Below are 40,545 nucleotides of genomic sequence, written 5' to 3' on the forward strand. Positions count from 1 at the left end.
GAAATATTTCTCTTCAACTTTTTTGAATACTGAAAAATCTGAAAATTCTAAACTATGAATGTTTTTTCGGTTTATTCATAAAAATCAGAGATTTTATTGAATTATTACCTATGAATCCGTATACTGTAAATAATTGAATGAATAATTATAATGTTGTTCGTTAATAGGAGGGTTACTCATGAAAGGAAAATTAATTGGTTTTTTCGGTATATTATTGGTTATGATACCGATGTTGTTTAGTCCAACAGTATTTGCTGAAACAGATGATTCATTGCAAAAAGTATTGGATCGCGGGACATTAGTTGTTGGAACATCAGCAGACAATCCACCCAAAGAATATATTCGTATGAATAATGGGAAAGAAGAAATTGTTGGTTTTGATATTGATATTGCACAAAAAATTGCGGACGAACTTGGCGTTGAGCTTGAGATAACCAATATGAAATTTGATGGTTTAGTACCAAGTGTGCAATCAGGTGAATTTGATATGGCACTGGCAGGGTTTAACCCAACACCAGAACGTAAAGAAGTAATCAGCTTTTCTGATAGTTACCATAACTTACCATTCGTTATTTTAACGACCAAAGATAAAGCAGCATCTTTCCAGACACTGGAAGATTTAACGGATAAGGAAGTGGCGGCGCAAAAAGGGTCAACACAAGAAACCATTTTAAATGATTATATTGGTCATGCTCGTGCCGTTGCGTTAGGAAAATTGCCAGAAGTCATTGCAGAAATTAATAGTGGGACAGTTGATGCAGGAGTCGTTGGTTACCTTTCTGCTCGAAATTACCTTGATATTTATCCTAATTTAGAAATTGCAGATATCGATATTGAAGTGCCAGAAGAAAAAACCGCCCAATCGATTGCCTTTCCAAAAGATAGTCAAGCACTGATTACGGAAGTGAATCGTATTATTGCTGAGATGCAAGAAGAAGGGTTAATTGAAGAACTTTTGGAAAAAAATATTGAGGAAGCCAGAGTCGGAGATGTCGATTCTCGAAATACATTACAAATATATGGGCCGCTTTTCATTAAAGGGGCAGTGACAACAATTGGTGTGGCGATTATCTGTGTGATTTTTGGGACGCTCCTAGGAATTCTCATTGCACTGTTGCGTATTTCTTCAAGCAAAATTTTAAGTAGTATTGCCTATTTTTATATTCAAATTTTACGTGGGACACCTGCGTTATTACAAGTCTTTATCTTTTATTTTGGTTTATCGTCCGTCTTAAATATTCCAGCGATTCACATTTGGGACATTAATATTGCGCGTTTGATTCCAGGATGTATTGCCTTAGCGATTAATTCGAGTGCCTATGTTGCAGAGATTATTCGTTCAGGAATTAATGCAGTGGATAGTGGGCAAATGGAAGCTGGGTACTCATTAGGTTTGAATCGTCGTACAACGATGAAAGAAATCATTTTACCTCAAGCGATTCGAAATATTTTGCCTGCATTAGGAAATGAATTTGTCTCAATGATTAAAGAAACATCCTTGTTGTCCGTTATTGCAGTATCAGAATTAATGTTTGTTGCCGATACAGTCAAAGCAGCCACTTACCGTACAATGGAATCCTTATTAATTGCAGCGGTCATTTATTTTATGATTACATGGAGTGTTTCATGGCTTGTCTCTCGTTTTGAAAAGAGATTGGCTCGTTCATCTAAATAGGAGGAAAAGCAATGACAGAACTATTAAATGTTGTAAATTTAGGAAAATCGTTCGGAAAAAATGAAGTGCTAAAAGATATTACAACAACCATTCAACAAGGAGAAGTTGTGGTAGTGATTGGTCCATCCGGTTCAGGAAAAAGTACCTTTTTACGTTGTCTTAATTTGTTGGAAACACCGACTACGGGTGATGTCTTTTTTGAAGGGATTCGTTTAACTGATCCCAAAGTCGATATTTTTAAAATTCGTGAAAAGATGGGAATGGTGTTTCAATCATTTAATCTTTTTCCGCATAAAACAGTCTTAGAAAACATTTGCCTAGCACCAGTCAAAGTAGGACTAAAGAACAGTCAACAAGCCAAAGAAGATGGCTTGCGCTTATTGAAACAAGTAGGACTTTCTGATAAAGTCGATGCTTATCCGAGTTCTTTATCAGGAGGACAAAAACAACGGATTGCAATTGCGCGGGCGCTTGCTATGGATCCAGAAGTGATGCTATTTGATGAACCGACTTCTGCTCTTGATCCAGAAATGGTTGGCGAAGTATTAACCGTCATGAAAAATTTGGCAAAAGAAGGCATGACTATGGTGATCGTCACACATGAAATGGGCTTTGCCAAAGAAGTTGGCGACCGGGTTCTCTTTATGGATGAAGGAAAAATTGTGGAAGAAGGACTTCCAAACGAATTATTCACCAATCCACAACATCCACGAACCATCGATTTCTTAAGTAAAGTATTATAATAAAAAGGACGTGAAACAATGTATATCAAACCCTTTGGTGTTGAACGATGGTTAAATTTATATGAAACAAAAGTGGATTATAACTTAACAAGTACCTCGATTACACCATTTTCTCTACAAGAATTACTCGCTGTCACAGGAGAAGACGAAGAAAAGGTCAAAAACGACATTTTTTCTATGAAACTAAGTTATGGTGTGATTGAAGGCAATCCTAATTATTTAGCAGGAATTGCTAGTTTATATCAAAACTTAACAGCTGAAGATGTGATTTCTACGCATGGTGGAGTAGGGGCATCCCATTTGACGATGTTAACCTTAATTGAGCCTGGTGACCATGTGGTAGCGATCGTACCAGCTTACCAACAAATTTATTCCGTACCAGAATCCATTGGCGCCACCATTGATTATCTCTTTTTGGAAGCAACGCCAAGTGGTTACCAAGTGAATCTAGATAAACTAGCAGCGTTAATGACGGATAAAACCAAAGCGATAGTCTTTAACAACCCAAATAATCCAACTGGTGATGTCGTAAGCGATGCAACCTTAAAAGAAATGGTTGCAATTGCTCGTAAGCATCATGCCTACCTGATTTGCGATGAAGCATATCGGGGTCTGACACATCATGTTGGTTTTTCAGCCTCTGTTGCGGACTTATATGAAAAAGGGATTAGTTTGGGAAGCATGTCAAAAGCATTTGCGATGGCTGGTTTACGCTTAGGATGGATTGCTTCACCCAATCAAAAATTCATGAAAGATTTGCACTTACAACGTGATTATACAATGATAAGTAGTGGTGGAATTGATGAATACATTGCTGCCTTAGCATTGAAAAATAAAGAGGCCGTTCATAAAAGAAATATGACCATTACAGAAGAACGTGCTGTTTTATTCAAAAAATGGCTCGACAACGAACCTAAATTATCTTATACGCCGTTTAAAGGTGGCACGGTTGCTTTACCTTATTATGAAAGTTCTTTGTCTTCAGAAGAGTTTTGTCGAAAATTAATTGAAGAACAGAGCGTTTTATTAATGCCGGGAGCCGTGTTTGACTTAGAAAATTGCTTCCGGATGGGCTATGCGAGAGAACCAAAAGAAAAAATGTTGGCAGGTCTTGAACGAATCTCCACTTTTTTAGCAAAATTAGATAAATAGACGAAAAGGCATGATGATCCGAGCGATTATCATGCCTTTTTTTGACAAAAAAATTTTAATTTGCTACTATATCATTAATAGATATATCATGAAGTGATATAGTGAGGTGAACAGATTGGATGAAACGTTGACAGATTCCACCTATTTAATTTTATTAGCGTTACTCAAACCACAACATGGGTATGCAATTATGAAAGAAATTACGGTATTAACAGATGGAAATTTTGAAATTGGACCAGCAAGTATGTACACCATTTTAAAAAAGTTAGTAAAGAGTGAATGGATTCAGTTAGAAGAAACCCTCGACCGTAAAAAAATTTATCACATTACACCTCAAGGAATTGACGTTCTAAAAAAAGAAGTCCAACGTCGAAAAGTATTTTATCAAGCAGGAGAAAAAATGTTGGCTAAATTTACAGAGGGAAGTGGGGCGGAGAATATATGAAGAAGTATTTGTTTAGTCTAGGAATTCATTTCTATGCGGAAAAAGAATGTGTACGTTTAGAAGAACAAGCGCGTAAAGGCTGGCAATTTATCAAGATGAATAACTTTGGTATCTTGTCCTTTCAAAAATCTTCTCCACAAGAAAAACAATTTGCCATTGATTTTTATACAGGGGACAAATCACAAGCAGAAATTGATGAATATTTAGAGATGTATCGTGTAAGTGGTTGGCAATATGTGACCAATTATAAAAAAAAGTATTTCTATTTTATGGCAAATAAAAGTACACCTAAAATATTTTCAGATAAAGTAAGTTACCATGAACGGTTACAAGCAGAAGAACAGTGGTACTTTAAACGGTCATTTAGTGTGTCAGGAATAGGTGTATTATTATGGATACTAATTATCTGGCTATACCAACAAAATGGGTTACGTCATCTCATATCAATCGTCACGTCATTAGCGGTCGCTACAACCTTGTATCCGTTGCTATATAGAATAACAGCCAAGCTGATGCATTTGCGTTATAAACATCGACCAGACTATTACAATAATCCGGAAGCATTTGCCAAAAAACAACGTATTTGGCGAGATTCACTGCTTCATATTTGTGTGGGTGCATTTATTGGTGGTGTGATTGGATTTATTTTTGGCTATTTTACCTAAATCGCTGTGTTAGAAATTCATATGAAATTCACACAGATTCGATTTACTAAAGATAGATAAGGGAAAAATAAAGGAGGGAAAACAATGTTAGAAGCAAAAAATTTAGTAAAAACATTTGGTGACTATAAAGCCGTCGATAATTTATCATTTACAATCAATGATGGTCAGATTATGGGGCTAATTGGTCAAAATGGTGCGGGAAAAACGACAACCTTTCGTTTAATTTTGGACTTTTTAAAAGCTGATAAAGGCGAAGTATTATGGAATGGAAAACGATTAGGTACCAAAGAATATAATACAATTGGTTACTTACCTGAGGAAAGAGGGTTATATCCAAAAGTATCAATTCAAGATCAGCTGATTTATTTTGCCAGTTTACGTGGTAAATCAAAAAAAGAAATTGAACCGAAAATCGATGAATGGATGGAAAAATTCCAAGTCAAAGGGAAGAAAACCGATAAAATTAAGTCTTTATCAAAAGGGAATCAACAAAAAGTTCAGCTCATTGCGACATTGATTCATGAACCCAAATTAGTCATTTTAGATGAACCATTTAGCGGGTTAGATCCAGTTAATGCCGAATTATTAAAAGATGGTATTATTGAATTAAAATCAAAAGGTTCTTGTGTGATTTTTTCTAGTCATAATATGGATAATGTGGAAAAAATTTGTGACCATCTAATTATGTTACGCAATGGTGAAATGGTCTTGAACGGAAAAGTTCATGAAATTCGTGAATCTTTCGGTCGAACAAAGGTTTTCCTAGAATCACAACTATCGAAAGAAACGGTGGCGCAAATGGATGGTGTACAACAAGTCATTGTTCGTGAGGATTCTTCATTAGAAATTACCTTAAGTCGTCCAGAAGTTGGTCGTGAACTGTTTGAATTAGCAACGAAAGATGGTTATATTCCAATGTTTAATCAACAACCACCAACTTTAGAAGAGATTTTCAAATTGAAAGCAGGTGATATTCATGAGTAAATTTTGGATTATTGCACTGGATGTCTACAAGAAGAATGTCAAATCGGTGTCGTTTTTTATTATGCTATTATTGCCTTTTATTGTAGCAGGTGTTTCTTATGCAGCTGGTCATTTTGCCAATCAATCGAATGAAGTTAACAAGATTGGGATCATCTCCAAACAAAAAGAATTGGCAGAGGCTATTGCCCAAACACCAGGAAGTGACTATCAATTTGAAGTATTAGGATCTGAAGAAGATGCTGAAAAAGCCTTACATGCAGAGGAAATCGATGCTTTCTTCGTTTTATCTGCAGATGAGACAGGAATTAAAGGCGAACTTTTCAGTGAATCTTCTTTGGGAACTGCAACAGAGATGACCTTGCAACAACTATTAACAGGTATTCAAGGGACGACACGTGCCCAAGCATTAGGATTAACGCCCGAGGAAGTAGCGAGTTTAAGTCAACCAGTAACCTTCACTAAACAAAAAGTCAGCTTTGATGATGATGGTAAGATGTCAATTGGTGAGGATAATAGTAGTGTGCAGTATGTGATTGGTTTTGCGGGGACCATCGTTCTCTTCTTCTTCATCATGACGTATGCCGGTATTATCTCGCAAGAAATTGCTTCGGAAAAAGGGACACGTATTATGGAAGTCATTTTATCTAGTACACGTGCCCAAACTCATTTTTATGGAAAATTATTCGGTGTGCTATTAGTAGCAGCGACACAATTAATTGTGTATGTAGTGGCTTTTATCATTAGTTATCAATGGATTAAGGATATGGATATTGTCAAAAACTTTTTAGGTAGTATCTCCTTGCAAAGTATATTAAGTAATTTCTTGATTTTCACCATCATCTTTACTATGCTAGGGATATTCATTTATTCAGTCTTAGCTGCTTTGTGTGGTTCATTGGTGAATAAAGCAGAAGACACAGCAAAAGTGATTCTACCCGTGACGTATTTATCTATGGGCGGTTATTTCTTAGGACTATTTTTAGGTAATATGAGTCCTAATAACTTAGTTGTTCGAGTAACCTCATATATTCCTTTCCTATCGTCTTATATTATGCCGATTCGCTTGGCAAATGAAACAGCTAGCATCGGAAATGCGTTAGTTTCAGTGGCTATCTTAGTTGTGACAAGCATTGTGTTGACATTAGGCTGTGCGAAAATGTATAAATCTAATGTGTTGGTTTATAATGACAACGGCATTATAGCAACCTTGAAACAATCGATGCGTTTAATGAAAAATCAAAAATAATTTTTTTACGAAAACAGATTAGTCGAACTAGTCTGTTTTTTGTTCGTTTGCTCTTTTTTTGGTACAATGAAATAGAGAGACTGAAGGGGGAAACAATTGTGAAAAAATATCTTTTGCTGGGTGGTGCGATTGGTGCAGGTCTTGGTTTGTACAGTTTATTTCGTAATCGTCCAGAAGTAATTGAATTTAAAGAAGCCTTACCATCCACTGAACATCAACCATTAGAGGCAACAATCAACGAAGATGTCTTTTTAGTTGCGTCCGATGGTTTACCACTAGCACTAACCTTTGTTCGTCCGGCCTATCGTCCAGTCAAAGCTGTGGTACAAATTATTCATGGTATATTAGAACATCGCCAACGCTATTTGCATTTTGCTGAATTTTTAGCAAAAAATGGTTTTGCTGTGGTGATTAGTGACAATCGTGGACATGGTGATTCAACCGATAGTGAGTTTCCATTAGGTCATATGGCAGAATTAGCGCGTATGATTCAAGATCAATATGAGATTACTCGTTTTATTAAAACACGTTTTGCTGGGAAGCCTGTTTACTTATATGGACACTCTTTTGGTTCCTTACTTGCTAGAAATTATTTGCAAAAGCATGATAAGGAAATCGAGAAACTCTTGTTAACAGGAACCGTTCAATATGAAAAACAAGCACCTTTAGGTTGTCTCATTGCAAAAGTAGCGAATACTTTTGCTGGTGAACGAAGTTTTTCTTGGATTTTAAAGAAATTATCTAATTTTGGTGAAGAAGACAAGTCTTGGCTAACAAGTGATGCGGACCAATTAGCAAAGGTATATAATGATACACGAATGATTCCAGGATATGATAATCGTGGCGTTGCAACCATTTGGGAAGCAGACCGTGAACTAAAGCAACTCGCACATTTCAATTGTCAGAATCCCGAATTACCCATTTTAAGTATCACAGGTGCAGAAGATTGTGATATTACAGGTGGCGAAAAAGGGTTATTAGATACAGAAAACACATTGCGAGCTATTGGTTACCGCAATGTGGATATGTTAGACTTGCCTCGAATGAAACATGAAGTATTAAATGAAGTAGAAAATGAGTTCGTTTATCAATTGATTGTTGATTTTTTCAATGTGGTTTAACTAGAAAGGCTCTGAGAATTTCTTAGAGTCTTTTTATTCGTTCTTTTTTATTGAAGGAATGAGAGGGAATCTGAACATTTTTTATTTGTTTTTTTATGGTATATTAAATTGGTACAAAATAAAAAGATAATTTTTTTAATAGAGGTAGTAATATGAAGATTACGCATCAGTATTCAGAAGAAATTTTAGAGAAAAAACAGCAAATTGAAGAATATCATGCTTCCAATATAAAAAAAACAAAGGCATTATGTAAGGAATTAGTTCATATAGGAGAACTACTGGAAGACGAAAATTTATTAGGATTTGCGTATCATTACTTAGCTTTAAGTTATCATTTTGAGAATAAATTTCAGAAATTTCAAGAAGCACTTGTCATCGGTTTAAAATACCAACTGCGTGCTTCTGATTCGGAGTTGTTAGCAAGAACCTACAATGTGTTAGGCGCCACAGCTGTATTCAGCACGAATAATTCACAAGCAATGGATTATTTTATAACAGCTCTCCGATATGCCAAGAAAGATAACCACAGAGAAATTATTGGTATTATTAATGGGAACATTGGCAATGTGTATCGTGAATTGGCCGATTATCAAAAAGCACTTGACTATTTACAACTTTCTTTAGCTGATATTGATCTTAATCCCACAACATTTGTCAAACAAATGGATTTAACTATTTTGTATTCAAATATGGCTTTTACTCTCCTTGATTTAGGAGAGATAGAAGAAGCCTATTATTGGTATCGAAAAATAACTTTTGATATTATTCATCGAGATATTCAAATTGCACTGTATATTTTTGAAATACGTTATTTTCATCTAATTGGTGAAACTAAAAAGAGTGGCCAAAAGTTACAACAATTATTAATTTTTCTGGAACCAGGTGACTTTTCGTGGATTTCATATGACGATATTCTATTTTTATGTCGTTTCTTACAAGAAAGTGGCAATGTAGATGCCTTATTGCAAATTTTATCTAGTCTAGACAGAATCTTAAAGCAATCCAATTTAACAAAATTCAAATTACAGTTTTTGGATTATAAAATTTTCTGTTATGAAGAAAAGAATTGGCAGCCAAAATTAGTGGCTGCCTATGCTGCACATTATAAATTAAGTAAACAATTAGAAAAAGAAGTAGAAGAATCTTTACGAAAAGATATTCATTTGCGTGAAGAATTAGAGGCTATTCGAAATGAGCATCAACAAATTCAGAGTGAAAATTTATTATTACTGGAAAAATCGCGTCAAGATTTTTTAACTAGTTTACCAAACAGAGAATGGGCAGAAGAACAAATGGTGTTGCTTTATCTGAATGCTATCAAACACCAAACATCGATGGCTATTGAAGTCTTAGATATTGATAATTTCAAATGTTTTAATGATACGTTAGGGCACCAACATGGTGACCGCTATTTATTAATGCTGGCAGGATTATTGGATGAAATGAATGATGAAGATGTTTTTTGTGCGCGCCAAGGTGGCGATGAATTTGTGATTCTTTATCGCAATAAAACAACGCAAGAAATACTAGCCATTGCTGAAAGGTTACGGCAAAATGTGATTCAGCTTTCAATGATTGAATCCGAAGATCACCAGTTACCAATGACAATTTCTCAAGGAATCTGCCATTTTACTCCTTCTGGTGATAAAACGATTGTCGATTATTATCAATTAGCTGATAAAGCATTATATACAGTGAAGAAAAAGCAAAAGAATGATATTTATCTTACGAAAGGATAATTAAGAAGTAATTTTTAAATATTTCTTAACTTTTTTGCTTTTAAAATTTCACTATGTGATAATTTATAAGAAGTGGAGGGGAAAAAATGAACAAAAAATCAAGATTGACCATCCTTATTGTGACAGTCGTCGTTCTCCTAGTTGCAGGTGGAGGCTTCTGGTGGTATTTTCAAGGAGCGAATCAACGCAAAGCAGAGACAGTTGCCAATGACTATCTTGCACACTTAGAAAAAGGGGAGTACGAGCAGCTAACGTCTTTATTAACGGATAATTCAATTAAGAAAAATGGCTATACAAATCAAGAGATTTTACAAAAATATCAAGCTATTTTTTCAGCAATCGGTGCAACAGATGTAAAAGCTTCAGATGTTGAAGTAACCAAAGCAGATAAAGGGTTCAAGTTGTCCTATCATCTTTCATTAGAGACGACTTTTGGAAGGCTAGAAGATCTAGCTTATGACACAACGATTCAAGTTGATGAAGATTCCAAAATCGATTGGTCACCGTCATTAATTTTCCCAAAGATGACTGGAAAGGACAAAGTTTCGGTTCAAGAAGATCCAGCTACACGCGGTGAGATTGTTGATCGCAATGGTAAACCACTTGCAACACAACGTGAATTTCAACAATTGGGTTTAAACCCAAGTAAATTAGGTAAAGGGGAGCAACGAAGCAAAAATTTAGAAGAAATTAGTGAAGAATTTTCAGTTTCTGTAGAACGTTTGGAAGAAGCTTTGGCACCAGAGTGGGCGACAGGTGATGTTTTTGTCCCTATTAAAACTTTATATGGTGATGCAGAAAAAACGCCTCTTGATACAATTCCAGAAGGAGCGGTATTAGGAAAAGAAAGTAGACGTTACTACCCATTAAAAGAAGCAACAGCTCATTTAATTGGTTATGTCAGCCAAGTGACGCAAGAAGATATTGAGAAAAATCCGACGTTGAGTGAAACAGATATTATTGGTAAATCTGGTTTAGAAGCAGCGCTAGATAAGCAGTTACGTGGGGAATCGGGTGGTTCAATTACCATTACCGATGAAAAAGGCAATGAAAAAGAAGTATTAATTGCTCGAGAGAAAAAGAATCCAGAACCGATAAAATTAGCAATTGATGCGACAGTCCAACAAACAGCTTATGATAATTTAGCTGGAAAACCAGGTTCAACAGTCATTATGCAACCTCAAACAGGTGAATTATTAGCAACGGCAAGCTCACCCTCGTATGATCCAAATCAAATGATGCTAGGCATGAGTCAAAAAGAGTACGACGCATATGCAAACGATGAAAATTTACCGTTTTTAGCTCGTTTTACGAATCGCTATGCGCCAGGTTCAACATTTAAAGTTATCACTGCAGCGATTGGACTAGATGATAAAGTGATTTCTCCTGAAGAAGCGCTCGATATTTCTGGATTGAAATGGCAAAAAGATGAAAGTTGGGGATCTTACGAAGTCACACGTGTCAAAGAAGCCTCACCAATCAATTTGGAAAAAGCCTTGGTGTATTCGGACAATATTTATTTCGCTCAAAAAACATTGGATCTTGGGGAAGATAAATTTAGAGCTGGCTTAGATAAGTTTATTTTTGGTGAAGAATTCGATTTACCACTGCATATGGAGCCGGCTTCTATTTCAAATGAAGATTCATTTGCTTCCGACATTTTGTTAGCAGATACGGGTTATGGTCAAGGGGAATTATTAATCTCTCCAATCCAACAAGCAACTATGTATAGTGTATTTATGAATGACGGACAATTGGTTTATCCACGTTTATTGTCAACGGATGAAAAGAAAGTGAAAGACGATGTCGTCTCAAAAAATGCAGTTGATACGATCTTAGATGATTTAGTTCATAGTGTTTCTGACGAGGATGGTTATGTGCATAGTTTATATAATCCGAACTTTGTGTTAGCTGCGAAAACCGGAACGGCTGAGATTAAAGAAAAACAAGATACAACTGGTCTTGAGAACAGCTTTTTACTCTATTTCGATAAAGAAAATAAAGAATTTATGGGAGTCACTATGGTCGAAAATTCAAGAGAGAATGGTACTGCGATTGAGCGCAGTGGCGACGTTATTCAAGCATTAGAGAATCCCGAATAATAAAAAAAACGCAAATTCCACTAACGGAGTTTGCGTTTTTTTATTAGTAAGAGATAGAAGCATTCAATAAAGTTAACGACAAATCAATTCGATTATTTTGCTTGGCTAATGCTTCTTCAAAGGGGACTGCAACTAATTGGTTTTGTTGGACACACAGACAACAACCAAATTGTTCGTTTAAAAAGAATTGGACAGCTGCTGAACCAAATTTACTTGCCCAGACACGATCGAAAGGTGAGGGAGTACCACCGCGAGGAACATGTCCAAGCGCGATTTGCCGAATGTGTAAGATACCTTCTTCTTTCAAACGAGTGGTTAATTCAGAAGCACTCATTACTTTTTCAGCGAGTACAATTAAGCAATGTTTTTTCTTTCGTTCAATACTATGTTTGATTTTATCGGCAATTTGTGTCATATTCGCTGTTTGTTCAGGAATGACAATAAAATCTGCACCACCAGCGACGCCTGCCCACAGTGCTAAATCACCTGAACGACGCCCTTTAATTTCAATAACGAATGTCCGAACATGTGAGTTAGCCGTGTCTCTGGTTTTATCAAGAGCAGTCACGATTGTATTAACGGCGGTATCGAAGCCAACAGTAGTTTCAGTTGCTGGAATATCGTTATCAATAGTAGCAGGCACACCGATTGTTGGAAAATCTAAACGGGTCAAAGCTGCAGCACCTTCTTGGGAACCTTTGCCGCCAATCACAATTAATCCGTCAATGTTTTCTTCACGTAGAATTTGAATCGCTTCTAACTGGACATTCTCTTCAATAAATTCTGGAAAACGAGAAGAATATAGTATTGTCCCGCCTGCTGCAATAGCATCATTTACTTTTTCTGCCTCCAACGAAACAAAATTTTTACATAGTATTCCTAAAAAACCATACTGAATCCCTACAATTTCCACTGCTTCACGCGATGCTTTATTAAAAATTGCGCGAATAACAGTATTCATTCCTGGTGCATCGCCACCACTTGTTAAAATAGCAAGTCTTTTCATTGTTTCACCTCATTAAAGTAAGCCTTTTCATTAAGAGTACGTGATAATGAGGAACAAAGCAATAAAAAATTTAACGGGAAGCTAAATTTAACGAAGTTGGCTCTTTTTTTACAACGATTGGACAAAATAATCAAAAATTTGTTGCTCGCGAGCAATTACTGCGCGAGTAAGTTCTGGGTGCCACTGAACAGCAAGGATTGTTGAAGCAAGTCCTTGCGATTCGATCGCTTCTATCACACCATCAGTTGCGCGTGCAATGACTTTGAATGGTGTCGCAACGCGGTCAATTGTTTGATGATGAAAAGAGTTGACTTGGTAATGTTCAGGAAGAAAGTTTCCAAGGTGACTATTTTTTTCAATCGTTACTTCATGACTCACTTTTGCCATCGATTCGTGTTGAACATGAGGTAATGTTTCATTAGGATAGGCAGATAAATCTTGATATAAAGTCCCATCAAAAGCCACATTTAGTAGCTGCATACCTCGACAAACACCAAAAATCGGTTTACCTTGAGCAACAGCTTCTTTAATTAATGCTAGCTCAAAACGATCACGAGCTTCATTGGTTGCTTCTAAGTATGAAGAAGGTGCTTGATGATAAAATTGTGGCGATACATCATGCCCACCGCCTAAAAACAATTTATCGACTTGATTGATGTAATCTTTCGCATCCTCAGGATCACCAATCGGCAATAAGAGTGGTAGACCGCCAGCCTGTTGAATCCCTTCCACAAAATTCTTGGCAGTATAAGAAAGCCAAAATGTTTCTCCGTCAACAACGGTACGTTCATTTGCTGCAATACCAATACGTGGTTTCAATAAAAATTCCTCCTATAAAAAGAAAACTCCCTTCCTAAAAATAGGATCAGGAGTTTCGGTGTTTAGCGTTCGCGAATAACTTCGATTTTGTATCCATCTGGATCGATGATGAAGTAATAAGAAGGAGGAACTCCAGGTAGACCTTTTAAGTCCGTTACGTTGAAACCAGCTTCTTTATGTTTGGCATGCAATCCTTCAACATCCGCAGATGCGATTGCGATATGACCGTAACCATCACCTAAATCATAGCCTGGATGATCATAATTGTAAGTTAATTCTAACTCATAGTCATCTCCAGGTAATGTTAAATAAACAAGAGTAAATTTTGCGTCGGGGAAATCACGACGACGGCTTTCTTCAAAGCCAAAAGCTTCTGTATAGAATGCTAATGAAGCATCTAAATCTTTTACACGTACACAAGTGTGTGCCATTTTCATAAGGGTCATCTTCCTTTCTATGTCAGTAGTTTTATCATAACATATCCTATTTTAGTTGATAAGAAAAGTGCATGAGAAATTAGGGAATTATTTATGTAAATAAGTATTTTCTTTATTGTTAGGCTAGTTACTACCCAAAGAACCAAAATTGGGTTATTTTTTTTGTTTTTTAAAACTATATATCTTTTTGCGGAAAAGTGTGACTATGTAATCAGTATTAATTGTAGGTGATATATAAGTAAAAAATTAGCTCCTAATTTCATTAGTTTAAGAACAATTGAGTACAAGTTTTCTTGTATTGATTTAGAAAACTTGTACTTAATTTAGTCGAAGATATAGAATGTATCGATTAGATGAAGGAGGGAATCATTAATTAAACAAAATACATAGAAATAGAGTGTAGTTTTTCTGTAAACAGAAAAACTAGTTGAACCCAAATAGAATTGAAAATGAAAACGATAACAAATATAGTGAATGTGTCAAACAAAGAAATAGAGGTGAGATAATTTGTTAAGTGATTTTTTACAAGAAAAATATGTTCAAATCGGAAAGGAGGTTCATACATTTGAAGAAGCGATCAAAAAATCGATGCAACCTTTGTTAGAGGATAATGCTATTACGGAAAATTATGTAGAAAAGGTAATTAACATTTATAACGAAACTGGTCCGTACATCGTTATTACCAAACACATTGCTTTACCACATGCACCAAGTGAAGATGGAGCAAAGAAATTAGCTTTAGGGTTCATGAAATTAGATGTACCAATTATTTCAGGAAATACAGCAAATGATCCAGTGAAATTCTTTTTTCCTTTAAGTGCGCCAGATAACAAATCGCATCTTGAAATTTTATCAAAATTGGCAGAATTGTTAGGTGATGAAGAATTCATCAAGTTTTTAGAGAGTGTAGATAGTCCAGAAAATTTTATTCAATATATTAAAACAAAGGGGTAGAAAATTATGTATAAAGCATTAGTAGCATGTCGCGCAGGAGTGGGTTCAAGTTTGATGTTAAAGATTAAAGTGAATGAAGTTGTTAAAGAAAATAATTTCCCGATTGAAATTGAACATTCTTCTTTAGATGGAGTCTCAGGATTTTCAGGAGAATTTTTAATTACATTACCAGATGTAGCTGAAGAATTAGAACAAAAAAAGATTCCTCAAAAAGTGATTGGTATTCGAAATATAGTTGATAAAAATGAAATTAAAGAAAAATTAACGCTTGCACTTAGCGAGTTAGCGAAATAAATCAAGGAGGAGAAAGATAATATGGATTTTATTATTAGTTTTTTAAGTACACCAGCAGTTTTGCTAGGACTAGTTGCTATGATTGGTTTACTTGCTCAAAAGAAAAGTGCAACGGAAACAATGACCGGTACTTTTAAAACCATTATTGGATTTTTAGTATTTGGTGTGGGTGGCTCAATCATGACAGGAGCTTTGCAAAATTTCAATAAATTATTTCAAACGGGATTTAATATAGATGGTGTTGTGGCTTCACCTGAGGCAGCTACAGCTCTTGCCCAAACAGAGTTTGCTTTTGTTACCAGCTGTACTTTGATTTTAGGTTTCTTAATGAATTTAGTGATTGCACGAATAACACCTTTCAAAAATATCTTTTTTACTACAGGTCACAGTTTATTTTTTGCTTGTGTACTATCTTTGATTTTAAAAGCGCATCATGTCGCTGATGTTCCTGCTATTTTAATTGGAGGTACCTTGTTGGGATTCTTCTCGGCGGCGTTACCTCAATTATGCCAACCATTTATGCGCCAAATTACTGGGAGTGATGCTACTGCAATCGGTCACTTCAACATGGTTGGTTATGCTTTATCGGGATATATTGGAAAAATATTTTTTAGTAAGCACAAAGAGAAAACAACGGAACATATTAACTTTCCAAAATGGTTATCCTTCTTTAGAGACTTTTTAATGGGTGTTGCGGTAGTTATGTTGGTCCTATTCTATGTCTCTGCTTTAAAAGCTGGACGCGATGTGACTCAAGAATTAGCAGGTACGCAACACTGGTTAGTTTTTCCATTTGTTCAAGCATTTACGTTTGCAGCAGGAATGTCTATTTTAATGACTGGTGTTCGGATGTTCTTAGCTGAAATTACAGCCGCTTTTGTCTCTATCTCTGAACGATTCATTCCTAACTCTCGCCCTGCATTAGATGTGCCTACCGTTTTTCCCTATGCACCAACAGCAGTTATTGTAGGATTCTTATCAGCTTATGCAGCAGGATTGGTTGGAGTATTTATAATGGTCATGTTTAAAGCGCCTGTTGTCATTATTCCAGCAGCACATATTTGTTTCTTTTCAGGAGGGACAGCTGGTGTGTTTGGTAATTCAACAGGTGGTTGGCGTGGCGCAGTTGCTGGCTCGTTTGTAGTGGGATTATTACTGGCTTTTCTACCTATGGTGTTATATCCAGTTTACGGAACATTGGGAATCGAAGGATCTACCTTCCCAAATATTGATTACAATGTTATGGGAATTCTACTTGATAAGATTTTAACTATTTTCCAATTTTAAATGAACAAGAGTAATTATATTGTGGCAAGAACTTTAATTTTGCCACTTTGATATACAAGGAGGAGCGAGAATGACGTTAGAAGGTATTATTACCGCAATGGTGACCCCCTTTGATAAAGAAGGAAGTATTTGTGAAGCAAGTACAAAAAAATTGATTAACCATTTAATCGATAGCGGAGTGAATGGTTTGTTTATTCTAGGTACGAATGGTGAATTTTTTTCTTTGAATGATGAAGAGAAGGTTAAATTTGCTAAGCTTGTTGTTGAAGAAGTAAGGGGCAGAATTCCTGTCTATGCAGGTGCAGGAGGGATTTCCACACAAGGTACAATTGATTTAGTAAATGAATTGGAAAAGGTTAAGGTAGATGCAGTTTCAATTATTACACCGTATCTAATTTCATTAACTGATGAAGAGATTTATCGTCATTATGAACAAATTTTAAAACATACGAATTGTCCAATTATTCTATATAATATTCCGCAAAATACACATATCAATTTATCTGAAAATGTTGTAAATAAACTTGCAAAGTTTATTAAAGTAATTGGAATTAAAGATAGTAGTGGTAATTTAGAAAATCTTTCGACCTATTTAAAAATTGCTGAAAAACATGAATTTTCTGTTCTAATTGGTTCAGACTCACTAATTTTAGAGGCTTTGAAAAGAGGTGCTTCTGGAGCGGTTGCAGCTACTTCTAATTTATTACCACGTACAGATATCGCTATTTATCAATCGTTTAAAGAAAATAAATTCGAGTTAGCTCAACAGTATCAAGACAGCATTAATGATTATCGAGCAATCAATAAAATAGGTTCCGTTCCTGCTATGCTAAAAAAAGCACTAAATTTTACTGGAATTAATGTGGGAAGTCCGAGATTACCAGTTTTACCTATTTCATCAAAATATGATGATGAATTACGAATTATTTTAGAAAAATATAAAAAAATTGAAAAGTTTGGAGAGGAAAAAAATGCAAAAGCTTAATATTTTAAAACGAATTTCAGAGGAACAAATTATGGCTATTGTTAGAGTCGATACAATTGAACGTGCGGAAGAAATCGTTCAAGGGTGTTTAGCTGGTCAAATTTCTTGTGTAGAAATCAGTTACACTAATACGAATGCAGGTGAAATTATACAGGAATTAAAAACACGTTACGCTCAAAAATTACTTGTAGGAGCAGGGACAGTCTTAGATGGTGAAACGGCTCGCCAAGCAATTTTGAAAGGTGCTGAATTTATTATTGCTCCTAACTTTAGTGAGGATGTAGCTAAAATCTGTAATCGATATCAAATCCCATACATGCCAGGCTGTTTCAGTGTTAGCGAAGTAGTTGAGGCATTATCTTCTGGAGCAGATATGATAAAAATTTTTCCAGGTTCATCTTTAATTGGACCTGATATGATTAAAACAATCAAAACACCTTTACCATGGGTACCTATGTTGTCGTCGGGTGGAGCTACACCTGACAATATTTCTGAGTGGTTAAATGCAGGAGTAGATTGTGTTGGCGTGGGCTCATTATTGACTAAAGGAACAGCAGAAGAAATTGCAAAAAATGCCTGCGCTTTTCAACAAAAATTAAAAGAAATAAAGAAAAAAGCGTAAATTCGTAGAAATAAGGATGTGGCAATTTGTTTGATCAAAAATCGAAGCAAATTACAGAAAAGCTAATTGAAACACCGAAAGTGGAGATTAATAGTTTAGCTCATTCTTTGGGAATGTCAAAAACTCAGATTGAGTATAATGTCGAAAAAATAAATCAACAATTAACTTCTTCTAAACAGATCCCCATTTATTTTGATGGTAATATTTTAACACTTGAGAAAGTGACAAAAGAATTTTTTTTAGAAGTACTATTGAGTGATGAAGTTTATAAACATTATGAACTGAATCCAATGGAAAGAAGAAAATATATTTATTTGATGATGATTTATCACAAAGAAGAATATTTATCAGTGAATCATTTTTTAGACGCTTTAAAAATTAGTAAGACCACTTTCATGAATGACTTAAAACAGGTGGAAAATGAAATTAATGGTGGAATCAAAATCCAATATACTCGAAAAAAAGGGTATTATTTGGTGGGAAACGAAGGAGATATTCGCTATCAACTAATCAAAATGATTATTCAAGACTTTACTAACTCGCAAAATATATTTCTTTATGATTATTTTATTCATTATGAAAAGTTGACAGATAAAAATCAAATTGAATCTTTTTTACGTGAATGCATGCAATATTTTGATATTCAGTTAGTAGAGAATCGCTTTCAAGAGCTAGTTTACATGCTAGCGTTTTTAATCCCAAGGTTTTCTCAAAATTGGGATGAATTCTATAATCAATATAATTTTCAAACGTTCTTTTTAATGAAAGAATATAAATTTGCTGAAACGTTATTACAAAAATTTGGCATAGTCAATGAACACTCCTATTTGTATCTTAGTGGTTGGATTTTAGGGATGTCTATAGGAAATTATCATCAAAAAAATGTTGATTTTTCTATTATCAATGAATTGGTACAACGAATTGTACAACGATTTGAAAGTTTATCAGGTATTCGTTTTAAAAATCATGAACAAGTAATTGAGCAACTTTTTTCACATCTTCGACCGACCTATTATCGTTTATTTTTTAAGCTACCGATAGTCAATATGTTAAATAAAAAAATTCAAACAGAGTACTCACACTTATACAGAATTGTTGAAGAGACAATGAAACCTATTAGTGAACTATTTGGTTACATGATTCCAGAAGAAGAGATTTCATTTTTAACAGTTCATTTTGCATCTTTAATTGAAAATTTTGACGAGTACAAAGTTCAACGTAAAGTAGGAGTAATCGTTTGTCCTAATGGAATTGGTAGTTCGGCGATTATTTATAATGAACTAAAGAATATTTTTCCTGAAATGATTCTTATTGGTCCTGTTGAAAATGAACGACTAGAAAATGATAGTCTTAAGTTTGATTTGATTTTTACAACATTTCGAAATATTAAGCTATATAAGTTTAAAAAACCAATTTATGTTGTAACCCCTATTATGAGTATTGAGGAGCGGTACAAACTAAGGAACGAGGTTAATAATAGTTTGGTTCAATCAGTTCTTCCTAATAATCCGGTTGAATTAAAGAAACAACTTCTTTCAGTAATCTACCAATACGGAACGGTGTATGAGCCACAGCTGTTAGAAACAGCGATTGAACAAATATTGTTAAACAATGAGGGAGGGGATTTTTCTTTAGAGCCACCTGTAAAAACAATCTCTATGAATAAGGAGTTACGGTTAACTGATTTTATGAAACCTCAATATATTCAAATGAATGTAACTGTCCGAAGCTGGGAAGAAGCCCTGTATATTGCAGGGACACCTTTATTAGATGCAGGAATAATTACACGAGGATATATCGAAAAAATTATTCAGAATGTTTATGAAGAAGGACCATATATGATTATTATGAAGGATGTTGCCTTACCACATGCACATCCATCCGAAGGCGTGTTAGAAACAGGAATAGGAATGACTGTCCTAAGTTCTCCGATTGAGATTGCGTCAGACAAGACAATTAAGTATATTTTTACATTGGCAGCTAAGGATCAGAAGCAGCATCTAGGAGCTATTTCAGATTTAGTATCACTGTTAGAAAATGATGATTTCTTTCAGTATTTAGATAACGAAATTGATGAAAAGAATGTATTTCAGTGGTTGAGAAAACATAATGTATAGCGAGGAGAAATAAAATGGATAATTTACTCAAAATTGTTAAACAGACGATAGTGAATGAGCAAGAAGCATTAGCTGTTGTACAGGAAAATTTACAGTCAGATATGATTGAAATATTAGAAGTGATTGATCAATGTCGTGGGAAAATTGTTTTTTCAGGTGTTGGAAAATCAGGGCATATTGGTAAAAAGTTAGCTGCTACGTACTCTAGTCTTGGTATCCCTGCTATTTTTGTCCATAGTACAGAAGCAGTGCACGGTGATTTGGGGATGATTGGATCTGATGATGTCGTTATTCTATTATCAAATAGCGGGGAAACTAGTGAGGTATTGGCAACAATTCCATCCATTAAAAAAATTGGGAGTACTTTAATTGCTTTTACAAGTAAAAAAGATAGTTCATTAGCTTTTGGGTGTGATTATCAATTAATTTATACCTATGAGAAAGAGGCAGATTCTTTAAATTTAGCACCAACAACAAGTGCAATCATTATGTTATCGATTGGAGATGCCATTGCAGTAGGTATATCTGAACACCGTCACTTCACAGCTACTGATTTTGCGTTATATCATCCAGGTGGTTCTTTAGGAGCACAATTAAAAGAATCACAGGAAGAATAACGGCTTGTTGTTGGTGAATGTAAAAGAATTATCGTAAAACTCGGTATTAAATTCATATAAACCGGATTTAATACCGAATTTTTTTATCATGAATTGTAGTTATATTAAGAAACATGTGTCAAAAGACTAAAAAATAAGAATTAAATTGGTTCTGAGTACTGTACAAAAAAGAAAGCGTTTGCGATAGTATAGGTTTATCAAAAATAAGAAATGTGAGGGATTAATATGACAATTGGTTTAACAAGGGTAGATTTTAGATTGATACACGGACAAGTAATCACTAGATGGTTAAAGCAATGTAACATTAATGAAATTATTACTATTGATACACAATTAAGTCAGGATACATTTATGCAGGAAGTTTTTAAGATGGCAGCACCTAAAGGCGTCCGCATTCGAATTCTGTCAGTTGAAGAGGCAATCAAAGCTCAAGAAAAGCAAGAATTCGAAAAGAATCGAATTTTACTACTTTTTAAAAATGTTCAACAATTGAGAGAAGCAGTGAAAAATGGATTGAATTTAAAAGAGGTCCAAATTGGTGGTTTAGGAGGAGGTCCAGGACGTAAAGCCGTCAATAATGCGATTACTTTAGATCAAACAGATGCAGATATTCTTTTAGATTTAGAAGCCAATCATGCTATTGAAATTTATTTTCAAACAACACCAGATTATCCAAAAGAAACATTAAAAAATGCAGTCGCAAAACTTTAAAATAACTAGGAGAGTGAAAACATGTTAATACCTTCAATATTAGTAGGAATTACTTATTGGATTTCAATGGGACGAGCACAGTATTATTTTTCATACGCTTTTCGTAAGCCCGTTGTATTAGGCGTAATTATTGGATGGATTTTTGGTGATGTACAAGCTGGTTTATTATACGGAGCAACTATTCAACTCCTTTACATGGGAGGAATTGAAGCTGGAGGAAATATTCCTAGTGATCAAGCTTTGGCAGCATGTATTGCTATCCCAGCAGCACTACAGAGTAATTTAGACCCTCAAACAGCGGTCGCTTTGGCAGTACCTTTTGGTGTTTTGGGTGTTTTGATAAACAATGTTCGTCGAACAATTAATTCATTTTATAATACTCGTGCAGATAAATTAGTAGAAAATGGAAAATATGATCAATTATCATTTTACTCTTTTGTCATTCCTTGGCTAACGAATGGTGTACTTTATTTTACGCCTGTATTTATTGCAACTTTATTTGGTGCGAATGTAGTAAAAGCATTTATTGAAGTAATCCCGGAATGGTTAATGAATGGATTATCAAATGCTGGAGGAATGTTACCTGCGCTAGGTTTTGCTTTAACATTGGTTGTTATGGGGAAAAAGCAATATCTACCATTCTTTGTATTAGGATTCTTTGCCTATTCTGTCCTCGGCTTTTCAATGCTAACAGGAGCAGTTTTTGCAATTTGTATTGCAATGATTACGTCATTATTTAGACAAACAGATGAGGAGGATTTTGCATGAGTGAAGTAGCAGTAGAAAAGAAAATTACAAAATTAGATTTATTAAAAGCTTGGTGGAAATGGTGTCTAGCGGTGGAAGTACCAGTTAGTTTTGATAGAATGCAGGCTCTGGCTTTCAGCTACTCACTAAATAAAATTTTGAGAAAAATTTATAAAGATGATCCAGAAGAATTACAAGCAGCTATGAGAAGACATGTACAGATGTTTAATACAAATTGCGATTGGGGCAGTATTATTCATGGCATTGTCATTTCACTAGAAGAACAGCGATCAAATGGAAATGAGGAGATTACTCCTGAAATTATTGAATCTCTAAAAATTGGTTTAATGGGTCCCCTAGCTGGTATTGGAGACAGTGTAGATCAAGGAATTGTTGCAACAATTCCTTTAGCAATTTTTGTTCCTATGGCATTGAACGGTTCTGTTTTAGCAGCCTTTTTACCCGGTATTATTTACTTGGCTTGGTCATTTGGTTGGTCATGGTTTTTATTTAATAAAGGCTATTCATTTGGTAGAAGTTCTGTATTGAATATTTTGAATTCAGGAGCAATTAAGAAGGTCATTGATATTGCTAGTATTGTAGGACTATTTATGATTGGTTGTTTGTCTGCTGCATATGTCAAATTTTCAACGGTATTAGAGTTTGTTAGTGATACAGAAGTTGTAAAAGTCCAAGATATTTTGAATGACATGTTACCTAATTTATTACCGTTTGCTTTGGTAATGGCTATGTATTTTTATATTATTAAAAAAGGACCGAAATATTTACAAATTATCTTAGTGACGATGGCATTTGCTATTGCTTTGACACTATTTGGAATTCTATAGAAAATAGGAGGAAATGGTTTGAAAATCGTTATTACACCACGTGGTTTTGCTAATTATGGACAACAAGAAATTCAAAAATTAAAGGATAAGGGATTGGATGTAGATTTCAATGATACTGGTGCAGCATATAGTGTAGATGTTTTTTTAGAAAAGTGTAAAGATGCAGATGCAGTTATTGTTGGTGTAGATAAGATGAATCGAGCATTTTTAGAGCAATGCAAAAACTTGAAATTAATCTGTAAATTTGGTGTAGGAGTTGATAATATCGATATCGACTATGCTGAAAAAAATAATATTGCTGTCGAGCGAACATTAGGTACAAATACCAATGCAGTAGCTGAACATGTCATTGCACTGATGTTTGCTCAAGCAAAAAATATTGTTGCAACAGTTGAGATGGTTAAAAATGGAGGTTGGGAAAAACCTACCGGATTTGAACTATTTAACAAAACAATTGGAATTGTAGGATTTGGTGCGATTGGACAGCAAGTAGCATATTATGCGAAAGGGTTAGGAATGAAGGTGATTATTTTCGATGTAGTTCCTATTTCAAAAGAAAAACTACAGGCGTTTGATGCGAAACAAGTTCCTTTTGAAGAGATATTAATCGAGGGGGATTATATTTCTTTACACTTACCTTTAACTGTAAACACTAAAAATATAATTTCTAAGAAAGAGTTTCAGCTAATGAAATCAAGTGCTTGTTTAATAAACACAGCGCGTGGTGGGATTGTTGATGAAGACGCATTACTAGAAGCTTTAAAATCAAAAGAAATTCGTTCCGCTTGTTTTGATGTTTTTAGTACTGAACCACCTGAAAAAAATCATGTTCTTCTACAACAAGATAATTTTATCTTAACTTCTCATATTGCAGCACGCACTGCTGAAGCTGAACGACACACCTGTCAAACTGCAACAAAAATTATTTTGAATACATTAGGGCTAGAAGAAAGGAAGCATTAACATGGAAAAAACTAGTATCATTATTGCAACCCATGGGAGATTTGGAGAAGAATTAGTAAAATCTGCTGAAATGATTATTGGAAGTACAACAGATGTATACAATGTATCATTATTACCAGAAAAATCCTTTGAAGATTTTATGGCAGAAGTAGAGAAAATTTTAAAACGTCTAAACGGAAAAGTAATTGCATTAGTTGACTTATTTGGTGGTACACCTTCTAATGTATTAACAGTTCTAACAAAAAAATACAAATATAAAGTTATAACAGGCGTGAATCTTCCAATGTTTATTGAGTTATACATGCAAAATTCAACTGGCACGGTTGTGTATGATGAGTTAGTTACTAATGCATTAGAAAATGGCGCAACGAATATTATTTGTACAAACGATCAGTTAGAAAGAGAGGATTAGCACATGTTTGAAGGAATTATTACGCCAATTGTTACACCATTTAAAAGAGATGCGGAGCAAAGTATTAATTATGAAGCCACAGAGCTACTCATTGAACATTTAATTAAACATGGTGTAAATGGGATTTTTCCACTAGGGAGTAATGGTGAATTCCATGTAATGAGTTATGAAGAAAAAATTCTCTTTTCGAAATTTGTTATTGAAAAAGTGAATAAACGTGTTCCTGTATACATTGGAACAGGAACATGTTCAACACGTGAGACAATTAATCTTTCAAAAGAAGTAGAGAATATGGGGGCAGATGCATTATCAATTATTACACCATACTTTATTTCACCTTCAGATGATGAATTGGTTGATTATTATAATGAGATAGCTGCAAATGTGAACTTACCAATTATAGCCTATAATATTCCTAAAAATACGGGGATAAATATTTCAAAAGAAGTATTACAAAAATTAATACAAATTGACAAAATTAAAGGCATTAAAGATAGCAGCGGGGATTTGAAAAATCTTGCATCCTATTTGGATGTAGTAGCAGATAGTTCAGTAAATGTCTTAGTAGGATCAGATTCAAAGATATCTGAAGGTTATAAATTAGGAGCAGCAGGAGCTATTGCAGGAACAAGTAATTTAATTACGGATACGCTCGTTAGTCTAGATGATGCTTTGAAATTAGGCAAAGAGGAAGTGGCTCAGACCTATCAAAATGATATAGAAATTCTACGTAAAGTTTTGAAATTAGGAACAGTACCATCTATTTTAAAACGATCTATAGAGCTTGCAAATATCGCGCCAGTAGGACCAGCAAGAAAGCCAATTGGTGAAACGAATGCATTAATAGATAAAGACATCAAGACAATGTTAGAGTATTATTTTTAAAAATTAGCTTGGAGCTATCGAAAAGCCGCAGAATAATTTATGGAAAATTTTCTATGAAAGGTAAAGCCGATTTTATAAGAAGATTAGGTGGCGAATTATGATACTTAGGCAGATATTTAATGAATTTATTGCAGTTGTGAAGAATTATAAAGGATATAAAATTAGTTTAGTTAATAGAGAGGGAAGAGTATTATTTAGTAGTGATACGTCTTTAGAGAACGCAAAAATTGACTGGCAATTGACAAGTCAGTTTTACGAAATAACAGTACGAGAAGAAAAGTTTGGTTATTTATTAGTACATTCAGATGAGAATGAGTCAGAAATTGTCGGAAATTTATTGGCTCAGTCATTGAAAACCAGAATTGCATACGAATTAGCGGAAGAATTTGTTCGTACAAATGTTTCAATAGATGATCAATTAGTTAAGGAATTAATTAAAGAAAGAGATTTTGATTCTAATATGATTATTGAATTAATGAAAGAATTAAAAATGAGATTAGATATACCAAGAATAGCCATTCTTATTAGTAGTCCTGTTGAATTTAAGCAACATGAACTAACTAAATTAAAGTATCGAATTGAGCACAAGGGAACAATCCAATCATTAATTGATAGTAAGCAATTACTAATATTTAAAAACCTAGATTCTGAAATGTCTACAGACCAGTTGAAGCAAATGATGAATAATTTTATTATTGATTTGATTGATTGGGGATTGAATAACTGTTATTACTATGTAGGATCTATTCAAGAAAAAATTCAATTGTATAGAGTCAGTTATAAAAATTGTCAGTGGGTAAAACAAAATATTAAAGCTGAGAAGAACGTTCCAATTTACTTTAATGATTTTTCTTTGAAATACTTGACGATGCAATTGACAACTAATATGGTGTTCGATTCTTTTTATCATTATTATTTGAAGAAAAAAGAAATTGATGTTGATGAAATGATCAATATAGCAGAGTCTTTATATATGAATAATTATAATGTCACACAGACTGCCGAAAATCTATTTTTACACAAAAATACACTTATCTATAAATTAAAAAAATATGAAGATGTATTTGGCATTGAAATCAGAAAAAACTTCCAAGATAAAGTGCTATTTTACTTAATTGCAAATTTTTATAGAGAAGAGAAAAGGCAAAAACAAGTAGGTGTACAATTATGAGTGCCAGAGTGAAATTAATCAGAGTGGACAACAGGCTTTTACATGCAACTATTGTACTAAATTGGGCTAGTTTTATTAATGCAAGATTTATTGCTATTGTTGACCCACAATATGAAAAGGATCCTTTTATTGAGGAAGTTTTACAATTATCTATATCATCTTCTATTAAAATAGTAATTCTTTCTGTTGAAGAATTGTCGAAATTTATAAATGACGACAAGACATGGGATAAACAAAATGTGATTATTTTGTTTAAGAATTTATCGGTGTTGTATGAGGCTTTCAAACAAGGCTTGCCAATGAAAGAAGTACAATTTCCTTATCCAGCTAGTCGATTAATGTTAAAGCAAATTCCAGTGTATTTTTCAGAAGATGACATACAGAAAATTTGTGAAATGTATAAAAATGGGGTGAAGTTTTTCTATCAAACAACCTCTATGGATATGAAAGATTACAATACATTTAATCACTATTTTGATTAATTTTGTCATAATGATGTAGTATAAAAAATATCAAGTAGTAGGATAAACATTGTTTGTTCTACTACTTGATTGTCTTCATTTATAAAAGTTCAATGACTATAAAAATAATCATTGTAATAAGAAAAAATAGGCCATATGAACCTATCGATAAACCAGTCAAATTTATTTTCTTGTATTTATTTGTGTATGTTTATTTCAATGTTAAATAGACTAAATACGATTGAAGCTTGTTTGCAATTAGACTATCAGTTACAATCAAAAGAAAAGAGTACTACAGGAGGAATTTATGGAAAAGCCAATTTTTGGAAAAAAAGAAGACGGTAAAACCTACAAAGCACGGTATGGTGCTTATGTCGTGATTCATCAAGATGAAAAAGTCATTATTGTTCAAGCGCCAAATGGAGCATATTTCCTTCCTGGTGGTGAAATTGAAGCAAATGAAACACATCAGCAAGCAATCGAAAGAGAAATGTTAGAAGAAGTTGGTTTTGAAGTGGAAATAGGGCAATATTTGGGGGAAGGTTTAGAGTATTTCTATTCCAGTCATCGGGATACGTATTTTGAGCATCCAGGGTATTTTTATGTGGTAGATGCTTGGAAGAAGGTGGCTGAACCAACGGAGACGACTAATGAGCTGGCTTGGGTAACTCCAGAAGATGCACTGTTGTTATTAAAACGAGGCAGTCATCGCTGGGCAATTCAAGAATGGTTAAAACAAAGAGAATAAATCAAAAAGGAATTCTAGATTTGATACCTAGAATTCCTTTTTGTTAATTTAAGACATATTTTTTAATTGCTTCTGCTACGCCGTGTTCATCATTAGACGTTGTAATGACATCAGCTGCATTTAAGACATTTTCAGTGGCATTGGCCATAGCAACACCTAAGCCTGCATATTGAATCATGGTTAAATCATTTTCATTATCCCCTAAAGCCATAACCTCAGATTGATCAATGCCTAAATAGTCTGCTAAACGTTCAACAGCAGCACCTTTGTGTACGTTTTTGTTCAGAATTTCTAAGAAATAAGGCGCACTTTTAACAACGGTATATTTTTCTAAAAAGCTTTCTGGAATTAAAGGAATAATTTCATCCAAAAAGGTAGGTTCATCAATCATCATCATTTTAATGATCGATAAATCATCGGTCATCTCTTCTGGTGTCCGATATTTTAGCGGCATATTTACTAAATATGCTTCATGGATGGTGTAAGGGCTAATGTCTCGATTGGATGTATACATCGTATCTTCAGTTTCTGTATGCAAGTGAACACCAAGTTTTCTTGCAAGTAATTCAATTTCTAAATAGTCATCGTGCGTTAATCCAAATTTTGACACGATTTCATTATTGTCGGTATGTTGTACTAGTGATCCATTATATGTGATGGCAAAATCGCCTTCTTTGAATAGATCCAACTCCGCTAATAACGGTTGAACGCCTGTAATGGGTCTGCCGGTGCATAAAACAATTTTTACACCTTGGGCTTCGGCTTGTTTTAATGCAGTGTGTACTTCAGGTGTTAATTGGTGCTGGCTGTTTAATAACGTGCCATCAATATCGATGGCAATCAGTTTAATTGACATGTTGTCCTCCTAAATATTATTCCACTAATTCGCCATTCCGAATATGACTAGCGAATAGTTGATAAGTTTCTCCAAATAAATCATAGTTGTCTTGTAACGTTTGGTCAACCATTTCTTTTGGAAAGTAGAAACGGTTGTCACCTTGAATTTGTCCAGCCAGTGCCGCAACTAGTGGACTGACTTTGGATAATTCAAGTAACGTGCCATCTTTTTGCTGTAATTCAATTTGTGTCCGATGTTTGCCAGATTTTGGACGGTAAAAATCATAAGGTAAATCAAAACTAGAATTAATAGCCGTATAGTAGACTGGATTAAAGCCTACTGTTTCAACAATTTCTTTCATCGTTATGAGTAAGTTTTCTTGTGTTTTAGGTTCAAAACGACATGATTTCAACGGTTTACGATTCAAGAAGCGTTTCGCTAAATCACTCAAAATAGGATCAGTTGTATCCAGCCAATGATTGAAATAGGTATTTAATACACCATCATCTAAGCGCAAATAATCGTCCAATGAAAAATCTTCTTTTAAAAAAGGTAACAGAAGTGGTGCAGTAGCTAAAAATGATTGTTGCTCTGTGTGATAGAGTTCATGGGCCCGATTTAATAAATGCTCCAAAACAACTTCCATACCACGTGAACTTGGGTGAAAATACACCTGTACATACATTTGATAACGACTAACAATGTAATCTTCAACAGCGTGCATGCCGTTCATCGCAAAAGAAATGCCCCCTTCATAAGGACGAATCACTCGAAGAATACGTGTTAAGTCAAAGGTACCATACTCAGTACCGGTGTAATAAGCGTCACGCAGTAAATAATCCATACGATCGGCATCTATTTGACTAGAAATCATTTGGATAACTTGGGGGTTGTGGTAAGTCTTGGTAATGACACTCGCTACTTTCTCAGGAAAACCTTCTTCGACACGATTTAAAATTTGATAAACTTCTGTATCAGGAGAAGTCAAAATTTCTACCGTAATCGCTTCATGGTCGGTATGGAAAATATGTTCAAACGTATGCGAATAAGGACCATGTCCAATGTCATGTAATAAAGCCGCACATAAGGCGATTAAACGTTCGGAATCATCCCAACCGCCTGCTCCAATTTTTTCTTTTGAATAATTCCGTTGGAAAATATCACAAATTCGACGAGTAATTTCGTATACACCTAACGAATGGGCAAAACGACTATGTTCAGCACCATGGAAGGTAAAAGAAGCAGTTCCTAGTTGTTTAATTCTTCGCAACCGTTGCACTTCTTTTGAATTAATCAAATCAAGAATCACACGATGTTGCACATGAATATAATTATGCACAGGATCACGAAAGACTTTTTCCATAGGCAATTGTTGAAATTTATAAGAAACTGTCATGTTATCCCTCCTTAATTTTGCTGTTGCGTTGATGCATGCTTGCTAATTTTTTTTCAAATAAATCTGTATACTGATAATCTGAGAGCCATTCAAAAGGTGAAATCGTTTCTTGTTCTAAAGCAAGAGCTTGCACAAAACGTGTTTTCGTTTCTGCAATTGATAAAGGTTTACCAAGCAATTCTTCAACAGTCACCATGCAAGTTGGATCGACAGGTGGGTAGCCATCCGTGCCAAATTTTTCACCCAAACTTTCCTGATAGAAATGTTGGACGACTTCTCCGCGCACATGTTGGTTGCCATTGACACTCAAATACATCATTACAGCAACGCCACTTTTTAGTCGACGTTGGGCGATACCGGCAATTTTTTTTCCATTCACACTTAAATCGTAAGTACCTGGACAATAAGAAGCCGTGATTTCATAAGCTTCAATCGTCAATTCAGGAAATGCTTGTTGCGTTAGAGCAAACATTTTTTCGTAAGCTGAATCGGTGGTTGTCTGTGCGTCTTTTGGAAAAATCAAAGAGAAATTCAAAATTCCTTCATCCGAAATAACGCCTAAGCCACCCGAATTACGAATAACTGGTACATACTGGTCGTTGATAATTGATTGGATACCTTGGGTAAAATAAGGAACCCGTGTATCTTTCATTCCTAAAATAAAGGTTTGCTCAAATTGCCAAAAGTGTACGATTGTTTGTTGTTTTTCACTAACATGTTCTGTAAAAACATCTGTTAGGGCAAAAGGTACATAAGCGGATTGTTGGGTAAAGATGGGTTGGTCAAATAATAATGTTTTCATAAAATAATTCCTTTTTTAGTTTATCTTCTTCTATTATATACGAAAATGTCATGAAAATAATTGAAAATGTTTGAATCGTTGTGTTTAATTGACAAATAACCTGAAAATGTGAACAATAATAGAAGTAAAGGGGGAACACGACGTGGATTTAACAAAAGGATTACCAGTTGCCATTCACTTGAAGACGGAAGTCAAACAAAACAATGAAACACAAGAATTTTTATTTGATTTGCAAGGACAAGTCGTTAAAATGGGTGACACCTTATATATACGTTATAAAGAAACACAAGAAGATGGGGCGTTGATACCTGTCACGCTAAAATTATCGCCAGATGGTTCAATTCAACTGATTCGATCAGGGGACATGCGTTTACGTTTAAAATTTGTTTATCGTGAAAAAGCAGACACTAGTTATCAAACACCGTATGGAGTAATGTTTTTCAGTACATATACGAAGGATCTTCATTTTAGTTTGAAAGATCAACCAACTTCTGGAAATGTATCTGTAAAGTATGACTTATTTACTGCGGGAGAAAAAATTGGTAGTTATAAGCTACTATTGGAATTTACAGCCTGATTTTTTTGTTTTTTTGTCGGAATAAATTGCTTTTTTGCTGACATTTTTGTATGATTAGGAGTAGACTGTGAAAGGAAGTGTCCTGATTGGAAATTAATGTATTTGAAGGTGTGAACAAAACCGAATTATCAATGCTTGAAGTTGCCCATGCGATTTTGTCACAAAAGGGCGATGTGATGGATTTTTCAGATTTAGTAAATGAGATTCAAACATATCTAGGAAAATCTGATAGCGAAATTCGTGATTCATTGGCACAGTTTTATACAGACTTAAATATAGATGGTAGTTTTATTTCTTTAGGAGATAATCGCTGGGGCTTGCGTTCATGGTATGCGATTGACTCAATTGATGAAGAAGTAAATCATGGCATCGATGAAGATGATGAAGATGCACCACGACGTCGCAAACGTAAAAAAGTTAATGCCTTTATTAATGATGATGAAGATGCAATTGATTATAACGATGATGATCCAGAAGATACGGATCTAACAGACGACGAAGATGACGATGACTTATTTGATGATGATGATGAAGATGAAGAAATCGCGGCATACAATTCTGATTTACAAGAAATTGGTGCAACTAGTTCGGATGACGATGAGGAAGAACTTCCAGGAAGTATTGAGGAAGACTTAACAATCATCGATGATGATGATGATTACGATGATGAGGAAGAAGAATTGTAATTATTTCAAAAAAGTACGAGTAAACAGCTTTTGTTTGCTCGTACTTTTTTTGTTTAATTATCTTTCGCAATATCTGTTTTTAATTGTCTTAAAAATAAAGTTGCTGCTTTAGGAAAGACTTGTTGTTTTTTCCAAATAAGGTATAAGTTAGCCGTTAATTGAGGAGAAAGTGGTCGAAAGCAAAGGGAATGACTGTGGTAAGTATCTATTAATTTATCTAAGCAAATCGCATACCCTACATGAGCTTCTACCATCTTTGCTGCATTGTAAAGTAAATTATACGTACATCGAATATCTAACTCATGGATATCTTGTTCAAACCATGCTGAAAATTCCCCATAACGAATAGCCTGCTGTGACATGATGAGGGGAACTTCACGTAAATCATTGGCTTGTATTTTTTTCTTAGAGGCTAACGGACTATCTGTTGGCATAAGCACACCCCACGTATCCTGAATGGGTAGCTGAATATAGTCATAATTTTTTTTATCGACAGGATCAACTACGATACCAAAATCTAAGACACCATCATCGAGTTTTTCGAAAATTGCTTCGGAGTTGCCACTAAATAAATGAAATTGAATCTGTGGATGTTTGTCAGCTAATTGTTTCACGGAGTGAGCAATTATTTTCATGGCATCGGACTCCCCACCTCCAATATGAATATCTCCTAAAACTTCTTCTGAATGTTGAAAATTAGCAACTGTTTTATCGGTTAACTGGACAATTTCTTTGGCTTTGGCAAGGAAGAAAAAACCATCACTAGTTAAAGTGACTTGTCGATGACCACGAATAAATAGCTGTGTACCTAATTCTTCTTCTAATTCACTTAATTGTCTGGAAAGAGTGGGTTGTGAGATATGTAGATTTTTGGCTGCCTCTGAAATTGTTTGGCTATTTGCCAACGCAATAAAATAGCGTAATAATCTGATTTCCATAATTATCTCCTATGCTTTCTAGTTATAATGCTTTATTTAATATAGGTATTTGATATTTTGATTTTAGCATCTTAGAATGAATTTGAATAGGTTTGTAAATAATGCGCGAACACGAAATAATAGCAAAATTCATTAGGAGGAAATAAATATGATTACAACAGAAGAATTTATTGCTTTTTTAAATACAGGAAATCCTGTCAAAGGTGGTTCCGACTACCATAAAAAAATGGTGCAATTAAGTGATGAAGCAAGGAAAGTGACGGATAAAATCAATAATACTTATCGAACACCAGAAGAATTACGTGTGCTTTTTGCGGAATTAACAGGAAAAAATATTGCAGAGTCTTTCAGTGTTTTTCCCCCATTTTATACGGATTGTGGGAAGAATTTAACTCTTGGTGAAGGTGTATTTATTAATGCAGGCTGTCATTTTCAAGATCAAGGTGGCATTACAATCGGTGAGAATAGTTTGATTGGTCACAACGTGGTCTTAGCTTCTTTGAATCATGGGTTAGCACCTCATGATCGAGGTTCGCTTTACCCAGCCCCAATTACGATTGGGAAAAATGTTTGGATCGGTTCGAATGCAACCGTCTTAGCTGGTGTCACAATCGGCGATAATGCAGTGGTTGCTGCAGGTGCTGTCGTGACCAAAGATGTGGAAAAGAATACCATTGTTGGTGGTGTACCAGCGAAATTTCTGAAAAATATTGATCAAGACTAAGAGGAAAAAAGAAACGCCGTTCGTTTTCACGAAGCTGGCGTTTCTTTTTGCGTATGGTGAGAGTGAATGTATTTATTTAGCAGGTGCTAGACCTTTAAGAAGCATTTCAGTCCATTGTTCAGTGTAAGGGGCAACTCGGTCATAGACACTCGGGTTAGAAATACCTTCAACAATCGCTTGAAAATAAACGAGTAAAAATTCATCGGAATATTTGAGATCCACTTTTCCTTCTTTTCTTCCACGGTAAAAGAGATCAAGCATCATATTCTTTGATTCCAGGATATATTTTTGCATTAAAAGTGAAATACCGCTGCCTTTTTTAGTAGTCATATATGCCATTAAATCTAAATAGAATTGATGATGAATTTTTTCGATAAAAGAGATTTTGTTTTTACTTAATGCAAGCAAGGTTTCTTCGAATGAAAGTTGTTGTTGAATAATTTGTTCAGCCTCCATAATTAATTGGTTGATATATTGTTTAAATACTTCGTGAATAATCCCTTCTTTACTACCAAAATATTTAAATAATGTTGTTTTGCCAACGTTTGCTTCTTTAGCTAGAATATCAAGTTTCATATTTTTCACACCGTGTTCGGTATTCATCAAGTCAAAAGCAGAACGTAAAATTTGTTGTTTTTTATCGTAAGTTCGTTTTTCAAATCCGTTCAAGTGAATCTATCCTTTTTTATAAAATATTTTTTTGAAAAAGTTCATAATTTTTCTTTTCTATATAATAACTTCCAAAATAAAGAATATCAAATAGAAATAGTTCATAACTTGATTTGAAAGTGATTGACGCTCTTTTTGTAGGAGAATATAATCAATTTGTAAATGAACTTTAGTTGAATTAAGAAAAGTAAAGGGGTCTCGAATCATTCAAGCAATAAGTAGAGAGCACGTTACTCTAAACTGGAAAGCACGTTACAAATAATAATTAAAGGAGTTTTGTGTGATGACAGAAGTTGTGAAGATTCAAGGATTACAGAAAAAATTTGGCAAAACACTGGCTTTATCTGATGTTACTTTTTCAGTCAATGCAGGTGAAGTCGTGGGATTTATCGGTCCGAATGGTGCGGGGAAATCGACCACGATTCGAACCTTATTAGGGATTATTAATCGAAATGCCGGCGATGTACAAATATTTGGCAAAGATGTCTGGAAAGAAAGTTTAGACATTCATAAAAAAATCTCTTACGTCCCAGGCGACGTGGCTTTATGGGGGAGTCTGACAGGTGGCGAAATCATTGATTTATTTATGAAATTGCACGGTCACGGTGACAAGCAAAAACGGGATGAATTAATTCGTCGTTTTGAACTAGATCCTAAGAAAAAATCAAAAAGTTATTCAAAAGGGAATCGTCAAAAAGTGGGCTTGATTGCTGCTTTAGCTGTCGAATCGGAATTATATATTTTCGATGAACCGACGTCAGGTTTGGATCCTCTGATGGAAGCTATTTTTCAAGAAGAAGTCGAAAAGTTAAAAGCAGCTGGTAAAGCTGTTTTGCTTTCTTCGCACATTTTGAGTGAAGTCGAACGATTAGCCGATCGAGTGGTTATTATTCGTAAAGGTAAAATTGTCGAAACGGGAACCCTAAGTGAGTTGCGACATTTAACTCGCGCAACAATCACAGCAACTACCCAACAGCCTATTCAACCATTAAAAACATTGCCAGGTGTTCATGATTTTGTGGAATTATCAGAACACCAAGCAACTTTCTCAGTCGATAACCAAGAGATTAACAATCTGCTTGTGCAAGCGACGGCTTTGGGCGTAGTTAGTTTTGAGTCAGTACCTCCTACGTTGGAAGATTTGTTTATGCGTCATTATGAGAGCGTCTAGAAAGAGGAGGGAAACTACATGTCAGAACAATTTGCTGGTTGGACGATTTTATTTAGACAATATTTAAAACGTGATTGGAAGAAAATCATTCTTTGGGTCATCGGTTTAAGTATATTTTGTGGAGGGTTTATTCCAGCTTTTGAAGAAATTGCTAAAGGACAAGGTTTGATTGGAATGTTTGAGACCTTAAAGAATCCAGCAATGATTTCAATGGTTGGCCCTACACCAGTGAAAGAAGCGAGTGATTATACAGTTGGGGCAATGTACGCACATGAGATGTTGTTGTTTTGCGGTGTCTTTGCCATGATTTTATCCGGTCTTCATGTGATTGGTCATACCAGAAAAGAAGAAGATTTAGGTATAGTTGAATTGGTTCGATCATTCCGTGTGGGACGCTTAGCGAATTCACTAGCGGTAGTAAAAGAAACGATTACTATTAATTTATTGTTAGTGATTGTCACAAGTAGTATGATGATGAGTTTTAATATTGAAGGCATTGATTGGGAAGGAAGTTTATTATTTAGCATATCGATTGGGATGGCTGGGGTAATCGGTGCGGTAATTGCCTTAGTTTTTGCTCAACTTATGCCGACTTCAGCAGGTGCAAATGGCGGTATGTTGAGTGTAATCGGCTTGTTATATATTTTAAGAGCAGGGACCGATGTTTCTAATTTAGATTTCAGCCGTTATAATCCGATGTCATGGATGTATCTGACCTATCCATTTACAGAAAATAACTGGTGGTTCATCCTTGTGGCTTTTGGATTTGTTATCGTGTTATTTTTAGTTGGTCTATTATTAGAGAATTTTAGAGATATGGGGGCAGGTTATCTTCCAGAGCGTTTGGGAAGAGCAGAAGCCAAATCATCTTTATTATCTGTTCGTGGACTACTTGTCCAAATCAGTCGTGGTACGATAATTAGTTGGCTGGTTGGCTATGTAATTATGGGCGCTGTTTACGGTTCAATTTACGGTGATATGAATACGTTTCTTTCGAGTAACGAATTGATTGAACAAATGTTTCGTCAATCGGGTGTTTCTATTGAAGAATCATTCACTGCAACCATTATGTCTGTCTTGATTCTTCTAGTGATTATTTTACCTGTCCTATTGGTAAATAAATTATTTGCAGAAGAAACCAAATTACGTTTTAGCCAAATTTTTGCAACGAAAGTGACACGAGGACAATTATTTTGGACGACAATTGGTTTAGCAATTGTATCTGGTATAGTAGGTATTCTTTTAACTACTGGAGACCTAGGTGCATCAGCGTTAGCTTCTGTTGATGGTGAGTCACAATTGACATTCATCGATTTCATTGCTGCGGGATTTAATTTCTTACCGGTTATCTTATTTTTTGTTGGCTTAGCTGCGGTGTTTTTAGGTTGGTTACCAAAATGGAATAAAGTTGTTTATGTTTATTTGTTCTATACGTTCATGTTGAGTTATTTTGGTGGCATTTTAGATTTGCCAGAATGGTTTAGTAAGACAGCTATTTTGAATTGGGTACCAACTATGCCAACGGAATCGTTTGATTTTACAGTATTTATTAGTATTTCTCTTATCGGTTGTCTATTGATGATAATTGGCTTTTATGGTTATCGCAAAAGAGATCTGCTTGAGGGAGAATAAAGAGGAAAACCATTAGCTTGCTAGTGGTTTTTTCATGCTGTTGTACGAAAGATGCTTCAATATTTAAAAATATAGCGTTAACATGTTTATAAAAATTGTGTATTCCTTTATACTATGGATAGAAAATAGTCTATGTCATTGATTCGATTTTCTTACTTAAGTGTCTAGTGCGAATGTGATGCTCCCAGAAAATCCCTAGAAGACTCGCACCAAAAATAAACGTTTAAATGAAAAAGTGATGAGTAAGTAGTTGCGATTATATTCGATTTATAATTAAAAGATATGGTTGAGCGATGCATATCGAAAATAAGTAGAAGTTTTCCTTTATTTACTTGAAAATCGCAGTTATGCTCTTGTAGGGAGCATATGGATTGAAATTTCTAATGCTGCGATTTCACTTTCTCGCGCTCCAGGTTATGCTCTTGTAGGGAGCATATGGATTGAAATATAATGCCATTTGTACGACGACCAGCCGAACCACGTTATGCTCTTGTAGGGAGCATATGGATTGAAATAAAATGTAGAGCAAATCAACGTGAAAGTTCGTGCCAGTTATGCTCTTGTAGGGAGCATATGGATTGAAATGATACTTAGCCAAAGAAATGCAAGCTAATATGCGGTTATGCTCTTGTAGGGAGCATATGGATTGAAATGCTAAAATATTAGACGAGCAACGCGCCAGCAACGGTTATGCTCTTGTAGGGAGCATATGGATTGAAATCTCGACCTGGCGCTCAAAACGTGCTTTTTCCTCTGTTATGCTCTTGTAGGGAGCATATGGATTGAAATAGTTGGAGGCTAGTAAATAATGCAATCAGAACAATCGTTATGCTCTTGTAGGGAGCATATGGATTGAAATCGAGATATTAATAACGACAAATATATTATATCAAAGTTATGCTCTTGTAGGGAGCATATGGATTGAAATAAGTAAATTGTCATTGATACGACTAATTTCCTTATGTTATGCTCTTGTAGGGAGCATATGGATTGAAATTTGTAAACGGTGATACAGAAGCTACTCTCAAACGGTTATGCTCTTGTAGGGAGCATATGGATTGAAATTTCGAATAATGCACCGTGATTTTTTCAATTCGCTTATACTCTTGTATAAGTGCAACCGAGTTATTCGGGCGAAGAAAGAAATATATCCATCATTTCAATCCATGCACTCATAAAGAGTATATTGATTGCACAGTCATGTGTTCTCGTTTATTTACCACAACAAAAGGGAGCGAACTAATTTAATTAGCTCGCTCCCTGTTTTTTAACTTACTTTTCTTTTGGAATTGTTAATTGATTACACTCAATACGCAATCCGATACCATTTTGCGCTTTTCTAATAATTGAAGTATACTGTAATCAACTGAAAGTACGCATCCTAAGGGAATCGAACCCCTGTCTTGAGAACCGGAATCTCACGTGATATCCACTACACTAAGGATGCTGAATACTTTACATAGTTTAGCGGACTTTTAGAAAAAAAACAAGGAGAAATATATATGAAATTTCAACAGCAGTTTTCTCAACAACAAAAACAAACACAAAAACTAGCAATGACTCAAAAATTACAACAATCCATCCAAGTCTTACAATTTACCACTGAAGAACTCGTAGATTTTATTGATAACGCTTCACTAGAAAACCCATTATTAGATATTATTCCACCAAACTATACTTCAAGTTATTCCAAACCGCGAAGCTCAACAGGGACAGAAATCAATTACCTCAATCAGATTCCTGATAATCAGATATCATTATTTGAATATTTAATTGATCAAATCCATTTGAATTATCGAGATACTTATTTACGATCATTGGTACTGTACTTGGTTGAATATATTGACTTGAACGGCTTTCTCACAATTGATTTAGAAGAAGCTGTCACTCAAACTGGTGGGACACCGATTCAATTATTAGATGCTTTAACCTTAATTCAACAGTTAGACCCAGCAGGAGTTGGTGCACGAAATTTGCAGGAATGCTTAATGCTGCAAACCGAGCGTGATAACTATGCACCTCCAATGGCATATATTATTTTAGAAGAATGTTTTACAGAATTAGTTGAACGAAAATGGGAGACTATTGCTAAGAAATTTGCCATTGCTTTACCAGACGTTCAGAAAGTATTTGATTATATTCAAACATTAACACCCACGCCTGGATCAGCATTCGGTTCCACTGATGGTTTGTATATTATCCCTGATTTAACTGTTAAAGTAACTGATAATCAAGTGACCGTATTTTCTAATCGTAGTGGGGCACCCGAAATTAAATTTCAACAAAATTATTTTGAACAAATGGAAAAAAGTGGTGATCCAGAAGTATTAAAATATCTGAAAGAAAAGAAACAAGATTTTGAATGGTTGAAAAAAACTGTCGAACAACGAGGAGACACAATCTATAATGTCGGTAAAGAAATCGTTAAACGTCAGCAAGACTTCTTTTTACAAAAAGAACACCCTATTAAACCACTTATTTTAAAAGATATTTCAGAAGTATTAGACATTCATGAATCAACGGTGAGTCGTGCAGTGAATGGGAAATATCTAGAAACTGATTTTGGTGTATTTGAATTAAAAAGTTTTTTTAGCCAAAAATTAAGTTCTGAAGAAGGCGTAGACCGTTCAACCAATGACGTGAAAAATCGATTGAAACAATTAGTAGATAGTGAAGATAAGAAGAAGCCGTTATCGGATCAAAAACTGGTGACATTATTAAATGACGAAGGTATTGAAGTTTCCCGAAGAACCGTTGCGAAATATCGTGACGCACTTAAAATCCCTAGCTCTACTAAAAGAAAAAGATACGACGAATAATCAAAAAAGCGACTATAGACAAAATCCAAATGGATGCTTCCTATAGTCGCTTTTTATACGCTTGTAATTCATGCACTCATAAAGAGTGCAACCTAAAGATGGTGTGGGAACTAAAATCCCCGATTATTTCAATCCATGCACTCATAAAGAGTGCAACCTTCTTCATCTGTAACGTCTCCATCGCCACTTACAAATTTCAATCCATGCACTCATAAAGAGTGCAACATTAATTGCCACACACGTTGATGATGATGTATCGATTTCAATCCATGCACTCATAAAGAGTGCAACGGCGATTTTTTAGTAAAATAAGAAAAAACTTCTACTTATTTTCGAT

The 40,545-nt window shown here is 34.8% G+C and carries 40 protein-coding genes, 1 tRNA gene and 1 CRISPR repeat array; of the genes, 32 read left to right on the top strand and 9 right to left on the bottom strand.

What is annotated here, in order from left to right:
• Nucleotides 1-178: 178 nt before the first annotated feature.
• The 10 genes from BAU17_RS03455 (at nucleotide 179) to pbp4 (ending at nucleotide 11,872) form a co-directional block, all read left to right on the top strand.
• Complete coding sequence (locus tag BAU17_RS03455; protein WP_161901429.1) at nucleotides 179-1,675, top strand: ABC transporter substrate-binding protein/permease; 1,497 nt, start codon at nucleotides 179-181, stop codon at nucleotides 1,673-1,675.
• 11 nt (nucleotides 1,676-1,686) lie between these two features.
• Nucleotides 1,687-2,418, top strand: a complete 732-nt coding sequence (locus BAU17_RS03460) for an amino acid ABC transporter ATP-binding protein (RefSeq protein WP_161901430.1) — start codon at nucleotides 1,687-1,689, stop codon at nucleotides 2,416-2,418.
• Between the two features lie 18 nt (nucleotides 2,419-2,436).
• Complete coding sequence (locus BAU17_RS03465) at nucleotides 2,437-3,570, top strand: aminotransferase class I/II-fold pyridoxal phosphate-dependent enzyme (RefSeq protein ID WP_161901431.1); 1,134 nt, start codon at nucleotides 2,437-2,439, stop codon at nucleotides 3,568-3,570.
• A gap of 115 nt (nucleotides 3,571-3,685) precedes the next feature.
• Entirely contained in the window at nucleotides 3,686-4,015 is a 330-nt protein-coding gene (locus tag BAU17_RS03470; RefSeq protein ID WP_161901432.1) for a PadR family transcriptional regulator, read from the top strand.
• A complete protein-coding gene (locus BAU17_RS03475; protein WP_161901433.1) occupies nucleotides 4,012-4,680 on the top strand; it encodes a DUF2812 domain-containing protein in 669 nt (222 codons plus the stop codon). Before BAU17_RS03470 ends, BAU17_RS03475 begins: the two co-directional genes overlap by 4 nt.
• Before the next feature lie 84 nt (nucleotides 4,681-4,764).
• Nucleotides 4,765-5,664 carry an ABC transporter ATP-binding protein gene (locus BAU17_RS03480; protein ID WP_161901434.1) on the top strand — a complete coding sequence of 300 codons (900 nt, stop codon included), beginning with the start codon at nucleotides 4,765-4,767 and terminating at the stop codon, nucleotides 5,662-5,664.
• The gene (locus tag BAU17_RS03485) at nucleotides 5,657-6,910 is read left to right on the top strand and encodes an ABC transporter permease (RefSeq protein ID WP_161901435.1); all 1,254 of its coding nucleotides are present in this window, start codon (nucleotides 5,657-5,659) and stop codon (nucleotides 6,908-6,910) included. Before BAU17_RS03480 ends, BAU17_RS03485 begins: the two co-directional genes overlap by 8 nt.
• A gap of 98 nt (nucleotides 6,911-7,008) precedes the next feature.
• The gene (locus tag BAU17_RS03490; protein WP_161901436.1) at nucleotides 7,009-8,031 is read left to right on the top strand and encodes an alpha/beta fold hydrolase; all 1,023 of its coding nucleotides are present in this window, start codon (nucleotides 7,009-7,011) and stop codon (nucleotides 8,029-8,031) included.
• 152 nt (nucleotides 8,032-8,183) lie between these two features.
• Nucleotides 8,184-9,770 carry a tetratricopeptide repeat-containing diguanylate cyclase gene (locus BAU17_RS03495; protein WP_161901437.1) on the top strand — a complete coding sequence of 529 codons (1,587 nt, stop codon included), beginning with the start codon at nucleotides 8,184-8,186 and terminating at the stop codon, nucleotides 9,768-9,770.
• A gap of 86 nt (nucleotides 9,771-9,856) precedes the next feature.
• Nucleotides 9,857-11,872 (top strand): penicillin-binding protein PBP4(5), encoded by a 2,016-nt coding sequence (gene pbp4 / locus BAU17_RS03500; protein ID WP_161901438.1) that lies wholly within the window; start codon nucleotides 9,857-9,859, stop codon nucleotides 11,870-11,872.
• A gap of 43 nt (nucleotides 11,873-11,915) precedes the next feature.
• Here the strand turns inward: pbp4 and BAU17_RS03505 are convergent, their stop codons facing one another.
• The 3 genes from BAU17_RS03505 to gloA all read right to left on the bottom strand — a co-directional run bounded on the left by BAU17_RS03505 (nucleotide 11,916) and on the right by gloA (nucleotide 14,134).
• Complete coding sequence (locus BAU17_RS03505; protein ID WP_161901439.1) at nucleotides 11,916-12,878, bottom strand: ATP-dependent 6-phosphofructokinase; 963 nt, start codon at nucleotides 12,876-12,878, stop codon at nucleotides 11,916-11,918.
• A gap of 108 nt (nucleotides 12,879-12,986) precedes the next feature.
• A complete protein-coding gene (locus BAU17_RS03510; protein ID WP_161901440.1) occupies nucleotides 12,987-13,697 on the bottom strand; it encodes a gamma-glutamyl-gamma-aminobutyrate hydrolase family protein in 711 nt (236 codons plus the stop codon).
• A gap of 62 nt (nucleotides 13,698-13,759) precedes the next feature.
• Nucleotides 13,760-14,134, bottom strand: a complete 375-nt coding sequence (gene gloA, locus BAU17_RS03515; protein WP_161901441.1) for a lactoylglutathione lyase — start codon at nucleotides 14,132-14,134, stop codon at nucleotides 13,760-13,762.
• A 507-nt stretch (nucleotides 14,135-14,641) separates the two neighbouring features.
• Between gloA and BAU17_RS03520 the strand changes: the two genes are divergently transcribed.
• The 16 genes from BAU17_RS03520 (at nucleotide 14,642) to BAU17_RS03595 (ending at nucleotide 27,956) form a co-directional block, all read left to right on the top strand.
• Nucleotides 14,642-15,088, top strand: coding sequence for a PTS sugar transporter subunit IIA (locus BAU17_RS03520; RefSeq protein ID WP_161901442.1), 447 nt, complete (start codon nucleotides 14,642-14,644; stop codon nucleotides 15,086-15,088).
• A gap of 6 nt (nucleotides 15,089-15,094) precedes the next feature.
• Nucleotides 15,095-15,382, top strand: a complete 288-nt coding sequence (locus BAU17_RS03525) for a PTS sugar transporter subunit IIB (protein ID WP_161901443.1) — start codon at nucleotides 15,095-15,097, stop codon at nucleotides 15,380-15,382.
• A 21-nt stretch (nucleotides 15,383-15,403) separates the two neighbouring features.
• Nucleotides 15,404-16,669 (top strand): PTS ascorbate transporter subunit IIC, encoded by a 1,266-nt coding sequence (locus BAU17_RS03530; RefSeq protein ID WP_161901444.1) that lies wholly within the window; start codon nucleotides 15,404-15,406, stop codon nucleotides 16,667-16,669.
• A 70-nt stretch (nucleotides 16,670-16,739) separates the two neighbouring features.
• Nucleotides 16,740-17,654 (top strand): 4-hydroxy-tetrahydrodipicolinate synthase, encoded by a 915-nt coding sequence (gene dapA, locus BAU17_RS03535; RefSeq protein ID WP_161901445.1) that lies wholly within the window; start codon nucleotides 16,740-16,742, stop codon nucleotides 17,652-17,654.
• Nucleotides 17,641-18,276 carry a bifunctional 2-keto-4-hydroxyglutarate aldolase/2-keto-3-deoxy-6-phosphogluconate aldolase gene (locus BAU17_RS03540; protein ID WP_161901446.1) on the top strand — a complete coding sequence of 212 codons (636 nt, stop codon included), beginning with the start codon at nucleotides 17,641-17,643 and terminating at the stop codon, nucleotides 18,274-18,276. The genes dapA and BAU17_RS03540 overlap by 14 nt, the downstream gene beginning before the upstream one ends.
• Before the next feature lie 26 nt (nucleotides 18,277-18,302).
• Nucleotides 18,303-20,393, top strand: a complete 2,091-nt coding sequence (locus tag BAU17_RS03545; RefSeq protein WP_237579076.1) for a BglG family transcription antiterminator — start codon at nucleotides 18,303-18,305, stop codon at nucleotides 20,391-20,393.
• A gap of 14 nt (nucleotides 20,394-20,407) precedes the next feature.
• Complete coding sequence (locus tag BAU17_RS03550) at nucleotides 20,408-21,010, top strand: KpsF/GutQ family sugar-phosphate isomerase (protein ID WP_161901447.1); 603 nt, start codon at nucleotides 20,408-20,410, stop codon at nucleotides 21,008-21,010.
• A gap of 225 nt (nucleotides 21,011-21,235) precedes the next feature.
• Entirely contained in the window at nucleotides 21,236-21,721 is a 486-nt protein-coding gene (locus tag BAU17_RS03555; protein ID WP_161901448.1) for a PTS sugar transporter subunit IIB, read from the top strand.
• Between the two features lie 21 nt (nucleotides 21,722-21,742).
• On the top strand, nucleotides 21,743-22,489 hold the full coding sequence (locus BAU17_RS03560; RefSeq protein WP_161901449.1) for a PTS mannose/fructose/sorbose/N-acetylgalactosamine transporter subunit IIC: 747 nt from the start codon (nucleotides 21,743-21,745) through the stop codon (nucleotides 22,487-22,489).
• Entirely contained in the window at nucleotides 22,486-23,316 is an 831-nt protein-coding gene (locus BAU17_RS03565; protein ID WP_161901450.1) for a PTS system mannose/fructose/sorbose family transporter subunit IID, read from the top strand. Before BAU17_RS03560 ends, BAU17_RS03565 begins: the two co-directional genes overlap by 4 nt.
• A gap of 18 nt (nucleotides 23,317-23,334) precedes the next feature.
• Nucleotides 23,335-24,279 carry a phosphoglycerate dehydrogenase gene (locus tag BAU17_RS03570; protein WP_161901451.1) on the top strand — a complete coding sequence of 315 codons (945 nt, stop codon included), beginning with the start codon at nucleotides 23,335-23,337 and terminating at the stop codon, nucleotides 24,277-24,279.
• 1 nt (nucleotide 24,280) lies between these two features.
• Entirely contained in the window at nucleotides 24,281-24,691 is a 411-nt protein-coding gene (locus BAU17_RS03575; protein ID WP_161901452.1) for a PTS sugar transporter subunit IIA, read from the top strand.
• 3 nt (nucleotides 24,692-24,694) lie between these two features.
• Nucleotides 24,695-25,576, top strand: a complete 882-nt coding sequence (locus BAU17_RS03580; protein WP_161901453.1) for a dihydrodipicolinate synthase family protein — start codon at nucleotides 24,695-24,697, stop codon at nucleotides 25,574-25,576.
• 97 nt (nucleotides 25,577-25,673) lie between these two features.
• A complete protein-coding gene (locus BAU17_RS03585) occupies nucleotides 25,674-26,747 on the top strand; it encodes a PucR family transcriptional regulator (RefSeq protein ID WP_161901454.1) in 1,074 nt (357 codons plus the stop codon).
• Nucleotides 26,744-27,229, top strand: coding sequence for a PTS sugar transporter subunit IIB (locus BAU17_RS03590; protein WP_161901455.1), 486 nt, complete (start codon nucleotides 26,744-26,746; stop codon nucleotides 27,227-27,229). Before BAU17_RS03585 ends, BAU17_RS03590 begins: the two co-directional genes overlap by 4 nt.
• A gap of 286 nt (nucleotides 27,230-27,515) precedes the next feature.
• Nucleotides 27,516-27,956, top strand: coding sequence for an NUDIX hydrolase (locus BAU17_RS03595; RefSeq protein ID WP_161901456.1), 441 nt, complete (start codon nucleotides 27,516-27,518; stop codon nucleotides 27,954-27,956).
• Between the two features lie 43 nt (nucleotides 27,957-27,999).
• Here BAU17_RS03595 and yidA read toward each other — a convergent pair whose 3' ends face one another.
• Genes yidA through BAU17_RS03610 form a run of 3 tightly spaced genes read right to left on the bottom strand, consistent with a single transcriptional unit; the run spans nucleotide 28,000 to nucleotide 30,992 of the window.
• The gene (gene yidA / locus BAU17_RS03600) at nucleotides 28,000-28,812 is read right to left on the bottom strand and encodes a sugar-phosphatase (protein WP_161901457.1); all 813 of its coding nucleotides are present in this window, start codon (nucleotides 28,810-28,812) and stop codon (nucleotides 28,000-28,002) included.
• 16 nt (nucleotides 28,813-28,828) lie between these two features.
• Nucleotides 28,829-30,190 carry an HD domain-containing protein gene (locus BAU17_RS03605; RefSeq protein ID WP_161901458.1) on the bottom strand — a complete coding sequence of 454 codons (1,362 nt, stop codon included), beginning with the start codon at nucleotides 30,188-30,190 and terminating at the stop codon, nucleotides 28,829-28,831.
• A 1-nt stretch (nucleotide 30,191) separates the two neighbouring features.
• Complete coding sequence (locus BAU17_RS03610) at nucleotides 30,192-30,992, bottom strand: lipoate--protein ligase family protein (protein ID WP_161901459.1); 801 nt, start codon at nucleotides 30,990-30,992, stop codon at nucleotides 30,192-30,194.
• A gap of 142 nt (nucleotides 30,993-31,134) precedes the next feature.
• On the opposite strand from BAU17_RS03610, the gene BAU17_RS03615 reads away from it, so the two are divergent.
• Entirely contained in the window at nucleotides 31,135-31,569 is a 435-nt protein-coding gene (locus tag BAU17_RS03615) for a YwiB family protein (protein ID WP_161901460.1), read from the top strand.
• Between the two features lie 86 nt (nucleotides 31,570-31,655).
• Nucleotides 31,656-32,255: a DNA-directed RNA polymerase subunit delta gene (gene rpoE / locus BAU17_RS03620; protein WP_161901461.1), complete on the top strand. Its 600-nt coding sequence runs from the start codon at nucleotides 31,656-31,658 to the stop codon at nucleotides 32,253-32,255.
• Between the two features lie 53 nt (nucleotides 32,256-32,308).
• Here the strand turns inward: rpoE and BAU17_RS03625 are convergent, their stop codons facing one another.
• Complete coding sequence (locus BAU17_RS03625; protein ID WP_161901462.1) at nucleotides 32,309-33,193, bottom strand: LysR family transcriptional regulator; 885 nt, start codon at nucleotides 33,191-33,193, stop codon at nucleotides 32,309-32,311.
• A gap of 148 nt (nucleotides 33,194-33,341) precedes the next feature.
• Here BAU17_RS03625 and BAU17_RS03630 point away from each other — a divergent pair, with 148 nt between their 5' ends.
• On the top strand, nucleotides 33,342-33,917 hold the full coding sequence (locus BAU17_RS03630; RefSeq protein ID WP_161901463.1) for a DapH/DapD/GlmU-related protein: 576 nt from the start codon (nucleotides 33,342-33,344) through the stop codon (nucleotides 33,915-33,917).
• A 72-nt stretch (nucleotides 33,918-33,989) separates the two neighbouring features.
• Here BAU17_RS03630 and BAU17_RS03635 read toward each other — a convergent pair whose 3' ends face one another.
• Nucleotides 33,990-34,586: a TetR/AcrR family transcriptional regulator gene (locus BAU17_RS03635; protein ID WP_161901464.1), complete on the bottom strand. Its 597-nt coding sequence runs from the start codon at nucleotides 34,584-34,586 to the stop codon at nucleotides 33,990-33,992.
• A 283-nt stretch (nucleotides 34,587-34,869) separates the two neighbouring features.
• Between BAU17_RS03635 and BAU17_RS03640 the strand changes: the two genes are divergently transcribed.
• Nucleotides 34,870-35,757: an ABC transporter ATP-binding protein gene (locus BAU17_RS03640; protein WP_161901465.1), complete on the top strand. Its 888-nt coding sequence runs from the start codon at nucleotides 34,870-34,872 to the stop codon at nucleotides 35,755-35,757.
• An 18-nt stretch (nucleotides 35,758-35,775) separates the two neighbouring features.
• Nucleotides 35,776-37,389, top strand: coding sequence for an ABC transporter permease (locus tag BAU17_RS03645; RefSeq protein ID WP_161901466.1), 1,614 nt, complete (start codon nucleotides 35,776-35,778; stop codon nucleotides 37,387-37,389).
• A 344-nt stretch (nucleotides 37,390-37,733) separates the two neighbouring features.
• Nucleotides 37,734-38,454: direct repeats of the CRISPR family, unit length 34 nt; unit sequence GTTATGCTCTTGTAGGGAGCATATGGATTGAAAT.
• A 310-nt stretch (nucleotides 38,455-38,764) separates the two neighbouring features.
• Here the strand turns inward: BAU17_RS03645 and BAU17_RS03650 are convergent.
• Nucleotides 38,765-38,836: transfer RNA gene (locus BAU17_RS03650), tRNA-Arg, on the bottom strand.
• Nucleotides 38,837-38,891: 55 nt separating this feature from the next.
• On the opposite strand from BAU17_RS03650, the gene rpoN reads away from it, so the two are divergent.
• Nucleotides 38,892-40,208, top strand: a complete 1,317-nt coding sequence (rpoN, locus tag BAU17_RS03655) for an RNA polymerase factor sigma-54 (RefSeq protein ID WP_161901467.1) — start codon at nucleotides 38,892-38,894, stop codon at nucleotides 40,206-40,208.
• The last annotated feature ends 337 nt before the right edge of the window (nucleotides 40,209-40,545 follow it).

This window comes from Candidatus Enterococcus willemsii (genome assembly GCF_009933335.1).
Lineage (GTDB): Bacteria > Bacillota > Bacilli > Lactobacillales > Enterococcaceae > Enterococcus_F > Enterococcus_F willemsii.

Bases quoted from the DNA above. Each gene is read 5' to 3' on its own strand.
- BAU17_RS03455 (WP_161901429.1), top strand. From the start codon at position 179: ATGAAAGGAAAATTAATTGGTTTTTTCGGTATATTATTGGTTATGATA.
- BAU17_RS03460 (WP_161901430.1), top strand. From the start codon at position 1,687: ATGACAGAACTATTAAATGTTGTAAATTTAGGAAAATCGTTCGGAAAA.
- BAU17_RS03465 (WP_161901431.1), top strand. From the start codon at position 2,437: ATGTATATCAAACCCTTTGGTGTTGAACGATGGTTAAATTTATATGAA.
- BAU17_RS03475 (WP_161901433.1), top strand. From the start codon at position 4,012: ATGAAGAAGTATTTGTTTAGTCTAGGAATTCATTTCTATGCGGAAAAA.
- BAU17_RS03480 (WP_161901434.1), top strand. From the start codon at position 4,765: ATGTTAGAAGCAAAAAATTTAGTAAAAACATTTGGTGACTATAAAGCC.
- BAU17_RS03485 (WP_161901435.1), top strand. From the start codon at position 5,657: ATGAGTAAATTTTGGATTATTGCACTGGATGTCTACAAGAAGAATGTC.
- BAU17_RS03495 (WP_161901437.1), top strand. From the start codon at position 8,184: ATGAAGATTACGCATCAGTATTCAGAAGAAATTTTAGAGAAAAAACAG.
- pbp4 (WP_161901438.1), top strand. From the start codon at position 9,857: ATGAACAAAAAATCAAGATTGACCATCCTTATTGTGACAGTCGTCGTT.
- BAU17_RS03505 (WP_161901439.1), bottom strand. From the start codon at position 12,878: ATGAAAAGACTTGCTATTTTAACAAGTGGTGGCGATGCACCAGGAATG.
- gloA (WP_161901441.1), bottom strand. From the start codon at position 14,134: ATGAAAATGGCACACACTTGTGTACGTGTAAAAGATTTAGATGCTTCA.
- BAU17_RS03525 (WP_161901443.1), top strand. From the start codon at position 15,095: ATGTATAAAGCATTAGTAGCATGTCGCGCAGGAGTGGGTTCAAGTTTG.
- BAU17_RS03530 (WP_161901444.1), top strand. From the start codon at position 15,404: ATGGATTTTATTATTAGTTTTTTAAGTACACCAGCAGTTTTGCTAGGA.
- dapA (WP_161901445.1), top strand. From the start codon at position 16,740: ATGACGTTAGAAGGTATTATTACCGCAATGGTGACCCCCTTTGATAAA.
- BAU17_RS03540 (WP_161901446.1), top strand. From the start codon at position 17,641: ATGCAAAAGCTTAATATTTTAAAACGAATTTCAGAGGAACAAATTATG.
- BAU17_RS03550 (WP_161901447.1), top strand. From the start codon at position 20,408: ATGGATAATTTACTCAAAATTGTTAAACAGACGATAGTGAATGAGCAA.
- BAU17_RS03555 (WP_161901448.1), top strand. From the start codon at position 21,236: ATGACAATTGGTTTAACAAGGGTAGATTTTAGATTGATACACGGACAA.
- BAU17_RS03560 (WP_161901449.1), top strand. From the start codon at position 21,743: ATGTTAATACCTTCAATATTAGTAGGAATTACTTATTGGATTTCAATG.
- BAU17_RS03565 (WP_161901450.1), top strand. From the start codon at position 22,486: ATGAGTGAAGTAGCAGTAGAAAAGAAAATTACAAAATTAGATTTATTA.
- BAU17_RS03575 (WP_161901452.1), top strand. From the start codon at position 24,281: ATGGAAAAAACTAGTATCATTATTGCAACCCATGGGAGATTTGGAGAA.
- BAU17_RS03580 (WP_161901453.1), top strand. From the start codon at position 24,695: ATGTTTGAAGGAATTATTACGCCAATTGTTACACCATTTAAAAGAGAT.
- BAU17_RS03585 (WP_161901454.1), top strand. From the start codon at position 25,674: ATGATACTTAGGCAGATATTTAATGAATTTATTGCAGTTGTGAAGAAT.
- BAU17_RS03590 (WP_161901455.1), top strand. From the start codon at position 26,744: ATGAGTGCCAGAGTGAAATTAATCAGAGTGGACAACAGGCTTTTACAT.
- BAU17_RS03595 (WP_161901456.1), top strand. From the start codon at position 27,516: ATGGAAAAGCCAATTTTTGGAAAAAAAGAAGACGGTAAAACCTACAAA.
- yidA (WP_161901457.1), bottom strand. From the start codon at position 28,812: ATGTCAATTAAACTGATTGCCATCGATATTGATGGCACGTTATTAAAC.
- BAU17_RS03605 (WP_161901458.1), bottom strand. From the start codon at position 30,190: ATGACAGTTTCTTATAAATTTCAACAATTGCCTATGGAAAAAGTCTTT.
- BAU17_RS03610 (WP_161901459.1), bottom strand. From the start codon at position 30,992: ATGAAAACATTATTATTTGACCAACCCATCTTTACCCAACAATCCGCT.
- BAU17_RS03625 (WP_161901462.1), bottom strand. From the start codon at position 33,193: ATGGAAATCAGATTATTACGCTATTTTATTGCGTTGGCAAATAGCCAA.
- BAU17_RS03630 (WP_161901463.1), top strand. From the start codon at position 33,342: ATGATTACAACAGAAGAATTTATTGCTTTTTTAAATACAGGAAATCCT.
- BAU17_RS03640 (WP_161901465.1), top strand. From the start codon at position 34,870: ATGACAGAAGTTGTGAAGATTCAAGGATTACAGAAAAAATTTGGCAAA.
- BAU17_RS03645 (WP_161901466.1), top strand. From the start codon at position 35,776: ATGTCAGAACAATTTGCTGGTTGGACGATTTTATTTAGACAATATTTA.
- rpoN (WP_161901467.1), top strand. From the start codon at position 38,892: ATGAAATTTCAACAGCAGTTTTCTCAACAACAAAAACAAACACAAAAA.